This window comes from Enterococcus ureasiticus (assembly GCF_001730285.1).
In the GTDB taxonomy this organism is placed as follows: domain Bacteria; phylum Bacillota; class Bacilli; order Lactobacillales; family Enterococcaceae; genus Enterococcus_L; species Enterococcus_L ureasiticus.
The window spans coordinates 230,687-288,357 of sequence record NZ_MIJZ01000014.1; the positions used below are offsets into that span (position 1 = coordinate 230,687).

The 57,671-nt window shown below is 36.0% G+C and carries 56 protein-coding genes and 2 tRNA genes (2 of these 58 running past the window's edge); 9 read left to right on the forward strand and 49 right to left on the reverse strand.

The genetic code is table 11. The features are described from left to right. The 4 genes from BCR21_RS11880 to BCR21_RS11895 form a co-directional block, all read right to left on the reverse strand. Positions 1 to 1,589 carry the 5' portion of an ABC transporter ATP-binding protein gene (locus tag BCR21_RS11880; RefSeq protein WP_069646667.1) on the reverse strand. The gene continues 163 nt to the left of window position 1, outside the view, so 1,589 of the gene's 1,752 nt are visible here — the first part of the coding sequence; it begins with the start codon at positions 1,587 to 1,589; its stop codon lies off the left edge, out of view. Between the two features lie 164 nt (positions 1,590 to 1,753). Continuing rightward, entirely contained in the window at positions 1,754 to 1,975 is a 222-nt protein-coding gene (locus tag BCR21_RS11885) for a YneF family protein (RefSeq protein WP_010760812.1), read from the reverse strand. A gap of 226 nt (positions 1,976 to 2,201) precedes the next feature. After that, entirely contained in the window at positions 2,202 to 3,095 is an 894-nt protein-coding gene (locus tag BCR21_RS11890; RefSeq protein ID WP_069646668.1) for a deoxyribonuclease IV, read from the reverse strand. A 173-nt stretch (positions 3,096 to 3,268) separates the two neighbouring features. After that, positions 3,269 to 3,721 carry a DUF1801 domain-containing protein gene (locus tag BCR21_RS11895; RefSeq protein ID WP_069646669.1) on the reverse strand — a complete coding sequence of 151 codons (453 nt, stop codon included), beginning with the start codon at positions 3,719 to 3,721 and terminating at the stop codon, positions 3,269 to 3,271. 232 nt (positions 3,722 to 3,953) lie between these two features. Between BCR21_RS11895 and BCR21_RS11900 the strand changes: the two genes are divergently transcribed. Both BCR21_RS11900 and BCR21_RS11905 read left to right on the forward strand, forming a co-directional pair. Next, entirely contained in the window at positions 3,954 to 4,295 is a 342-nt protein-coding gene (locus BCR21_RS11900) for an iron chaperone (RefSeq protein ID WP_069646670.1), read from the forward strand. A 153-nt stretch (positions 4,296 to 4,448) separates the two neighbouring features. Beyond that, positions 4,449 to 6,917, forward strand: a complete 2,469-nt coding sequence (locus BCR21_RS11905) for a transglycosylase domain-containing protein (RefSeq protein WP_084013300.1) — start codon at positions 4,449 to 4,451, stop codon at positions 6,915 to 6,917. Between the two features lie 114 nt (positions 6,918 to 7,031). On the opposite strand, the gene BCR21_RS11910 is transcribed toward BCR21_RS11905, so the two are convergent. Both BCR21_RS11910 and ccpA read right to left on the reverse strand, forming a co-directional pair. Then, the gene (locus BCR21_RS11910) at positions 7,032 to 7,667 is read right to left on the reverse strand and encodes a sugar O-acetyltransferase (protein WP_069646672.1); all 636 of its coding nucleotides are present in this window, start codon (positions 7,665 to 7,667) and stop codon (positions 7,032 to 7,034) included. 144 nt (positions 7,668 to 7,811) lie between these two features. Further along, complete coding sequence (ccpA, locus tag BCR21_RS11915) at positions 7,812 to 8,813, reverse strand: catabolite control protein A (RefSeq protein WP_069646673.1); 1,002 nt, start codon at positions 8,811 to 8,813, stop codon at positions 7,812 to 7,814. A 213-nt stretch (positions 8,814 to 9,026) separates the two neighbouring features. On the opposite strand from ccpA, the gene BCR21_RS11920 reads away from it, so the two are divergent. Further along, positions 9,027 to 10,127, forward strand: a complete 1,101-nt coding sequence (locus tag BCR21_RS11920; RefSeq protein ID WP_069646674.1) for an aminopeptidase P family protein — start codon at positions 9,027 to 9,029, stop codon at positions 10,125 to 10,127. A 57-nt stretch (positions 10,128 to 10,184) separates the two neighbouring features. On the opposite strand, the gene BCR21_RS11925 is transcribed toward BCR21_RS11920, so the two are convergent. The 6 genes from BCR21_RS11925 to hprK form a co-directional block, all read right to left on the reverse strand. Beyond that, complete coding sequence (locus tag BCR21_RS11925; protein WP_069646675.1) at positions 10,185 to 10,775, reverse strand: YtxH domain-containing protein; 591 nt, start codon at positions 10,773 to 10,775, stop codon at positions 10,185 to 10,187. Between the two features lie 23 nt (positions 10,776 to 10,798). Further along, positions 10,799 to 11,242, reverse strand: a complete 444-nt coding sequence (locus tag BCR21_RS11930) for a DUF948 domain-containing protein (RefSeq protein ID WP_069646676.1) — start codon at positions 11,240 to 11,242, stop codon at positions 10,799 to 10,801. Positions 11,243 to 11,432: 190 nt separating this feature from the next. Further along, the gene (galU, locus tag BCR21_RS11935) at positions 11,433 to 12,329 is read right to left on the reverse strand and encodes a UTP--glucose-1-phosphate uridylyltransferase GalU (protein ID WP_069646677.1); all 897 of its coding nucleotides are present in this window, start codon (positions 12,327 to 12,329) and stop codon (positions 11,433 to 11,435) included. Positions 12,330 to 12,348: 19 nt separating this feature from the next. Beyond that, a complete protein-coding gene (locus tag BCR21_RS11940) occupies positions 12,349 to 13,365 on the reverse strand; it encodes an NAD(P)H-dependent glycerol-3-phosphate dehydrogenase (RefSeq protein ID WP_069646678.1) in 1,017 nt (338 codons plus the stop codon). A 336-nt stretch (positions 13,366 to 13,701) separates the two neighbouring features. Continuing rightward, positions 13,702 to 14,532: a prolipoprotein diacylglyceryl transferase gene (lgt, locus tag BCR21_RS11945; protein ID WP_069646679.1), complete on the reverse strand. Its 831-nt coding sequence runs from the start codon at positions 14,530 to 14,532 to the stop codon at positions 13,702 to 13,704. A 371-nt stretch (positions 14,533 to 14,903) separates the two neighbouring features. Further along, positions 14,904 to 15,842, reverse strand: a complete 939-nt coding sequence (gene hprK / locus BCR21_RS11950; protein ID WP_069646680.1) for an HPr(Ser) kinase/phosphatase — start codon at positions 15,840 to 15,842, stop codon at positions 14,904 to 14,906. Positions 15,843 to 16,098: 256 nt separating this feature from the next. On the opposite strand from hprK, the gene BCR21_RS11955 reads away from it, so the two are divergent. Then, the gene (locus BCR21_RS11955; protein WP_069646681.1) at positions 16,099 to 17,067 is read left to right on the forward strand and encodes a GIY-YIG nuclease family protein; all 969 of its coding nucleotides are present in this window, start codon (positions 16,099 to 16,101) and stop codon (positions 17,065 to 17,067) included. Between the two features lie 32 nt (positions 17,068 to 17,099). On the opposite strand, the gene BCR21_RS11960 is transcribed toward BCR21_RS11955, so the two are convergent. The 26 genes from BCR21_RS11960 to BCR21_RS12085 all read right to left on the reverse strand — a co-directional run bounded on the left by BCR21_RS11960 (position 17,100) and on the right by BCR21_RS12085 (position 44,288). Further along, positions 17,100 to 17,465, reverse strand: coding sequence for a phage holin family protein (locus BCR21_RS11960; protein ID WP_069646682.1), 366 nt, complete (start codon positions 17,463 to 17,465; stop codon positions 17,100 to 17,102). Next, complete coding sequence (locus BCR21_RS11965) at positions 17,465 to 17,788, reverse strand: PspC domain-containing protein (RefSeq protein WP_069646683.1); 324 nt, start codon at positions 17,786 to 17,788, stop codon at positions 17,465 to 17,467. Before BCR21_RS11965 ends, BCR21_RS11960 begins: the two co-directional genes overlap by 1 nt. A 194-nt stretch (positions 17,789 to 17,982) precedes the next feature. Continuing rightward, positions 17,983 to 19,584 carry a daptomycin-sensing surface protein LiaX gene (gene liaX / locus BCR21_RS11970; RefSeq protein WP_069646684.1) on the reverse strand — a complete coding sequence of 534 codons (1,602 nt, stop codon included), beginning with the start codon at positions 19,582 to 19,584 and terminating at the stop codon, positions 17,983 to 17,985. 262 nt (positions 19,585 to 19,846) lie between these two features. Beyond that, positions 19,847 to 21,145: a pyrimidine-nucleoside phosphorylase gene (locus BCR21_RS11975; RefSeq protein ID WP_069646685.1), complete on the reverse strand. Its 1,299-nt coding sequence runs from the start codon at positions 21,143 to 21,145 to the stop codon at positions 19,847 to 19,849. Positions 21,146 to 21,166: 21 nt separating this feature from the next. Next, complete coding sequence (gene deoB, locus BCR21_RS11980; protein WP_069646686.1) at positions 21,167 to 22,348, reverse strand: phosphopentomutase; 1,182 nt, start codon at positions 22,346 to 22,348, stop codon at positions 21,167 to 21,169. Positions 22,349 to 22,380: 32 nt separating this feature from the next. Continuing rightward, positions 22,381 to 23,562, reverse strand: a complete 1,182-nt coding sequence (locus tag BCR21_RS11985) for a NupC/NupG family nucleoside CNT transporter (RefSeq protein WP_069646687.1) — start codon at positions 23,560 to 23,562, stop codon at positions 22,381 to 22,383. 69 nt (positions 23,563 to 23,631) lie between these two features. Next, positions 23,632 to 24,300, reverse strand: a complete 669-nt coding sequence (gene deoC / locus BCR21_RS11990; protein WP_069646688.1) for a deoxyribose-phosphate aldolase — start codon at positions 24,298 to 24,300, stop codon at positions 23,632 to 23,634. A gap of 155 nt (positions 24,301 to 24,455) precedes the next feature. Beyond that, on the reverse strand, positions 24,456 to 25,394 hold the full coding sequence (locus BCR21_RS11995) for a sugar-binding transcriptional regulator (protein ID WP_069646689.1): 939 nt from the start codon (positions 25,392 to 25,394) through the stop codon (positions 24,456 to 24,458). A 74-nt stretch (positions 25,395 to 25,468) separates the two neighbouring features. Then, a complete protein-coding gene (locus tag BCR21_RS12000) occupies positions 25,469 to 26,230 on the reverse strand; it encodes a tyrosine-protein phosphatase (RefSeq protein WP_069646690.1) in 762 nt (253 codons plus the stop codon). A gap of 4 nt (positions 26,231 to 26,234) precedes the next feature. After that, positions 26,235 to 27,614, reverse strand: coding sequence for a hexose-6-phosphate:phosphate antiporter (gene uhpT / locus BCR21_RS12005; protein WP_069646691.1), 1,380 nt, complete (start codon positions 27,612 to 27,614; stop codon positions 26,235 to 26,237). Between the two features lie 182 nt (positions 27,615 to 27,796). Continuing rightward, entirely contained in the window at positions 27,797 to 28,468 is a 672-nt protein-coding gene (gene phoU, locus BCR21_RS12010; protein ID WP_069646692.1) for a phosphate signaling complex protein PhoU, read from the reverse strand. Between the two features lie 18 nt (positions 28,469 to 28,486). After that, positions 28,487 to 29,245, reverse strand: a complete 759-nt coding sequence (gene pstB / locus BCR21_RS12015; RefSeq protein ID WP_010760782.1) for a phosphate ABC transporter ATP-binding protein PstB — start codon at positions 29,243 to 29,245, stop codon at positions 28,487 to 28,489. Between the two features lie 10 nt (positions 29,246 to 29,255). Next, positions 29,256 to 30,056 (reverse strand): phosphate ABC transporter ATP-binding protein PstB, encoded by an 801-nt coding sequence (pstB, locus tag BCR21_RS12020; RefSeq protein ID WP_069646693.1) that lies wholly within the window; start codon positions 30,054 to 30,056, stop codon positions 29,256 to 29,258. 16 nt (positions 30,057 to 30,072) lie between these two features. After that, positions 30,073 to 30,957: a phosphate ABC transporter permease PstA gene (gene pstA / locus BCR21_RS12025; protein ID WP_069646694.1), complete on the reverse strand. Its 885-nt coding sequence runs from the start codon at positions 30,955 to 30,957 to the stop codon at positions 30,073 to 30,075. Beyond that, positions 30,957 to 31,877 (reverse strand): phosphate ABC transporter permease subunit PstC, encoded by a 921-nt coding sequence (gene pstC / locus BCR21_RS12030; RefSeq protein WP_069646695.1) that lies wholly within the window; start codon positions 31,875 to 31,877, stop codon positions 30,957 to 30,959. Before pstC ends, pstA begins: the two co-directional genes overlap by 1 nt. Positions 31,878 to 32,331: 454 nt before the next feature. Continuing rightward, positions 32,332 to 33,186 carry a phosphate ABC transporter substrate-binding protein PstS gene (locus tag BCR21_RS12035; RefSeq protein ID WP_069646696.1) on the reverse strand — a complete coding sequence of 285 codons (855 nt, stop codon included), beginning with the start codon at positions 33,184 to 33,186 and terminating at the stop codon, positions 32,332 to 32,334. 186 nt (positions 33,187 to 33,372) lie between these two features. After that, positions 33,373 to 34,821: a cardiolipin synthase gene (gene cls / locus BCR21_RS12040; protein ID WP_069646697.1), complete on the reverse strand. Its 1,449-nt coding sequence runs from the start codon at positions 34,819 to 34,821 to the stop codon at positions 33,373 to 33,375. A gap of 102 nt (positions 34,822 to 34,923) precedes the next feature. Continuing rightward, entirely contained in the window at positions 34,924 to 35,808 is an 885-nt protein-coding gene (gene ftsX / locus BCR21_RS12045) for a permease-like cell division protein FtsX (protein ID WP_069646698.1), read from the reverse strand. Beyond that, on the reverse strand, positions 35,801 to 36,487 hold the full coding sequence (gene ftsE, locus BCR21_RS12050; protein ID WP_010760775.1) for a cell division ATP-binding protein FtsE: 687 nt from the start codon (positions 36,485 to 36,487) through the stop codon (positions 35,801 to 35,803). Before ftsE ends, ftsX begins: the two co-directional genes overlap by 8 nt. 107 nt (positions 36,488 to 36,594) lie before the next feature. Beyond that, a protein-coding gene (gene prfB, locus BCR21_RS12055) for a peptide chain release factor 2 (protein WP_139125659.1) occupies positions 36,595 to 37,696 on the reverse strand; the annotation gives its coding sequence in 2 pieces (ribosomal slippage) (positions 36,595 to 37,623 and positions 37,625 to 37,696; 1,101 coding nt in all). Positions 37,697 to 37,775: 79 nt separating this feature from the next. After that, positions 37,776 to 40,307, reverse strand: a complete 2,532-nt coding sequence (gene secA / locus BCR21_RS12060; protein WP_069646700.1) for a preprotein translocase subunit SecA — start codon at positions 40,305 to 40,307, stop codon at positions 37,776 to 37,778. A gap of 332 nt (positions 40,308 to 40,639) precedes the next feature. Next, positions 40,640 to 41,191: a ribosome hibernation-promoting factor, HPF/YfiA family gene (hpf, locus tag BCR21_RS12065; RefSeq protein WP_010760772.1), complete on the reverse strand. Its 552-nt coding sequence runs from the start codon at positions 41,189 to 41,191 to the stop codon at positions 40,640 to 40,642. A gap of 137 nt (positions 41,192 to 41,328) precedes the next feature. Continuing rightward, positions 41,329 to 42,015 (reverse strand): ComF family protein, encoded by a 687-nt coding sequence (locus BCR21_RS12070; protein ID WP_069646701.1) that lies wholly within the window; start codon positions 42,013 to 42,015, stop codon positions 41,329 to 41,331. Next, positions 42,005 to 43,333, reverse strand: a complete 1,329-nt coding sequence (locus tag BCR21_RS12075) for an ATP-dependent helicase ComFA (RefSeq protein WP_069646702.1) — start codon at positions 43,331 to 43,333, stop codon at positions 42,005 to 42,007. Before BCR21_RS12075 ends, BCR21_RS12070 begins: the two co-directional genes overlap by 11 nt. 220 nt (positions 43,334 to 43,553) lie before the next feature. After that, positions 43,554 to 43,877: a PTS sugar transporter subunit IIB gene (locus BCR21_RS12080; protein ID WP_069646703.1), complete on the reverse strand. Its 324-nt coding sequence runs from the start codon at positions 43,875 to 43,877 to the stop codon at positions 43,554 to 43,556. Positions 43,878 to 44,000: 123 nt separating this feature from the next. Then, positions 44,001 to 44,288, reverse strand: a complete 288-nt coding sequence (locus BCR21_RS12085; RefSeq protein ID WP_084013302.1) for a DUF7662 domain-containing protein — start codon at positions 44,286 to 44,288, stop codon at positions 44,001 to 44,003. A gap of 196 nt (positions 44,289 to 44,484) precedes the next feature. Here BCR21_RS12085 and BCR21_RS12090 point away from each other — a divergent pair, with 196 nt between their 5' ends. The 4 genes from BCR21_RS12090 (at position 44,485) to BCR21_RS12105 (ending at position 46,889) form a co-directional block, all read left to right on the forward strand. Beyond that, on the forward strand, positions 44,485 to 45,144 hold the full coding sequence (locus BCR21_RS12090; protein ID WP_069646705.1) for a YigZ family protein: 660 nt from the start codon (positions 44,485 to 44,487) through the stop codon (positions 45,142 to 45,144). Next, on the forward strand, positions 45,134 to 45,370 hold the full coding sequence (locus BCR21_RS12095; RefSeq protein WP_069646706.1) for a DUF2829 domain-containing protein: 237 nt from the start codon (positions 45,134 to 45,136) through the stop codon (positions 45,368 to 45,370). Before BCR21_RS12090 ends, BCR21_RS12095 begins: the two co-directional genes overlap by 11 nt. A gap of 76 nt (positions 45,371 to 45,446) precedes the next feature. Continuing rightward, positions 45,447 to 46,211, forward strand: coding sequence for a 3-oxoacyl-ACP reductase (locus BCR21_RS12100; protein ID WP_069646707.1), 765 nt, complete (start codon positions 45,447 to 45,449; stop codon positions 46,209 to 46,211). Between the two features lie 171 nt (positions 46,212 to 46,382). Further along, positions 46,383 to 46,889, forward strand: coding sequence for a QueT transporter family protein (locus BCR21_RS12105; protein ID WP_069646708.1), 507 nt, complete (start codon positions 46,383 to 46,385; stop codon positions 46,887 to 46,889). Between the two features lie 67 nt (positions 46,890 to 46,956). Here the strand turns inward: BCR21_RS12105 and BCR21_RS12110 are convergent, their stop codons facing one another. Both BCR21_RS12110 and BCR21_RS12115 read right to left on the reverse strand, forming a co-directional pair. Continuing rightward, entirely contained in the window at positions 46,957 to 47,664 is a 708-nt protein-coding gene (locus tag BCR21_RS12110; RefSeq protein WP_069646709.1) for a GntR family transcriptional regulator, read from the reverse strand. A 332-nt stretch (positions 47,665 to 47,996) separates the two neighbouring features. After that, positions 47,997 to 52,244, reverse strand: coding sequence for a 2-hydroxyacyl-CoA dehydratase (locus BCR21_RS12115; RefSeq protein ID WP_069646710.1), 4,248 nt, complete (start codon positions 52,242 to 52,244; stop codon positions 47,997 to 47,999). Between the two features lie 192 nt (positions 52,245 to 52,436). Here BCR21_RS12115 and BCR21_RS12120 point away from each other — a divergent pair, with 192 nt between their 5' ends. Then, positions 52,437 to 53,045, forward strand: a complete 609-nt coding sequence (locus tag BCR21_RS12120; protein ID WP_069646711.1) for a TetR/AcrR family transcriptional regulator — start codon at positions 52,437 to 52,439, stop codon at positions 53,043 to 53,045. A gap of 69 nt (positions 53,046 to 53,114) precedes the next feature. Here the strand turns inward: BCR21_RS12120 and BCR21_RS12125 are convergent, their stop codons facing one another. From BCR21_RS12125 to BCR21_RS12165, 9 genes are all read right to left on the reverse strand, one after another. Next, positions 53,115 to 53,300, reverse strand: coding sequence for a hypothetical protein (locus BCR21_RS12125; RefSeq protein WP_069646712.1), 186 nt, complete (start codon positions 53,298 to 53,300; stop codon positions 53,115 to 53,117). A gap of 124 nt (positions 53,301 to 53,424) precedes the next feature. Further along, positions 53,425 to 53,496: transfer RNA gene (locus BCR21_RS12130), tRNA-Gln, on the reverse strand. Positions 53,497 to 53,506: 10 nt separating this feature from the next. Further along, positions 53,507 to 53,587, reverse strand: a tRNA-Tyr gene (locus BCR21_RS12135). A 90-nt stretch (positions 53,588 to 53,677) separates the two neighbouring features. Further along, a complete protein-coding gene (locus BCR21_RS12140) occupies positions 53,678 to 53,911 on the reverse strand; it encodes a DUF2969 domain-containing protein (RefSeq protein ID WP_010760759.1) in 234 nt (77 codons plus the stop codon). Positions 53,912 to 54,058: 147 nt separating this feature from the next. Continuing rightward, a complete protein-coding gene (locus tag BCR21_RS12145) occupies positions 54,059 to 54,913 on the reverse strand; it encodes a hypothetical protein (protein ID WP_069646713.1) in 855 nt (284 codons plus the stop codon). Positions 54,914 to 54,931: 18 nt separating this feature from the next. Beyond that, positions 54,932 to 55,702 carry a class D sortase gene (locus BCR21_RS12150; protein ID WP_069646714.1) on the reverse strand — a complete coding sequence of 257 codons (771 nt, stop codon included), beginning with the start codon at positions 55,700 to 55,702 and terminating at the stop codon, positions 54,932 to 54,934. A gap of 1 nt (position 55,703) precedes the next feature. Then, complete coding sequence (locus tag BCR21_RS12155) at positions 55,704 to 56,282, reverse strand: hypothetical protein (RefSeq protein WP_069646715.1); 579 nt, start codon at positions 56,280 to 56,282, stop codon at positions 55,704 to 55,706. A gap of 231 nt (positions 56,283 to 56,513) precedes the next feature. Further along, complete coding sequence (locus BCR21_RS12160) at positions 56,514 to 57,179, reverse strand: CBS domain-containing protein (protein ID WP_069646716.1); 666 nt, start codon at positions 57,177 to 57,179, stop codon at positions 56,514 to 56,516. Positions 57,180 to 57,183: 4 nt separating this feature from the next. Next, positions 57,184 to 57,671, reverse strand: partial view of an ABC transporter ATP-binding protein gene (locus BCR21_RS12165; RefSeq protein ID WP_069646717.1) — the 3' portion only. It continues 214 nt past the right edge of the window; 488 of the gene's 702 nt are visible here — the last part of the coding sequence; its start codon lies beyond the right edge, outside the window; its stop codon occupies positions 57,184 to 57,186.

Consider the following 57,671-nt stretch of genomic DNA (forward strand, 5'->3'; position numbering starts at 1 on the left):
TGAGCTGCAATGATTGTTGTTTTTTCTTTTCTTGCTTCTTTTAAATTAGAAAGAATTGCTTCTTCCGTTTTCGCATCGACTGCTGATAAAGCGTCGTCTAAAATCAGTAATTCAGGATCGACGATCAACGCTCTAGCAATTGAAATCCGTTGTTTTTGACCACCTGATAAAGAAACGCCGCGTTCGCCAACCAACGTCTCATAGCCTTTAGGAAACGCTTTGATTTCATTATTGATAAACGCCATTTCAGCTGCTTGTTCTACTTCTGCTTCGGTAAAATCAGGATTAGCAAAACGAATATTATCCCGTACTGTCATTGAAAATAGAAAATGATCTTGAGGTACATAGCCCATCGAATTCATCAACGCATCCAATGAATAGTCTTTGATATCATGACCACCAAACGTTACGCGGCCTTGATAATGATCATATTCACGCATCAATAATTTTAAAATCGTCGTTTTCCCAGCTCCAGTTTTCCCAACGATTCCTAGCGTTTCTCCTACACCAACTGTAAATTTGATTTGTTCCAAGGTTGCATTATCATCTTTTGGATAGGTGAACTGAGCAATTTCCATCGATAACCGACCTTTAGCAGGTGTTTGGATTGCATCTTTTTTCTCAATAATATGTGTCTTTTCATGGAGCAACTCATTCACACGATCATAACTTGCATTGCCTCGCTCCAGTACATTAAACAAACGACCAATTGCAAACATCGGCCAAACAAGCATCCCTATATAACTTATAAATGAAATCAATTGCCCAATCGTGATCGTGCCTTCCATAATAAAGCGTCCACCCACGATGATGGTCAGAACATAAGAAATCCCAATAATCAACGTAATAAATGGATCAAATAAAGCATCTAGAAAGTTTACTCGTTTATTTTTAACAATCGCATCATCAATTTTCTCTGTAAAATCCTGAATATCTTCTTTTTCCTGACCAAATGTTTTGATTACTTTTATACCTGTGATGCTCTCTTGCGTTTTATCATTGATCGTAGAAAACGCTGCTTGTGAGTCTCGAAAAGCATCATGCAATTTTGATCCTAGAACTCTTGAGGTCACAGCTAGTAATGGCAAGGGAATCAGCGCGATCAAGGTCAAACGCAAATCTACAAACAAAATCATAGCAACAATCGTAGCGCCCCCTGTGATCAATGAATCCGCAAAAGTTAAAATACCCGCTCCTGCAACGTTTTGAATCGCATTCAAATCATTTGTTGCATGTGCCATCAAATCTCCTGTTCGATATTTCTGATAAAAATCATTATCCATTTTTGTGAAATGATGGAATAATTGCCGTCTTAAATCCTTTTCTAGTCTTGCTGCACTTCCCCATATATGCGTCCGCCAAATGTAGCGAAAAATATATTGTGCTAAAGCTGCTGCTAAAAGAATACTGACCCAAAACAAAATAGGTTTGATCGTCAAATTTTTTGCAGCGATTTTGTCAACAACAATCCCAATAACTTTTGGCGGAACTAATTGTACCAGCGCCACCATAACCAATGAAAATACCCCAATGATATAACTTTTTTTCTCTTGTTTGAAAAACCACCCTAATTTTTTAAATATAGACATGTACATTCTCCTCTTCTAATTAACTACTGTGCGCTCACATCTTTCACTTGTTGTTTGCCCATTTCAATACAACTCCTTTCATTTATTAAAAAATAAGTGCAAAAAAAACGGGCCAAAAAATCGGCCCGTTGTGCTCTTGAATTCTGAATAGCAGTGAAAAAACCTTATTTGTCTCCTTGGTTCTTCATTTGCTGCATCATTTGACGAATCTTCTTCTCAGAAGGTTTTTGTCCCATAGACATCATCATCATTCGTAACATTTCCTCATTAACGGGAGGATTCTTTTTAAAATAATCTTGCATATATTTGCGCGCAAGGAAAAATCCACCTGCTGCACCTGCTAATAAAGCGATAATCGCGATCAATACTACTAAACCTGTTGACATATAAATCTCTCCTTTCTATTAGAAAAGCTGGACAAGAACTTCTGCGGGTCTGTTATGCAGTCACTATTCTTATCTAACCTACCGTTTCTCATTTTTAATAGGATTATTTATCCCTATTTTGTAAATTGCTCTCAAGAAACCATTTTACTAGAAACAGACCAAAAAGAAAAGGTCTTTTGTCATATTCTTCACAAGAAATTTACGAAAGACCATTTCATTTCTGTTCTTATTGTTGCGCTTCGATTTTTTCCAATAAATCTGGATCGAATTTTTGTGATTTTAGCATGGCAATTTCATAGCCATAAGGCGCTTTGCTTGTCTTTTTATCGGCACCCACATAAGGTGTTTCTAAAATTTTAGGTAGTTCCTTCAATTTTTCATGATGAACCACTTTATTTAAAGCGTCAAAACCAATCGTTCCAAAACCAATATTAGCATGGCGATCTTTATGAGAACCCATTGGATTTTTAGAATCATTGACATGAACGACTTTCAGACGATCTAACCCAATGATTTTATCAAATTCTTCTAAAACACCGTCAAAATCATCTTTTACATTATAACCAGCATCATTGATATGACAGGTGTCCATTGTAACAGACAATTTTTCATTTAACTTAACGCCTTCGATGATCGTGGCTAACTCTTCAAATGTACGACCTAATTCAGTCCCTTTACCTGCCATTGTTTCAAGTGCAATTTGTGGAACTTGCTCTTTCCATAAAACTTCATCAAGACCTTTGATGATTTGTTTCAAGCCTGCATCCACGCCAGCTCCTACGTGAGCACCTGGATGAAGTGTGATTTGTGTTGCACCTAATGCATGAGCACGCTCAATTTCTTGGCGTAAAAAAGAAGTAGCAAATCCAAAATTCTCCAATTTAATCGTGTTACCTAAATTAATAATATAAGGAGCATGTACAACGATATTGCTTAAATTATGCTCAGTCATATACTTTTGACCTGCATCGATATTCATCTCTTCAATCGGTTTACGACGTGTATTTTGCGGCGCCCCAGTATAGATCATAAACGTCGTCGCATCATAACTCGCAGCCTCTTCCGCTGAACCTAATAACATTTTTTTACCACTCATACTAACATGTGAACCTAATAACATAATGATCCTCCTAATTTTAAAAGCGTAGCGGACTCACTCAGTCTCTACTGGAAAACTAATCCACTTTTGAGATAACTATATACTCACAAAACCTCTGCTAAATTCAACATCCTTTAAAAGAGTACGTGAAACAATCAGAAAAAACAATTTTTTTGCTTCTAAAAAAACTGTATCTACTTCTTATTTTTTTCTTCAAAATGAGTATAACTATCGACCCATTCCTCCATTGAAATTTTACCAACTAATTCCCCAATTAATTCATAAGGAATATTTTTTGGATTACTGAATCGAATACAACTTTTCCCCATATTCAACTTCGTTGGAACTGCCTTTTGATATTCTTCTTGAAACCAAGTCAACAATTCTTTATTCCCCATGATTCCCATATGATACAAGGATAAATGCTTTTTCTGAGCTGCTAAACTAATAAACGGTAATGGTTCATCTTTTCTACCCAGATAGCCATCGGCAAACACGCTTAAAGGAACAACATAAGTTGGCATCCCGTATTGCATGCGCAAGACAAATCCTTCAGGTATATTTTCAGCAATGACTTTCGCTAATCGTTGATAAGAATCCTGCCATTTTTCATCGATGTTCTCTACATATTCTTGAACCTGATTCATAAATATCCTCCATATCTTAACCACTCTTTTTTTAGTCCCATGTTAATTTATCTAATAAAGCTCTTATTTCTCCGTAATTTCAGACTTCTATTTTGCTCTGCAATATACTGATAGTGTACCATAGAACTATTACTACTTTCACTCTCTATGTTTTTTTAATTAAAATAAATCCAGCTCTCTTTACACCATGGTATACTAAATATATTATTCGATAAGAAAGTAGGTAGAAACTATGACCATCATTGAAAAATACATCTCAAACACGCCAGAAGATCGCCACGCTAAACTACAACAGCTCTATACAATAATCAAACAACTTATCCCTGAAGCAACGGAAAAAATGTCCTATGGAATGCCGACCTTTTATTTAAATGGAAACTTAGTTCACTTTGCTAATGCTAAAAATCATATTGGGTTTTATCCAGCTCCATCAGCTATTGAAGCCTTTAAACTTGAGCTTGCAGAATTTAAAACAAGTAAAGGAGCCATTCAATTTCCTCTTGATCAAGAGTTACCAGTAGATTTAATCAAAAAAATCGTATTATTTCGATTAGAAGAAAATGCTAAAAAATAAAAATGCTTATAAGATCAATCTTCGTTTTCATATGAATCAATCAAAAATACAGATAGACTTTTTCCCCTTTTATATTAAGTTTTTTTTGATTAAGTACCCAGAAATACCTGAACAACTGTTCATTATAGATTTTTTTTGCTATAATATCACGGAATGTATCATTATATTGAGGTGAAGCTTTTGGACAATCAGAATAATTCCCGTAAAACGGAACAACATTCTAATAACGGACCAGAAAAGAAAAAGATTTTTTTGATTATAAATGTAGTGATTCGTGTACTGCAATCATTATTTGTCTTTGCAGTTGTTATTCTACTATTAGGTGGTGCTTTAGGTCTTGGGATCGGTATGGGGTATTTTGCTTTTCTAGTTGAAGATACACAACCACCGACAAAAGAAGAGCTCCAAACAGAAATCAGTGATATCACTGAAGTTTCTCGAATGACTTACGCTGATGGCACAAATATCGCAATGATCAAATCTGATTTGGTCAGAACAAGAGTTGACAGTGAACACATCTCTCCTCTCTTGAAAAAAGCGATTATTTCTACCGAGGATGAATACTTTGAGGAACACAAAGGTGTTGTTCCAAAAGCAGTCATCCGGGCACTTGTTTCAGATGCAACAGGGATGGGTGGTTCATCTGGAGGCTCGACACTAACACAACAGTTAGTGAAGCAACAAATCTTGACAGATGAAACAACATTCAAGCGAAAAGCCAATGAAATTTTGCTGGCTTATCGTATTGAGAAGTACTTTTCAAAAGATGAGATTGTGACGACTTATCTAAATGTTTCACCTTTTGGCCGTAATAACAAAGGTGAAAATATTGCCGGTGTTGAAGAAGCAGCCAAAGGACTATTCGGCAAAAGTGCCAATGACTTAACTCTTCCACAAGCAGCCTTTATCGCTGGACTTCCACAGAGTCCAATCATTTACACCCCTTATAGCAATACAGGGGCCTTGAAAGCTGATGAAAATTTAGCTTACGGAATGAAGCGAAAAGATTTTGTTTTATTCAGTATGTATCGTGAAAAAGCCATCACGAAAGAAGAATATGAAGCAGCTAAAAGTTATGATTTAAAACAAGATTTCCAACCGCAACAAGAATCAAATCAAAACACCGAAAGCTATCTCTACAATGCTGTATTAGAACAAGCAACCAATGCAGTGATGGATATTAATATAGAAAAATCTGGTGTCAAAAAAGAAACACTGGATGATCTAGGACTTTCTCAGTACAAAGATCAAGCACGAAAAGAAATCCAAAATCGCGGTTATACGATTCAATCAACAATCGATCAAACAGTTTATGATACCATGCAAAATGCTGTCGCAAACTTTGGATACATGCTAGATGATGGCTATGGTGCTGGACTTGTTGAAACTGGAAATGTTTTGATGGACAATAAAACGGGTAGGATTATCGGCTTTGTCGCAGGTCGTGACTTTAATGTCAGTCAAAGCAATCATGCATTAGATACAATCCGCCAAGTTGGTTCTACGATCAAACCAATTTCAGTTTATGGGCCTGCTATCGACCAAGGAATGATTGGTTCAGAAAGTCGTTTGGCTAACTATCCTACCTCTTACAGCCTTAGTGGCGAGGAATTAACGAATGCAACAAATTCTGGAACGAACACATTTGACACTGTCCGTCATTCATTAGAATGGTCATATAATATCCCAGTTTATCATCTAAATGAAGCTATGAAAGCAAAGATGGGGGATGATAATTTCTCTTACAATAATTATTTAAGTAAGATGAATTACCCTGCCAGCGAAGCTTGGGCTTATCAATCTGCCCCTTTAGGGTCTGTAGAAGCAACTGTTCTAACTCAAACGAATGGTTTTCAGACACTGGCAAATAAAGGACAATATCAAAAAGGCTATATGATCGATAAGATCACAGACAATAGTGGAAAAGTTATTTACGAACATAAAGAAGCACCTGTTCAAGTATACTCTGAAGCAACCGCTTCGATCATGAATGATATGATGCGTTCTGTCTTAGATTCAAAAATAACGACTCCGTTCAAAAACATGATAAATGGACTAAATCCAGCCTTTGGAAATGTCGATTGGATCGGTAAAACAGGAACAACAGATTCCTACAAAGATGCTTGGTTAGTCGTTTCGACACCAACTATTACATTGGGTTCATGGACAGGTTATGATAATCCAACAGCAATGAGTCCAAATAGCGGGGATCAAAATAGTACCTACTTAGCAAATCTGGCAAATGCAATCTATTCAGTCAGACCTGATCTATTCGGTGCTGGTGAAAAATTCACCCTTTCTAAAGACGTGATCAAATCAAATGTCTCAAGCTTTACAGGAGAAAAACCGGGTACTTTCACCTATAACGGTGGAACTTACACGGCTCCAGGACCAAATGTCGAATCGTTCTATGCAAAAGATGGCGCTCCAAAAAGCCAATATAAATTTGGATACGGTGGATCAGATGCTAACTACAGTGCTTATTGGGGCCGTTATGCAACGTCTTCCCCTTCAAATTCTGGTTCAACAACTCCCTCTTCTTCTGAGAAAAAAGAAGAAAAGAAAAAAGAGGATGATAAGAAAGAAAATACTACACCGACGTCAAGTAGAAGTAATAACTAAACATCAAAACCTTTCTTTAATTTTAAAGTGCCACCCAAAATTACAATTTTGAGGTGGCACTTTGTTTTATAGTACAGCTTAGTTTTGAATCAAAAACTTTTTATCAATCGCTCTTCAGTTACAATATACATCGTTTAATCGATAAACTTCTACTAAATCTTCTTTCAAAAAAGGCTGATCTTTATAGTAAAATTGACGATCTTCTTCACTGATTTCACGTATCACTTTACAAGGATTCCCCACAGCAACGGAATTTTTTGGAATATCTTTTGTCACTATACTACCCGCACCAATCACACTATTTTTACCGATCGTTACACCTGGACAAATTGTTGTATTCGCTCCAATCCAACAATTTTCTTCAATCGTTACTGGATTTCCATACATCAACCGTCGATAGTCAGGATGAATAGGATGACCTACAGTTGCAATAGTGACTTCTGGGCCAAAAGCAACCTTATTTCCAATGCTGATTTTAGCATCGTCAATGAAGGTACAGCCCATGTTTAGGTAACATTCTTCACCAAGCTGAATATTATACCCATAGCAAAAATAAAAAGGTGGTTCGATCCATGCGTTTACTTTCGATCCAAAAATTTCGTCTAAAAGCTGAAATCTTTCTTCTAATTCATCTGGTAACGTTTGATTAAACGCTATCATTCTTTTTTTTGCCTGTATTCGCTCCTCAGGAAATCCTTCACAACCATCTAAAAATAGCTTACCGGCAATTATTCGTTCTCTCATATTCATTTGCCATACTCCTTTTTCAATTATATGATACAATCCAATCGTGATTTTTAGTCTAAAAATACTCCCTATAGAATAAATACTAGTTTTATCTAGTCTCTATTCTATAGGGAGTATCTTTGATAAGCAATCAATACTTTCAGTTATTTATTTAGTTGAACCTTTTTGATCTATACCATACGGCAAGATAACTGTCTTATCTTCAATTTCTTCTTTGTTCATTAATTTTGTCAATAAACGCATTGCTACAGCACCAATGTCATATAACGGTTGTGTTACACTTGATAGACGCGGACGAGAAACTTCTGTTAGTAATGAGTTATTACTTGTAATGATTTCGAATTCTTCAGGTACTTTCACACCAGCATCGATCATGCCATCCAACAAACCAATTGCTAGTTCATCATCTGTCACATAAGCTGCTGTGGCACCACTATTACGAATACGATCAGCTAAAGAGATACCAGCTTTAAACTTATACTCAGACTCAAAAATCAAGCCTTCATTATAAGATAAGCCATTATCAGCTAACGCTTCTTTATAACCCTTGATGCGGTTTTGACCATTGATAGGATCAATTAGTGCACCACTGACAAAGGCAATTTTTTTATTGCCATTTTTAGCTAATAAATTTGTTGCATCTTTTGTTGCTTCTTTATAATCAATGTTTACACTACCTACTTGTTCATCAGGATCGATCGAACCAGCTAAAACAACAGGTGTTTTAGAACGAGAAAACTCGCCACGAATCTCATCTGTGATATGGTGACCCATAAAGATGATTCCATCGACTTGTTTTGCCAAAAGATTGTTTAATACATTGACTTCTTTTTGATCGTTGCTGTCAGAATTCGCTAAAATAATGTTGTATTTGTACATTGTTGCAACATCATCGATTCCTCGAGCTAAAGAGGCAAAAAAGATATTACTAACATCAGGGATAATAACCCCTACAGTCGTTGTTTTTTTGCTTGCTAAGCCACGAGCTACAGCATTAGGGCGATAATCTAAGCGGTCAATTACTTCTAACACTTTTTTCCGTGTAGCAGGCTTCACATTCGGATTGCCATTGACTACGCGAGATACAGTCGCCATGGATACATTTGCTTCACGCGCAACATCATAAATAGTAATTGTTTGTTTTTCCATGTTAATTCTCCTAAATATTTATATTTGTTTTCATTTTCTGAAAACGCTGTTTACATTTCTCACTAAGAATAGCAGAGTTTTTTTATTATTGCAACCGTTTTATCCTATTTTCATGAAAATTTACTCCATATTTCAAAAAGCGCTTTACGTCATTTCGTGGTATGATAAAGATAAGTTTTACAGTAACCAGCTCTAAAAGAAAGAAGGATATTTATGAATCAAGAAAAAATGAATGAACTAAAAAAATGGATGGAAAGCGAAAATATCGATCTCACTTATATTAGTGATCCCGAGCATATTGCCTATTTTTCTGGCTACAAAAGCGATCCTCACGAACGGGTTTTAGCTTTATTTATCTCATTAAATCATGACCCTTTTTTATTTACCCCAGCTTTAGAAGTTGAAGATGCTGAAAAAAGTTCATGGGCATATCCTGTCTATGGCTATCTTGATAGCGAAAATCCTTGGGAAAAGATCGCCCAACTTATCAAAAAAAATAGTATTCCAAGTAAGATTGCTACTGAAAAAGACTCCTTAACGGTTGCTCGTTTTGATATTTTAAATAATTATTTTCCAAATAGCGATTTTTCGGCCAATGTCACCCCAGTCATTGAAAAATTGCAATTGCTAAAGACACCATCTGAAGTGGCTAAATTGATGGAAGCTGGAGATTGGGCGGATGTTGCTTTAGAGATTGGTTTCAAAGCGATTACTGAAGGTGCTAAAGAGCAAGAAATACTGGCCGAAATCGAGTATCAACTAAAACGTCAAGGCATTCGTTCGATGAGCTTCGATACTTTAGTTCTAACTGGAAAAAATGCCGCAAGTCCGCACGGCAATCCCGGGAATACGGCTGTTGCAAAGCAAGACTTAGTTTTATTTGACTTAGGCGTTGTTTACAATGGCTATTGCAGCGACGTTACACGAACTGTCGCTTATAAAGAGCCAACAGATTTTCAAAAAGAAATCTATTCAATCGTTTTAGAAGCACAATTAAAAGCGATGGATGCGGTAAAACCAGGTGTTACTGCTGGAGAATTAGATGAAATTGCTCGCGGTGTTATCAGCAGTTACGGCTATGGTGAATACTTTAATCACCGTCTAGGTCATGGTATCGGGACTACCGTTCATGAATATCCTTCCCTAGTGACTGGAAATGATCTGGTTATTGAAGAAGGTATGTGCTTCTCTATCGAGCCGGGTATCTATATTCCAGAAAAAGTAGGTGTGCGTATCGAAGATTGTTTACATGTGACGAAAACAGGTTGTGAAGCTTTTACAAAAACACCAAAAGAATTAAAGATTATTGATTAAAAAAACAAAGCCAGCATTCTTCTTAGAATGTTGGCTTTGTTTTTTTCATTGCTTTTATTATTTACCTTTAACATCTTCTACTGTTTCTTTAACAGCTTTCTTTGTATCCTTTTTTGCTTCTTCAGCTTTTTCTGGTACGTCTTTTGTTACTTCTTTTGCTTCAGCAACGCCTTCAGAAACTGTTGCTTTCGCTTTTTTCGCTGATTCTTTGACATCTATAAAAATATCATCGGAAGCATCTTCTGCGATGTCGCCTAATTCGTCAACTTGATCATTTACATCTTGAGCTGTCTTTTTAAATCGATCAGATAAATCGTCTGTTTGTTTCTTGAATGATTCTAGAACTGTATCAGACACGCCTTGTGCTTTGTCTAATGAATCTTTCGTTTTATCTTTAACATTTCCAGCTAAATCACCTGCTTGTTCACCTAACACACTTGCTTTTTCTTTAGCAATCGATGACAATTCAGACCCTTTTTGCACAGCATAATCTGTATAATCCGTTGCTTTATCTTTAAAATCATCTGCTTGATTTGCTAAGTCTTCACGTAATTCTTTACCTGATTTTGGTGCTAATAAAAGTGCTGCCACTGCCGCTGCTGTTCCGCCAATAATTGCTCCTAAAAAAAATCCGCCTTTTTTCGCCATGTTGATTCCTCCATTATCTTTTATTATTTAGTTGTTCCACTTGTTTTTGGTGATTTTTTTGGACGAAATGCTCTAAAAGCCGCTCCGCCAACTTTACTAACAACGCCTGCTTTAGCTGTTGTCTTTCCAACTGCTCCAACTTTCCCAAGTAAATTTCTGCTAGAATAATTCAACTCAGAAACACTTTCACTTAATTCTGCAACTGCTTCAAATAACGGATCGATCGTTGCTACTTTTTTATTGACATCATCTAGCAACTCGTTACTTTTTACTAAAAGTCCCTCTACTTGTCTAGATAAAATATCGACATCTTTTGTTACGACCTCAATCGTTTTATTTGCTTCATCTACTGTGGTAGTCACTTTATCTACTGTTTTACTGATTTTCATCAATACTAAAACAATAAATACTACTAATACAGCAAACGCCACTGCAGCAATAATCGCTGCAACCTCTCCACCTGTCATCTTCTTGCTCCTTCCATCAATTATTCCATATTCTTAGAATAACACCAACTGGTATTTTTCACAAATTATTCAGTTAGCTTTGTTATCTTAATTATAGCAATTTATCCCCTGAGTCTCTAGGTATTATAGAAAAAAGACAGAACAAATTTTGTTCTGTCTTCAAGTGAAATAATCCTATAAAACGTGTAGTTTATTTCTTTTTAGGTGTATCTTCTTTAGCAAGCTCAGCGCCCAATTCAATAATATACTCCCGTAAGTTTTCCTTTACTTCTGGGTGAACTAAGCCGTATTCAATGCTTGTTTTCATAAAGCCAAACTTATCGCCTACATCATAACGTTTACCAGTAAATTCTCTGGCAAATACGCGTTGTGTTTTGTTCAATGTATCGATGGCATCTGTTAATTGGATTTCACCACCAGCTCCTGGTTCTTGTGATTCCAATACATGGAAAATTTCTGGTGTTAGCAGGTAGCGACCGATAATCGCTAGATCACTCGGTGCTTCTTCTGGTGTTGGTTTTTCAACAAAACTATTTACGTTATACAACCCTTTAGCAACTTCAGCCTCCGGATTTATGATTCCGTATTTCGAGGTTTCTTCATGAGGAACCTTCATTACTGCAATCGTTGACGCATGTGTTTCATCATAATCATTCATCAATTGTTTTGACAATGGAATCTTATCTTCCATAATATCATCGCCTAGCATGACAACAAACGGTTCATTGCCAACAAATGCTTTTGCTTGTAACACAGCATGACCTAATCCTTTTGGATGAGATTGACGAATAAAGTGAAGATTGACATCAGTTGTTTCTTCTACTAATTTTAATAAATCCGTTTTGTTTTTCTCGCGAAGATTACTTTCTAATTCAAAGTTCGCATCAAAATGGTCTTCGATAGGACGTTTTGCTTTTCCTGTAACAATCAAAATATCTTCAATTCCTGATGCTAATGCTTCTTCAACGATAAATTGAATTGTTGGTTTATCGACGATAGGTAGCATTTCTTTTGCCATTGCTTTTGTTGCGGGTAAGAATCTTGTTCCCAGTCCAGCTGCTGGAATAACTGCTTTTTTTACTTTCATGCCAATTGGCCTCCTAAAATTATATAGAAAATTCGTTTTCTGTTTTACCATCACGCAGCATAATTTCTTTTGCCGCTTGTTTTACATCTTGACCTTCATACAACACCTTGTATATTGCTTCTGTAATTGGCATGTCAACATCTAACTGTTGAGATAGCTCGTATGCTGCTTTTGTTGTTGAAACACCTTCAACGATCATCCCCATATTTTCAAGAACTTCGTCTAAGCTATGTCCTTTTCCTAAGAGATTTCCGGCTCGCCAGTTACGTGAGTGAACACTGGTACATGTAACGATTAAATCACCAACTCCGCTCAAACCGATAAAGGTTAAAGGATTTGCGCCCATCGCCACACCTAAACGGCTAATTTCAGCTAAGCCACGCGTCATGATTGCAGCTTTCGCATCATCACCAAAACCTAAACCATGAATTGCACCTGCTCCTAAAGCAATGATATTTTTCAAAGCAGCACCCGTTTCGACACCAATTACATCATCATTTGTATAAATTCTAAAATAATCATTCATAAATAGCGTTTGAACATATGTCGAAGCAGCTATTGTTTCACTAGCTGCAGTAATTGTTGTAATATCATGAACCGCCACTTCTTCAGCATGACTCGGACCAGATAAAACAACCACACCACGTCTTTTTTCTACTGGAATTTCTTCCATCAAAACTTCAGATATTCGTTTATGGCTGCCTTGCTCCAACCCTTTACTTGCATGAATGATCAATGGCTGATTCGTACATTTCGCTGTAAATTCTTTTGCAACCGCTCGAATCGCTTTTGTTGGAACAACAAACAAGACCGCATCCGCATCTTGAATACATTCCTCTAATGACATCATTCCTTGAATTGATTCTGGAATAACCAGATCAGGTAGATAATGACGATTCGTGTGGTGCATATTGATTTCATCAATTTGTGCTTTATTATGTCCCCATATACGAACCTCATGACCATTTTCTGCTAAAACCTGTGCCAATGCAGTTCCCCATGAACCCGGACCTAAAACAGCAACTTTTTGTTTCATTGGTGAAAATCTCCTTTCAAAATAAGAAAAGCTGAACGAATCGTTTAGCACTATTGAAAATTTAGAATCTGAATATAGAACTCTTTTTGTTCCATGTAAAGATTGTCTTTTTTCTTAGAGCTGATTTGGTGAAGCTAGATGATTGAGTCACTCTTTGACCCCTTCAATTTTTATCTTCTTTTCGAAGAGCTCGTTTGGTAAGCTAGATCAAACTACTTCTATAAATCTTTCTACTATTCATCTTCTTATTTCTTTAAATAACCAAATTAAATGTCTAATTTTATAACTTTTATACCCACCTAACATTTTACCATAGCTTAGCTAAAATGGGCAGTTCTATATGGCCTTTTTGAGAGTTCCTTTGTCGCGGTCATAAAATTTTACTGTTCCTTTTTTACGACGAATAATCACAAGCACGATTGCCCCGAAAAATAACACAAGAGAAACGAGTTGTGACACTCGAATGCTTCCAAACGCATATAAACTGTCTGTTCTCATACCTTCAATAAAGAAGCGCCCGAAAGAATACCAGATGATATAGCCTAAAAAGACTTCGCCTTCTTTTAAGAAGTTTTTCTTTTTCCTTAAAATGATCAATACAATAAATCCCAAGACATTCCAAATAGATTCATATAAGAAAGTTGGTTGATGATACGTTCCATCAATATTCATATTGTCGATAATAAATTTGGGTAAATGTAATCCTTCTAAAAATGTCCGTGTTGTTGCCGGACCATATGCTTCATGATTCATAAAATTACCCCAACGTCCAATTGCTTGTGCTAAAATAACACTCGGCGCTGCGATATCTAAAAAGGTCCAAGTCGAAATAAAACGATGTCGTGTGAAGAAAAACAATGCAAGTCCTCCACCAATCAGACCACCATAAATCGCCAGACCACCATTTCTAGTTAAAATAATTTCGATTGGATTATCAACATAATCTTGCCATTGAAAAATCACATAGTACAAGCGTGCTCCAATAATAGCACTTGGTAGTCCCCATAACATAAAGTCGATCACATCATCTTCTTTCAAACCGACTCGAACTGCTTCTCTGCTACTTAGCCAAACAGCTAGCACGATTCCTGAAACGATTATAACTGCATACCAGTATACGGATATTCCAAAAAGATTAAACGCTACTGGGTTTACTTGTCCTAACATTTGGCTTCCTCCTAATTTAAAAGCTGAATGAGCTCGTTTGTCTCGACTGAAAAATAGGAAATTATGACTGAGGTGTTCTTTACCTCTTTCATAATTTATCTTTTTTCCGAGAGACTAGCTCTTGCAGCTAGATAACATTAAAAGCTGAATGAGCTCGTTTTGTCTCGACTGAAAAACAGGAAATTATGACTGAGGTGTTCTTTACCTCTTTCATAATTTATCTTTTTTCCGAGAGACTAGCTCTTGCAGCTAGATAACATTAAAAGCTGAATGAGCTCGTTTTGTCTCGACTGAAAAACAGGAAATTATGACTGAGGTGTTCTTTACCTCTTTCATAATTTATCTTTTTTCCGAGAGACTAGCTCTTGCAGCTAGATAACCCCTGAATTTTCCTCAATTAATCGAGTCAAACGTTCTTCAAAGGACTTCGTTGCATCATATCCCATAGTCTTCGCACGGAAATTCATTGCAGCAACTTCAATAATAATCGCCACGTTGCGCCCAGTTTTGACAGGAATACGAATTTGCGGAACATCAACATTAGCAATTTCAACCATTGCATCATCTGATCCTAAACGATCATATTTCTTATCTTTTTCCCAAGCTTCTAAATAAACAACCAGTTGGACTTGCATGAAACCACGAACTGCACTTGCGCCAAATAGATTCATTACATCAATGATCCCAATCCCACGGATCTCGATCAAATGCTGTAAAATTTTAGGTGGTTCACCAACAACTGTCAATTCATCTTGCTGATAAACGTCTACTCGGTCATCTGCGATCAATCGGTGACCACGCTTGATCAACTCTAACGCTGTCTCACTTTTACCGATACCGCTATCACCTTGAATCAAGACACCAAGTCCATAAACATCAACTAAAACACCATGTACACTAGTTCTTGCTGCTAAACGACTATCCAAATAGCTTGATAGCTCTCCTAATAATCTTGATGTGGAAATCGGTGAACGTAAAACAGCTAAACCTTTTTCTTTCGCTGCCTGGACCATTTCCTCAGGCGCTTCCAGCCCTCTAGAGATAATAAAAGCTGGTGTATCCTTCTCGCATAAACGACGCATCACCATCAAACGTTCTTCTGGTATCATCCGTTCAGAAAATGTAATCTCCTTACTACCGAATAACTGTAAGCGATTGTGAGGATAATAATTAAAATACCCAGTCAATTCCAGTCCAGGACGAGAAATATCTCCTGTTGTGATTTCTCTATTTAAACTTTCTTCATCGCCATAAACGACTTCTAAAGAAAGCTTCTCTACCAGTTGATGAATTTTTACAACTTCTTCCATATTTATCATTCATTCCTTTCCAGTTCTCTACTCGTTCCATTTTATCATTTCAGGTGGGAAGTTTCTAGCTATTAGTAAGATTGTTCTTGTTTTGTTTGTGTTCTCAATGATTAATTTTTCTCATTATCCTCCTTTTATTCAAAAATAGGTTTCCACCTACTGATGACCAGTTAAACATTGACTATCCTAAATTAATTTGTATACTTAATTTGTATCACTGTATCCAGTCAAAAACAATCAATTGGATGTGTTTCTCATGAAAAATAATTTAAAAGAACAGGCAAGAAAACTGCCTTTAAGTCCAGGTGTTTATTTAATGAAAGATAAACACGGAACAATCATTTATGTAGGTAAAGCAAAAAAACTACGGGAACGTGTCAGTAGCTACTTTGTTAAAAACAAACAACATTCAAATAAAACCATTCGAATGATTCAACAACTAACTGATTTTGACGTTATTGAAGTAGATTCTGAACTTGATGCCTTTTTACTAGAATGTCAATTAATCCAAGAATATCGTCCAATCTATAACCGGCAGATGAACTCTTTTGAAAAGTATAAATATATTGAAATCAATACCGAAAAAGAAGAACTTTCGATTAATATACGCACTGTTCCAACGAAAAAAAATTGTTTTGGTCCTTTTTCTATCAATAGAAAACTTTTAGAACTAAAACGGATTTTAGAAAACCTATATGGATTAAATCAAAAAAATTATTGGCAACAATCTTTCTCTGAAAGTGCCACGCCTCCATTAGATCGCGAAACTGCTGTTACAGAATTACTTGGTGCGTTTACTCTGAACAATCAACTCCCTCAAAATCGTTTAGAGACAAAAATGGTTTTAGCTTCAGAAAATCAATTATTCGAAAAAGCAGCAACGTTACGCGAAGATTGGCAATTTCTGACACGCTTTTTCAATCAAAATAAAAAATTGATTCTAGCATCTCAAACCAATTGGCAATTTTTATCTATTCCGATTGAATCAAAAATAAAATATTATCTGATTTATCAAGGTCTTGTTATAAATAGCCGAATACTGACGAAACGGACCTTTACTAACTATACACCTAGTGAACTCGCACAAAAGATTCTTCCTAAAAATAAACCTGAAAATAGTCAGCAATTTTCCAAAGACCAAGTCGATTTTATCAATATTTTATATAGTTATATTAATCGACACAAAGAATGCCAACTAGTCGAGCTTACTGACCCATTTGCATAAAAAAGGATAAAACCCAACTCAATGTTCGGGTTTTATCCTTTTTCACTATATTTATCTAAATTACGCTCACTAACGATCATATTTACTAAAGACATGATCACTGCCATTAAAATCGCTGCTCCAAAACTGGAAAAACCAAAATTCATCTCTCCAACAAAAGAAGAAGTCATTTTTAAAATCGCAGCATTCACAATGAAGCTAAACAAACCAAACGTAAGTAACGTAAAGGGAAGCGACAAAATCGTCAACACAGGTTTTACTAGCATATTCAATATGGAAAGCACAAATGCTGCAATGACCGCCATCCAGATACTTCTCACATAAATCATATTCGGAAAAATCACTGAGAGTGAAACAAAGGTCAACGTATTAACGATCAGACGTTGAAAGTATGTCATTAGAAGTCACTCCAGTCATCATCGTTGACTTTCTCAGCTTGTTTTCTTTGTTTGTGTTCATTTGCGTATGGATTTGGATTACGTGTATTTCTATTATACGGATTTTTATTTCCATAATTATCGTTATTTCTATTTCTACCAGAAGGAAGCAATACAGCTAACGCAATGTAGAGTAAGAAACCTGGGAATCCTGCAGAGAAAATAGCAAGAATAACATAGATCACTCGTACTATGGTAGGATCGACACCGATCCACTCAGCAATACCTGCTAAGCTTCCTGTTAATACCACATTATTAGGAGATTTTGTTAATTGTTTTTTCATCTCTTTTCACCTCTCATCTTTAAAATTATACACTAAAATGGATACTGAGACAAAAGTTTTTTCTTTAAAAAAAACTGAATTGTTGCCTTTTTGACCATTCTTTTTTTAATTTCCCCTGATCAAAAGCTAAGAGTTTTTCTCTTAACTTTTGTTCGAGGAATAGACCTGTTTTATAGGTTCATTGTTCTACACATTTATTTATCTGTGTCTTTTAAATAAATGTTTCCTGTTGTTGTAGAAGCATTGATTTGCGCCATATCATCATTATTTAATCGTCTAAATTGTAGTAATTGGTTGGTTCTTTCTTTCTTTTCACGAATAACTTCATAATCACTTAAGCGACTATTGATACTACCTAAGCTTGTTTTTACTGTTCCTTCGACACCTAGTTCGTTTGGTAATGCAATTTTGACATTGCCATTTACAGAACTTGCTTCTACTTTACGTAGTGTTTTTTCTTTCGCAGTGATACGAACATTACCATTGATCAATGAAACACCAATTGTTTGAGGCGTTGCAGTAATCGTTACTGTTCCATTAACAGTTTCGATGATATTATCTAGAATTTCACCATCCAAGACTTTAATATCACCATTTACACCTTCGATTTCAAGCATTGTTGCATCGATTTTATTAAATGTGATTGAGCCATTTGTGGATTTAGTATACACATCTTTTGCTTTCAATGATTCGACTGTGACATTTCCGTTTAATAATTTGATTGATACGTGATCAAATGTACGTTCAGGTAAGTAGAAAATCAAGTCTGCGCGAACTCGTTTATTTGGAATTTGGAAGGAAATCACTTCATCATCTACATCGATCTGACTTCTTTCTAAGAAGGCTTCAAGAGGTGTTTCAGCGTCCATTTTACCATAAAGTTTGATTTTTCCTTCTACTTTCACATCTGGTTGATCCCATGTTTTGAATACAATATTTCCGTTTGCAACTTTAACATCGATCAAACTTGCAAGAGGTGCTGGATAGTTAAATTCATGTTCAAATTTTGTTGTGGCAACACCAGGAACTTTGAAACTAACATCTTTCCATTCCATATTGTCATTCATTGTTTCTGAGAATGCGCCAAATGTCTTTTTAAGGAATGAACCTAATTGAGAACCGGCTTCACTCATTTTTTCTCCGACTTGATTGATTGTATCTGTTGCTTGATCTTTCCAATCATCAGGAATATCAAATTTTGAAGCGACACGATCTTTCGTATCAGACCATTGTTCTTTACGAATATTTTTCAATTCAGCTTCAAGAGCAATTTTCTCTTGAATTTGTTCATCTAATGAATCTTCTAATGATTTGATCTCAGCTTCTAGAGATGCTCTTAACTCTAAATCTTCTTCTGTTAATTCGCTTAATTCTTCTTTGGTGTTTAATTCCATCAATTTTTCTTGTGCTTCTTTGATTTCTTCTTTAACACCAGCAATTTCAGCGTTGGTTTCGTCTAATTCAACAGAGGCACGATTCGCTTCTGTTGCTAGATTATCTAGAATTTTTTCTAAACGTTCGTGATCTTCCGCTTCTTTTGCTTTAACATCTTCATCAGAAATTTCAGGTTCGACTATGTCTTCTTCCTTTTGATTTTCTAACTTATTTAATAAATCTACGACTTTGTCATTCTCTTTTGTGTCAACAGTTGGATTTGTTACATTTACTTGGTCAGCAGCTTTTTTGATTTGTTTTTCATCTTTTTCTGTCGCCATGTTTTCTAATAATACTAAAGCTTCCTCTGAAGATAGGATACCTTTTTTAACTAAGTCTAATACTCTTTCTCTTTCTTTCATGGAAATTGCCTCCTTAGCAAATTTTTCACCCGAGGGTGTTTTCCTTATGTACCTATTATGCATTCTTTTTGGTTGTTTGTCATAGGACTTAAGAATGAATTTTGACCTGTACTTCCGTACGGTATCAAAAAATAATTATATAAAAGTCAAAAAAGGAAGAAGATCGCTCACTTTGAGTGTTATCCTCTTCCTTTAAATGTACTACACTAAACAGTCAATTATTCTGAAAGCTTCTATAGTAATAGTAAATAATCGATTATTTTTAAGAAATTTGTTTGTAAATTAATTTAGGCGCATTTACTTTGCCGCCAATTTGGATATTTTCTTTGATCATCGCTTCTACTTCTGCAACATCTTTTTTGTTTGCATGGATTGTGACAAGAGAATCGCCAACTTTAACATTATCACCAATTTTTTTGTTCAATACTAGACCAACAGCCAAATCAATTTCATCTTCTTTGGTTGCTCTACCGGCACCTAGTTTCATCGCTGCAACACCAATAGCATCCGCAACGATCTCAGATACAACACCCTCTTTATCTGCCGTTACTTCAAATGTATATTCAGCTTGAGGAAGTAAATCAGGATTTTTCACCCATTCTGGGTTCCCACCTTGATTTTTAACGAATACTGCAAATTTATCTAGAGCTGAACCATCTTCGATCACGCCTAACAACATCTTACGTGCTTCGTCTAAAGAATCTGTTTTTTCTGCTAAAACAACCATTTGACTACCTAAAGTTAGGACTAGTTCAGTTAGATCTTCCGGTCCATTTCCTTTTAGCGTATCGATTGCCTCTTTAATTTCTAAAGAATTACCAATTGCCGCACCTAAAGGTTGAGACATATCAGAGATGATTGCCATTGTTTTTCTGCCAACAAGATTTCCGATACGAACCATTGCCTCAGCTAATTTTTCAGCATCTTCTTCTGTTTTCATAAATGCTCCAGCACCTGTTTTCACATCTAAAACAATTGCATCTGCACCTGCTGCAATCTTCTTACTCATAATAGATCCAGCAATTAAAGGAATAGAACTTACAGTTCCTGTCACATCGCGTAATGCATAGATTTTTTTATCTGCCGGTGTTAAATTTCCAGATTGTCCGATAACAGCGATTTTATCTTTATTGACAATATTAATGAATTCTTCATCGCTGATCTCAATATGGAACCCGTCAAATGATTCTAATTTGTCTAACGTTCCACCTGTATGACCTAAGCCACGACCTGACATTTTCGCAAAAGGAATATCTAATGCTGCAATGAGTGGAGCCAAAACTAATGTTGTTGTATCGCCAACACCGCCCGTAGAATGTTTATCCACTTTTACGCCTTCAATCCCTGATAAATCAATCACATCACCTGAATCAACCATCGCTAAAGTTAAGTTGGCACGCTCTTCATCTGTCATATCTTGGAAATAAATAGCCATTAATAATGCACTTGCTTGATAATCTGGAATTGTTCCTGCAGTGTAACCATCAATAAAAAATTTAATTTCGTCTTTTGTTAATTCAAATCCATTTTGTTTCTTTTCAATAACGTCGACCATTCTCATTCTCTTCACCATTCCTTTTTTTTATTTTAAATCTCCTAAGAAGCTAGTACCATATTCTGGCATGCCTACCTTGAAATTATCCGCAACTGTTGCACCAATATCAGAAAATGTTTTTCTTATACTTAATTCACTTCCATGTGCGAAACGCTTAGAATAGACTAATAATGGTACAAACTCCCTAGTATGATCTGTTCCTTTGTACGTAGGATCATTTCCATGATCTGCTGTAATAATTAATAAATCATCCTCTTTTAACTTAGCAAACACCTCCGGCAAACGTTGATCAAATTCCTGCAATGCTTGTCCATAGCCTAAAGGATCTCTGCGATGCCCAAACACTGCGTCGAAATCGACTAGGTTTAAAAAACTCATGCCATGGAATTCTTTATCCAGTAATTCGATAAATTTATCCATGCCATCCATATTTGAAACTGTACGAATACTTTGAGTAACCCCTTCACCATCAAAAATGTCGGATATTTTTCCTAGAGCGATTGAATCTAAGCCACTCTCTTTTAGTGTATCCATCACAGTTTTATCAAAAGGCTTCAAGGCATAATCATGGCGGTTAGCCGTACGTTTAAACGTTTCTTTAGATGTGCCTACAAAAGGTCTAGCAATAATACGACCAAGCATATATGGCTCGTCTCTCGTAATTTCCCGAGCGTATTCACAAATGCGGTACAATTCTTCCAGCGGAATAATTTCTTCATTTGCTGTAATTTGTAAAACAGAATCTGCAGAAGTATAAACAATCAACGCACCTGTCTTAAGTTGTTCTTCGCCTAGTTCTTCAAGGATTTCTGTCCCACTTGCGGCTTTGTTACCGATAATGTCTCTTTTAGAGAACGTTTTAATCTTTTCAAGAAGCTCATCTGGAAATCCATCTGGAAAAACTCTAAAGGGCTTATCAATATACAATCCCATAATTTCCCAGTGACCAGTCATTGTGTCTTTTCCAGCAGACGTTTCTTGCATTTTCGTATGATAGCCCATAGGCACTTCTACTTTTTCTACACCAGCAATCTCTTTAATGTTAGACAAACCTAAAGCTTCCATGTTTGGCAAGTTCAGCCCATTCATTTCTCTAGCAATATGGCCTAGCGTATCTACATCAAAATCATCAAAGTCATTTGCATCAGGTGCTTCACCTATTCCTACTGAGTCCATTACAACAACATGTATCCTTTTAAATTCTTTCATTTCTTTTCACCTCATCAGTTAAACTTAAAAAATTAATAAAGTAATCCGACGATCGTCGCTGTTAAACAACTCACTAACGTTGCGCCGAATAATAATTTTATACCAAAACGTGCGACAACATTTCCTTGTTCTTCGTTCAGGCTTTTTACAGCGCCTGATATGATACCGATTGAAGAAAAGTTTGCAAAAGAAACCAAGAAAACGGAAATAATTGCGGTTGTTCTACCAGTGAATTCTATCGAACTTGATGTTAAGTTCGTCATTGCGACAAACTCATTTGAAACTAGTTTAGTCGCCATAATACTTCCAGCATCTACGATCTCATTTGCTGGTACACCCATTAAGAATGCAAATGGCGCCACTAAATAGCCGATAATATCTTGGAATGAAATTCCAAAAATTCCTTTAAAAATTGCGTTGATCATCGTAATAACTGCCACAAATCCAATCAACATCGCAGCAACTGTAATCGCTACGTGGAATCCATCCATGATGTATTCACCTAACATTTCAAAAAAGGATTGTTCTTTTTCATCTTTTACTTCTAAAACATCTTCTTCTTCTGTTACTTCATACGGATTGATCACAGATGTGATGATAAATCCTCCGAATAGATTTAAAACGATAGCTGTTACGACGTATTGTGGTTTTAATAGAAACATATATGAACCGATAATCGCCATAGATACAGTTGACATCGCTGATGCGCATAAAGTATATAATCGATGTTTTGGTAACAGACCTAATTGTTTTTTCACAGAAATAAATACTTCTGATTGACCTAAAATGGCTGAGGCAACCGCATTATATGATTCTAATTTCCCCATGCCGTTTACCTTACTTAAAGCAAGACCGATGTACTTCACAATAAACGGAAGAATTTTAAAGTATTGTAAAATTCCAATCAATGCAGAAATGAAAACGATCGGTAATAAAACACCAATAAAAAATGAAGTTTCATCTGGATTAATCAAACCTCCAAAAACAAAATTCACACCTTCAGCAGCGTATTGTAGTAAATTATCAAATCCTTTGGCAATTCCTTCTATAACGAAATTACCAACACTTGTATTTAACAATACAAACCCTAAAATAAATTGCAAAGCCAACATAATGATAATCGGTCTAAACTTAACCTTCTTGCGATCATTACTCGTTAACCATGCCAACCCAATAAAAAACAACAAACCTAGACAACCAATTAAATATTTCATCCTTATCCTCCAATTGAACTCGTTTACATTAACTTGTAAAAGTAAGCATATTGCTTACTTTATTTACTTTTAGTAGCCGTTACCTTGATCTGATGTGTCGCCAGAAACGATTGAAACACCTGCGCTTGCACCAATTCTTGATGCACCTGCTTCGATCATTGCTAATACTTCTTCTTTTGTACGAACGCCACCAGAAGCTTTAACACCAACATCAGGTCCTACTGTTTTTCTCATTAAGGTAATATCTTCTGTTGTTGCGCCACCAGTTGAAAAACCAGTTGATGTTTTAACGAAATCTGCGCCTGCTTTGACTGACAATTCAGAAACTGTTACGATTTCTTCTTTTGTAAGCAAACATGTTTCTAGAATCACTTTTACAAGAACATTTCCTGATGCTTCTACAACTGCGCGGATATCTGCTTCCACTGTCTCTAAATCACCAGATTTCAAGGCACCTACATTGATTACCATGTCAACTTCTGTAGCACCATTAGCAATAGCATTTTTTGTTTCAAAAGCCTTAGTTTCAGAAGTATTTGCTCCTAAAGGAAATCCAATCACGGTACAAACATCGACGCCAGATCCTTTTAATTCAGTACTAGATAATTTAACCCAATACGGATTCACACAAACGGAAGCAAATTGATATTCTTTTGCTTCTTGACAAAGTTTTACAATCATATCCTTTGTCGTTTCAGGTTTTAATGCTGTATGGTCAATCATTTTTGCAATAGTCATTATAACTCTCCTTTAGTTTTGATAAATATATTATACACTCGACAAGAACATTTGTAAACACCATCATGAAATTATGTTCATAGTTGAATAAAAAAGATGAGGACAGGACATAACTCTACGAGTCACATCCCAGCCTCATCTTTTTTCATTACTTTTTATAGTTTCAATAATCCTTCAGCAGCAGTTTGATCAATAATTAATACATTGGCATACTTTCCTGCCAAAGCGCCATCAATCGCTTCGATTTTTCGAGAACCACCAGCAACTAAAATCGCTTTTTCTTTTTCTCTTAGATCAGATAATTCGATGCCTATCGTCCGTTCATTGATCTTCTGACTGCAAATTTCACCATTACTGTCAAAAAAGCGAGAACAAATGTCACCAACTGCTTGTTCTTTAAGAAGCTCTTCTTCCTCATCACTAAAATAACCTAAACGAAATAACAACGCTTCATCTCTAACAGTTCCCACTGTAAATAGCGCAATATTGGCTTGTTTCCCTTTTGTGATGATTTTTTGGATATGGCGATCTTGTTCCACCATTTTTTTTACTTCTGCATTGTCAAAAATAACTGGTAACGGTAGTTGCACGGCAACAGTTTGAAAAGCTTTTTCAAATAACGTCAACGTTTCATTGGCGTAGGTATTCACATTAGAGTGGCTGATTCCACCTTTCAGTTGAACAATTTCTACGCCAACTCTTTCCTGAGTGTTAAGTTTTCTTGCCACTTCATACATCGTCGTTCCCCAACTAACGCCCAAAATATCACCATTTTTAATCGTTTCTTCCAAATACTCAGCTGCATAAGACGTCAGATACTCTGTGATTACCTGGTAATTTGTTTCAGGTGAAAATACAACATGTACTTCTAACAAGTCATATTTTTCTTTGAGTCGTTTTTCAAGCTCAAACAAATCGGAAAAAGGATCTGAGATCGTAATCTGGACGAAGCCCTTTTCCTTAGCATAATTCAGCAATCTAGAAATCGTTGGACGGGAAAGCTCTAATTTTTTTGCAATTTCCTGCTGACCTAGACCAGATTGGTAATACAATCTAGCCGCTTCAATACTAAGTTGTTGTTTTTGTTTATCCATATTTATAGTCCGTTCTTTTCATTTTCTTCAATTATAGCAAGAAAAAATTAGGAAAACAAACCACACTACGTTAGTTAGTTAATTAAATAAATACGTCTAAATTCTTCAACTTTTTCTTTGTCAAAGTTTAAACATTCCGCTGCATACTTTTCTGCGGTACCAAAATGTTTCTCAATTAAATGGAATGCATGATCCAAATAATCTTCTTTCACATAAAGCGCTGTTGCTAAAGATTCCAACTGTTCTTCACTAAAGCCTTGCTCTCTATAGTTCTGAAGCAGTTCACCATTCGCTTTTTTTCTTTCTGTATTTGTTACTAGGAAATCTTTATAGATCTCTTCTTTTTCTACATTTAGCAATGATAATAATAAAGCTGAAGTGTAGCCTGTACGGTCTTTCCCAGCAAAACAGTGGAAAATCGTTGATCCGTTTTTATTCGCTAAGATATAGTCCATAAATTCTGTAAAGCCTTCTTGTGCGCCTGGATTTAAAATTAAATCTTCATAAACGCCTAGCATATGCTTATCAACAGCTTCAATCGACTTTAACTTAGCAAAATCAGCTAAACTCGAATTTTTAGCGTTCATTTTCCCAAGCAAATCTAAATTGATATATTCCACATCCTCGATTGGTGTATCTGGTGACTCACTGATTTCAAACTCACGTCTAAAATCGATGATTCTTGTTAAATTAAATGTATCGGTCAACGTTGTTTGTGTTTTTTTGTCTAAATTGACTAAATGACCTGAACGTAGTAATCTTTTTGGTTTAACTATTTTTCCTTCTTTATTTTTAACGCCGCCTAAATCTCTAAAATTCGTAATTTGTGTATTCATATAGTTACTCCACCTTTATGCGTTTACTTTTTTCTTCTGCTAATGCTACACTTCCCAAAAGAACTACAATAATTACAATTGAAATATAGAAAATAATAAATGTATCGTTCCAACCATGCAGCACGTGACCAAAGAAATTCACACCATTTTTAGACGGATCAGAAATTTTAGCTAATAATATTTTAGCCATTGAATCACCGAACAAATAGGCGAAGGCGCCCAACAAGCCTCCTGAAACAACCGTTGCTTTTTTCGGCACAAATCCTAACATAGATAAATTGATCAATAGTTGTGGACCAAAAACCATCATACCTAACATAAATAACGAAACATTGATCACAAGTTCTGTCGTACCAAGCTGGTAACCAATAATACCAATTGGCAATAAAATAGTGCTGATTGTAGCGACCAAAGCTGGACGTCCTTTAAGTAGATCAGAGATATACCCCCAAGCTAAACAACCAACTAAAGCACCCATTTCAAAATAGAAAATCGTTTGAGCTGCTGCTTCTTGTGAAAAGTTAAGATGTTCTGTCACGTATAATGGTGCCCAATTATCGATCCCAATGCGAACAATATAGACAAAAACGTTTGCTACACATAAAATCCAAATATACGGATTCGTTAATAAATACTTTTTAAAAATTTCCCATTTCGTTAAATTTTCAGCATCCACATTTGCTTCTTCAATCGGTTCACCAAAAATCTCTTCACTTGAATTCCAGCCCAGATCTTCTGGTCTGTTTTTACCGATAAAAAATGTCACTACAGCAACGATTGCTGCGACGATTGCTGGAATAATAAACATTCCTGCTACTTGTCCTTTGAAGAATGTCGTTGCACACCAAACTGCAAAAATCCCTGCAAAACCACCACCGATATTGTGAGAAGCATTCCATAAACCAATATATCTCCCACGATTATTTCTTGTTGTCCATTGTGTGATAACAGAAGCACTACTTGGTCCGCCTACACATTGAAATAATCCATTTAACGACCATAAAACAATGATCCACCCCATTGGCACATTATTCATCGTAAATAATAATCCCAAACATAAAACAGTGATCGAAGATAATAACAATAAGATGGACAAGATTTTCTTTGTATTTTTACCATCTACAATGTAACCAACAATAAATTTACCAAATCCATAAACAATCGAAAATACAAAACCAATGTACCCTAGATCTGTTGTCGTAAGACCTAGTTGACTTTTCAATAATGGCTGAGCTGCTTTAAAGTTATTTCGTATCATATACATCGTGATGTAGATAACTACTACAACTAAGAACGGTTTCATAAATTCTTTAAACCATCTTTTTCTTTGTTCAGCGATCGTTAGCTGATTTGTATTACCGACTTGACTATTTATTTCTTCCAAATTTTTCACCTCAAACAAAATAATTATAATGGTTAGCGCTTTCCAATATAATTGTATGATACATCTTGTATGAAATAATGTAAATACATTAATGAAATTTTGTTCAAAATGCTGATTTTTGTTTTCCAATTTTTTTTCAAAAAAATACCCTCGACAATTTATCGAAGGTACTTTTTTACTGCTTATTCATCGTGATTACTGTTTAATTCTGTGATTTTACCTGTTGCAAGATAGACAATCCATTCACAGATATTTGTCACATAATCCCCAATACGTTCTAAATATGTTGCCACATGAAGATAATCCGTTCCGCTAACCACAGTTTCTGGATTTGACTGCATTGCCTTGATTGAGTGGCTATAAATACTGTCAAAGTACTCATTCACGCGAGTATCCATTTTAGCGATCATTCTAGCATCTTTTTGATCCGTTTTTACGTATGCAATCAGCACATTATCAACCATTTTCTTCACGTAGTCAGACATGTCAGAAATTTCTTTTTCAATTTCAGGAATTCTTGTCTCACCTTTTAGTCGAATCGTTGATTTTGCGATCGATACAGCATGATCTGCCATTCTTTCTAAATCAGAACTCGCTTTCATAACGGTGATAATCATTCTTAGATCAGTCGTTACCGGCTGTTGTAAAGCGATCATTTCAAAGCTTTTCTTTTCCAGTTTGACTTCCATATCATTGATTTCTACATCGTAATCAATAACTTCTTGAGCTATTTTTTTATCGTGGTTGATATAAGCGCGTACAGATTTATGTACCACATTACTTACCATCATGCCCATTTCATAAAATTGATTATGAAGATTTAATAGTTCTTCTTCAAATTGACTGCGCAACATGTGTGTTCCTCCTTTTTTTTAACCAAATTTTCCAGAAATATAATCTTCTGTTTGTTTTTCTTTAGGATTCAGGAATATCTTCTTCGTATCATTAAATTCTATCAATTCGCCTTGCAAAAAGAAAGCTGTTTTATCAGAAATCCGTGAAGCTTGAGACATATTGTGGGTCACCATGATCATCGTATACTTTTCTTTCAGTGTTAAAAGCATATTCTCGATTTTACCACTTGAAACTGGATCAAGTGCACTTGTAGGTTCATCCAATAAAATAATTTCAGGATCAACCGCCAAAACACGAGCGATACAGACACGTTGTTGTTGTCCGCCTGATAAAGACAAGGCACTTTTATGCAGTTTATCTTTCACATCTTCCCAAACAGACGCTGCTTTTAAACTATTTTCTACCGCTTCATCTAGAACTTGTTTATCCTTCTCACCTTTTAAACGTAAGCCATAAATCACATTTTCATAGATTGAAAATGGGAAAGGATTTGGTTGTTGAAATACCATACCGATTTCTTTACGTAAATCTACGATATCCGTTTTCGGACCATAAATATCTTTGCCTTTGTATACCACGCTTCCTGTGATTGTCACGCCTGGAATCAAATCATTCATTCGATTCAAGGAACGTAGATAAGTCGATTTCCCACAACCAGATGGTCCGATCATAGCAGTGATCTCCCCTTGATTGATGCTCAAGTCGATCCCCTTTAAGGCTTCTTTTTTACCGTAATATAAATGCAAATCTTTTGATGAAATAATTTCTTTTGTCATCTTGCTCCTCCTAACCAAAATGTCCAGAAACGTAGTCTTCTGTCGCTTGAATTTTTGGTCGTGTAAAGATTTTTCTTGTTTCATCGTATTCGATCACTTTACCTAAGTAGAAAAAGGCTGTGTAATCACTGATACGGGCAGCTTGCTGCATATTATGGGTTACGATAATGATCGTATAATCATCTTTCAAATTCACTAATGTTTCTTCGACTTTCCCAGTTGAAATTGGATCTAAAGCACTAGCTGGTTCATCTAAAAGTAAAATATCCGGCTTCATGGCGATAGCTCTGGCAATGCATAAACGTTGCTGTTGACCACCAGACAATGCTAATGCACTTTTGTCTAAATTATCTTTGACTTGTTCCCAAAGCGCAGCTTGTTTTAAACTCGTTTCAACAATTTCATCTAGCTTTTTCTTATCTTTTTCACCATGTTGTTTTAAAGCAAATGTGATATTCTCATAGATCGATTTACTGAATGGATTAGGACGTTGAAATACCATACCGATTCGTTTACGCATTTCATAAACATCGACTTCTTTGGTATTCACATTTACATCCTTATACATGATATTCCCAGTTACTTTGGTATTAGCGATCCCATCGTTCATCCGATTCAATGAACGTAAATACGTCGATTTGCCGCAACCAGATGGTCCGATCAAGGCAGTGATTTTATTTTTCTCAAACTCTAGATCCACGCCTTTGATGGCTTCATTATCACCATACCAAACATGTAGATCATCGGTATGCAAAGCAATCGGTTCTGGTAATTTTATAATATTTGTGTCGTTTAAATTATATTCTTTCATTCTGATTCCCCTAACATTAGGCTGATGTCATTCTTTTATATAATCTGTTTCCGATAAAACGTGCGCCGAAATTAAAGAGTAAAACGACTAAAATCAGAACAGCAGAAGCACCAGCAGAAACAGCTGCACCATCTGGCATTGTGCCTTCTGTATTGATTTTCCAAATATGAACGGCTAACGTTTCAGCTTGACGGAAAATACTGATTGGACTTGATACACTTAACGGATTCCAATTACTGAAATCTAATGCTGGTGCACTTTGTCCTGCAGTATAAATCAAAGCAGCCGCTTCACCGAAAATTCTTCCTGAACTCAAGATCACTCCTGTTAAAATACCTGGTAAAGCTTCTGGAACAACCACTTTTAATACCGTTTCCCAACGAGATAAGCCTAAAGACAAGCCCGCTTCTCGTTGTGTATAATGAACGGCTTTTAACGATTCTTCAACATTTCTTGTCAATAAAGGCAGATTGAAAAATGTTAATGCCAGTGCTCCTGAAATAATTGAAAAACCATAACCAAGCTGCACTACAAAGATCAAGAAACCAAACAAACCAACGACTACTGAAGGAAGTGAGCTTAAAATTTCGATGGAAGTGCGGATTACATCTGTTAGCCAGTTTTTCTTCGCATACTCAGATAAATAAATACCTGCACCTAAAGAAATAGGAAAACTAATCAGCATCGTGATCAACAATAAGTATAGCGAGTTAAATAATTGAATGCCAATACCGCCGCCTGCTTGGTAGGCTTTGGAAGGTTTTGTTAAAAAGTCCCAAGAAATATGGGGAATACCACGAATTAAAATATAAAGGAGCAATGCTGCCAAAATCAAAACAATCACGCCTGAAATAGCATATAAGACGCCTGTTGCAAATTTATCTGCTTTTTTTGCATTCATTATTTCAAGGCCCCTTTCCTACCAATGATCCGAATAATAATATTAAAGAATAATGACATCAACAATAGGATCAACGCCAGTGACCACAGCACATTGTTTTCGACTGTTCCCATAATTGTATTTCCGATCCCCATCGTTAAAATACTTGTTAACGTTGATGCTGGAGTCGTTAAACTTGATGGCATGATTGCTGCATTTCCGATAACCATTTGAATTGCTAAAGCTTCACCGAAGGCACGTGCCATTCCAAAAACGACCGCTGTTAAAATCCCAGGCACCGCAGCTCGTAAAACAACTTTGTAAATTGTTTGCCAGCGAGTCGCGCCTAGTGCTAACGATGCTTCACGATAATGACGAGGAACTGACTTTAACGCATCCACTGTCATCGTTGTAACGGTTGGTAAAATCATGACAAACAGGACAAATGTCCCCGCCAAAATCCCAAAACCTGTACCACCAAAAATCGAACGAATAAAAGGTACGATCACAGATAATCCAATAAAACCATAAACAACAGAAGGAATCCCAACTAATAGTTCAATAACTGGTTGTAAGATTTTTGAGCCTTTTTTAGGTGAAATCTCTGTCATAAACACAGCTGCACCAATCGCAAAAGGTGTTGCGATGATTGCAGATAAGAATGTTACGATAAAAGAGCCCGCAATCATTGGCAAAGCGCCTACCATTGGTTTACCATCTGTTCCTGTTTCACCAGGATTCCAGTTTGTCCCGAATAAAAAGTCGGATACTTTAATTTTATTTGTAAAAAAAGTCGCTAAACCTTTACTTGCCACAAAATAAAAAATCGATAAAACAACCAAAACAATCAAAGCGATACAAAGAAAACTAATAAATTTCCCTCGTTGTTCCATTTTTGCGCGCTTTGATTTTGTTAACAATTTCTTCTGCACATCTTCCAAGAAAATTCCTCCTTATTTTAAAAGCGTAACGGGCTCGCTTAGCTCTGACAGAAAAATAGAAAAAATTGACTGTGACGCTTTTTGTCACATTCTATTTTTATCTTTTTTCCGAAGAGCTAGCCCGTGAAGCTAGATAGCGTTAAAAACGTAGCAGGCTCGTTCTGCTCTGACAGGAAAATAGGAAAAAATGATTGAGGTGCTTTTTACCTCACTCAGTTTTTATCTTTTTCCCGAAGAGCTAGCCCGTGAAGCTAGACAGCATCATGTTCACTTAGCTCTGCTAGGAAAATACGAGGATGGCAATTATCACCAAATTCATATTCTATCTTCCCCAAATAAATCCGCAACATGCTGAGCACTTTCCATAATAAAATCAGTGTAACTTTTTAACATAAATTTGCGTTTAATAACATGTAAATCTTATGTTAACTTTGTAAATTTTGTGTAAAGGTGATTATTTAATAAGATTTCCCTGCCAATCCCGTTCTACTTCCATTTTAGAAACAGGAATATACCCTAATTGAGCGATGATTTTTTCCTGAACATCATCTGATAACATAAATTCCAAAAATTCATCCGTCAATTGCTTTGGTTTTCCTAATGTATACATATGTTCATAAGACCAAATTGTCCATTTATTCGTTATAACATTGTCGTCAGTCGGCTTTACACCATCAATACTTAATGTATTAACTTCGTCATTAACATAAGAAAAAGCAGTATAACTGATTGCTCCTGGCGTATCAGCAACAATGGAGCGTACCATTCCACTTGAATCTTGCTCTTGAGCTTGGATCGCTGTTTTACCATCTAATACCCAACGTTCGAAAGTGACACGTGTACCACTTCCTGCAGCACGATTCAGCATAACGATAGGAACATCTTTTCCACCGATTTCTTTCCAGTTGGTTATTTCACCTAGAAAGATTTTCCTGAGGTTTTCTAATGAAATATCTGATACGCCAACATTCTTGTTAACGATTGGTGTAATTCCTACTACAGCAACCTTGTGATCTGTCAATTTAGATGCGTCAATTCCTTTTTTCTCTTCAGCAAACAAATCCGAGTTTCCAATATCCACTGCACCAGACTGAACTTGGCTTAATCCTGTACCGCTTCCGCCTCCTTGAACATTAACAAAACGTCCTGGATTTTGATTTTGAAACTCCTCAGCCGCAGTTTCAACTAAAGGTTGTAATGCTGATGAGCCAACTGCTGTGATCGATTCACCTCGATCGATCCACTTAGCGCAACCTGATAAAGTTAGTACTCCAATTAGACTAAAAAATAATAGCATTTTCTTTTTCATTTATCTCATAATCCTCCAAACTCAATTCAATCAATTCATTTTAACATTAACTGTTTCAGTTGAAAATTATAAGTTTCTGCAATCAGTATTTTTTTAGAATAAAATAACGGATTAGACTCTTACAAAGTCCAAAAAAACAACGCAAAAAGTACAACTGATTCTCCATATTGCACTTTTTGCACTAATTTATAATAATGGTGAAATTAGACGAGCTAAGCCTTCTTTCAATTTGATGAGTACACCGCGATTGCGGTATTTTTCTTCTGTTAACAGCTCAGATACTTTAGAATCCTCGTAAAAAGCACTTCGTACTTCTTTTGAAAATTCTTGATCATAAATGATTGTATTGACTTCAAAATCAAGTCGAAACGAACGAACATCAATATTCGCTGACCCGACAGACACAATTCCACCATCTATAATCATTGTTTTAGCATGAATAAATCCATGTTCATAGGTTTCGATAATCGCGCCATACTCTAATAGTTCCGCTGAAAATGAGTATGTCGCCCAATAGACTAGCATGTGATCTGGTTTATTTGGTATTTGCATTCGCACTTTCACACCTGATAATAAAGCTAATTTTAACGCTTCATGAATTGAGGCATCTGGTATATAATATGGCGTTTGGATCAATATCTCTTTTTTGGCGATTGAAATCATTTTTAAATACGTCATCTTGATTTGTTCATGCTCTGAATCTGGACCGCTAGTCACCACTTGAACTGCTTTTTTTCCATCAGAATAAATGGGTGGAAAATAAGTAGCATCGTAGCTTAACTCTTTTCGATGTTGCGAATTCCAATCCATCAAAAAACGATTTTGTAGACTATAAACAGCCTCACCATGAATCCGTATATGATTGTCTCGCCAGTAACCAAATTTTTCAACTTGACCAAGGTATTCATTTCCAACATTAAATCCACCTGTATAACCAATTTTTCCATCAATCACCACAATTTTTCGGTGATTTCGATAATTGATTCTTGGATTTAAATAGGGAACAAATAACGGAAAGAAAAACGCAATTTCTCCACCAACTTTTTTTAGTTCTTCAAAAAATTTCATATTTACTTGTGTCGAACCCCAAGCATCTAAAAGCAAGCGAACTTTTACGCCCCTTTTCACGGCATCGATCAATTCTTGTCGAATTTCTTTTCCTAAAGTATCGCCACGATAAATGTAATATTCCATATGGACATGATCTTTAGCTTGTCGAATATCTTCGATTAAGCCGTCAAATTTCTCCCGTCCATCTGTATATAAACGGACCTCATTATTTGTTGTATATAATGAGCTTTCAAAAACGGTCAACATATAAATCAACTGCTTTGAGTCCACTTCTCCTGTTGGTGGATGAGGAAATAACCCTCTTAATAATGATTGTTTCTCAAATTCTATTTCAGCATTCATCCCGATTTTAGCCTGCATTTTCATATCAAATATCTTATCTTTTGAGATACCTCGACCTAAGAAAATATAAAGGATAAAGCCCAAAACAGGAATAAACATCAATACCAAAAGCCAAGACCATGTCTGGGCTGTTTGTTTCCGTTCTCGAAAAACAATAACTAACGATAATAGCATATTAGCAATAAAAATAATAACAAATAAATTATCATATAAAAATTTCATTTACGCACCCCAATCACTTCACTCATACATCCCCAATAAAGCATAACCAACTTATGAAAATAAGTAAAGAAAAAGCAGACAAAAATGTCTGCTTTGGCTTTACTAAATTTTTAAGAAACGACGCATCGAGATGATTGATCCAAGTGATCCTATTGTCATTCCAATAACGATCATTAGTAAATCAATTTGCCAAACAAATGATTCAGGTTTTAATAGTGAATAATTTGAACTTAGCAACTGCGGGTTGAACAAGGTATAGAATTTTTGATAACCAAACGTTAACACTAAAATTGGAATAATTGATCCTATTAAACCAATCCAAGCACCTTCTATAAAGAATGGCCAACGAATATATCCATTTTTTGCTCCTACCAAACGCATGATTTGAATTTCTCTTTGGCGAGAAAGAATCGTAATACGAATCGTGTTAGAAATCAAGAAAACTGCGACAAACAGTAGTAAAATTGCGGCACCCAATCCCCATGTTCTAACTTTACCTGCAATACTGAAAATCTTATCTGAAGAAACACCACCATAATCTGCTTTAAATACATTCGGCAGTTTTGCGGCTTTCGCTGAGATTTCCTTTGTATCTGATGGTTCTTTTGCACTTACATAATACACATCGTACAATGGATTACTGTCACCTTCAAATAAGTTCCAAGCTTCACCCATTTGTTTTTGGATTTTCTTTAATTGCTTATCTTTGTTTGAATATGAAATTGTTTCAACATTGTCTATTTTGTTTAATTCTTTTTCTAGTTTTTGCATTTCATCTGGTGTTGTACCGATGTCAACGAAAACAGAAACTGTTACGTTTTCTTCAATATCTTTTGCTAATTTTGTTGCATTAAAAATCACTGCCATAAAAATCCCAACAAGGACTAAAGTAATCGTAACAGCACTGGCTGAAGCAATTGTCATCCACCCATTACGTTTTAAACTTTTGATACTTTCTAGGACATGAGAAAAGAACGTTCTAATCATCGTAGCCATATTCTCCTTCCGCTTGGTCTCGAATAATTCGGCCATTTTCGATGGCGATTACGCGATGACGGATCGTGTTTACAATCGTGCTGTTATGTGTTGCCATAACAACGGTTGTTCCTTGTGCATTGATCCGGTCTAAAAGTTTCATGATTTCCCATGAGTTTTCTGGATCAAGGTTTCCTGTTGGTTCATCAGCGATTAGAACTTTAGGTGTATTTACGATTGCACGAGCAATTGAAACACGTTGTTGTTCCCCACCAGATAGTTCACTTGGAAACACTCGAACTTTATGTTTTAAACCAACAAGATCAAGAACTTCCATTACTCTTTTCTTGATATCTCTTGGCTTACGTCCAACAACTTGCATAGCATAAGCAACATTTTCATATACAGTCTTCTTCGTTAATAATTTATAATCTTGAAAGACAATACCGATTTCTCTTCTAAGATAAGGAACTTCTGCATTTTTTATTTTCATTAAATCATGACTTGCAACTTTTAAACGTCCCTTAGTTGCTTTTTCTTCACGGTACATCAATTTAATGAATGTTGATTTTCCGGCTCCGGAAGGTCCAACAACATAAACGAATTCACCTTGTTTTATTTCTACTGAAATATTTCGGATAGCAGTTGTACCATTCGAATATTTCTTCATTACATCTTTCATTTCAATCATGGCGTATTCTCTCCATCTCTGTTTTCTAGACTATCAATCATTATAACATGACTTTGTTTCAAGGCTCTTTCAACAGTTTACAATTTTGTTTCATTTCTGTGAATAGATCAATTTAATTTTTGTTTCAAGTAAGCATCAATGAAGCCATCTAAGTCTCCATCCATTACTGCCTGTACATTTCCTGTTTCGTAATTGGTCCGATGGTCTTTGACCATTGAATAAGGGTGGAAAACATACGAACGAATTTGCGAACCCCAGCCGATCTCTAGCTGTTCACCGCGTAAAGCTGCTGCCTCCTGCGCTTTTTTATCCATTTCTAATTGATAAAGTTTTGCTTTAAGCATTCCCATCGCTTGCTCTCGGTTTTTTAATTGTGAACGTTGCGCTTGACTGGCAACAACCGTTCCAGTAGGTATGTGCGTGATTCGAACAGCTGATTCTGTCTTATTAATATGTTGTCCCCCAGCGCCACTGGCACGATAGGTATCAACTTTTAAATCATCTGTATTGATATCGATCTCAACATTTCCATCCAATTCAGGCATGATATCAACTGAACAAAAAGAAGTGTGACGACGTTTGGCTGAATCAAATGGTGAAATTCGTACTAAACGATGAACACCTTTTTCAGATTTTAAATACCCATACGCATTATATCCTTTAATTAAAAGCGTAACACTTTTAATGCCTGCTTCGTCTCCTGATTGGTAATCTAATGTTTCTACTTGAAACCCGTGACTTTCAGCCCAGCGCGTATACATTCGAAGCAACATACTGCCCCAATCTTGTGATTCAGTACCCCCAGCTCCTGGATGAAGTTCCATGATAACATTATTTTTGTCATAAGGCTCGTTTAACAATAAGGAAAGTTCATAAATGCTTAGCTTTTCTTTTAAAGCTAATAAACGTTCTTCCAATTCTACTTGTGTATCTGAATCATATTCTTCTTGCTGCATCTCACTCATGATTTCCAATTCTTCTAGCTCATCCGCAAATTGATGAAATTGCTGATATTTTTCTTTATAGGAATTGGTTTCGTTGATCAATTGTTGTGCCGTTTCTGAATTATCCCAAAAGCCAGGCTCTGCCATTCTGTTTTCAGCTTCTGCAATGTCTTCTTCTAACTGATCTAAGTCAAAGAGACCCCCTGAAGCTCGTGATCGATTGATTCATTTCATCTAAAATAGTTCGGATTTCAGCATTTTCCATGATATTTTCTTCCTTCCATTTTCAATACTTTGTAACACAACAAATGAAGGCGAGGCGAATGCCTCACCTTCATCAATTTTTAAAGACCTTTACCGTGACAATTTTTGTATTTCTTACCACTGCCGCATGGACAAGGATCATTACGACCTATTTTTTCATCAACATGAACTGGTTGCTTTTTAGCACTTGTATTGCTTTGAGGTTCTTCTTCATCTGATGGATGAACGGCTTCCCCTTGCGCTACTTGTTCACGTTGAACATTTTGACGAATTTCTGATTTCATGAATAGACGAGTTACTTCGTATTCGATTGCTCCGATCATTTCTTCAAACATGTTGTAGCCCTCTGTTTGATATTCAACTAATGGATTATTTTGTCCGTAAGCACGTAAGCCCACTGATTGACGTAATTGATCCATTGCATCAATATGATCCGTCCATTTTGTATCTACTACACGTAGAATAACAACTTTTTGGAATTCCAAAATTTGTTCTGGCCCATTTAATTGTTCTACTTTGACATCATAGACTTCTTGCGCACGTTTTACTAAATAATCTTTGATTTCTTCTGGTGATTTGCCATCTAAATCTGCTTTAGAAATAGAGTCTTCATGAACTAATGTTGAAGAAGCGAAATCAACGATACCATCAAGATTCCAATTTTCTTTTTCTAATTGAGTATGGCTATCAACAACGCGAGTGATTGTACGTTTTACCATATTTAGTAATGTTTCAGTCAACTCTGTATCTTCCATAATGACTTCTTGGCGTTGTGCATAGATAACTTCACGTTGCTCACGCATTACATCATCATATTGCAAGACATTCTTACGTGTATCATAGTTATTTCCTTCAACACGTTTTTGAGCTGATTCTACTTGTTTACTTAACATTTTGCTTTGGATCACAGCATCTGATTCTTCAATATTCATACGATCCAAGAATGCTTTAATTCGTTCTGAACCAAAACGTTTCATCAAGTCATCTTCAAGTGATAGATAGAATTGAGAAACCCCAGGATCTCCCTGACGACCTGCACGTCCACGCAATTGATTATCGATACGGCGTGATTCATGACGCTCAGTACCGATTACGGCTAAACCACCTAGTTCGACAACACCAAGACCAAGCTTGATATCTGTACCACGACCAGCCATATTGGTAGCAATCGTAACCGCACCTTTTTGACCAGCATTCATAATGATTTCAGCTTCTTTAAAGTGATTTTTCGCATTCAATACTTCGTGCGGCACTTTTTCTTTGTTTAATAACTCTGACAATAATTCAGACGTTTCAACAGCAACTGTACCAACTAAGACTGGTTGACCGTTATGGTAACGTTCTTTGATATCTTGGACCACTGCTTTGAATTTACTTTGTAGTGTTGGGTAAAGTAAGTCGGCACGGTCATCACGAATGATTGGACGGTTTGTTGGAATTTGGAAAACTTGAATATTGTAGATTTCACGGAATTCTTCTTCTTCCGTTTTAGCAGTACCAGTCATCCCAGCTAATTTCTTATACATACGGAAATAGTTCTGGAATGTAATTGTTGCCATTGTTTTTGTTTCGTCTTCGATCTCTACGCCCTCTTTGGCTTCGATCGCTTGGTGTAAACCATCTGAGTAACGGCGACCATCCATGATACGACCAGTAAATTGGTCAACAATCAATACTTTACCTTCTTGAACAACGTAATCAATATCTCTAAGCATGATAAAGTTCGCACGTAAGGCTTGATCCATATGGTGAGTCAACGCTGTATTTTCAATATCATAAAGATTTTCTAAACCAAAGTTTTCTTCTGCTTTTTCGATACCCGCTTCTGTTAAACTAATTGTTTTAGATTGAACATCGATTTTGTAATCTTCTTCTTCTTTTAAACGTTTAACAAAATTATCTGTACGTGTATAAAGCGCAGTTGACTTTTCTGCTTGTCCAGAAATAATCAACGGTGTACGTGCTTCATCGATTAAGATTGAATCGACCTCATCCACAATCGCATAATTCAATGGACGTTGTACCATTTGGTTACGGTAAACAACCATGTTATCACGTAAATAATCAAATCCTAATTCGTTATTTGTACTATAGGTAATATCACAATTATAGGCATCACGTTTTTCTTCTGACGTTTTTGAGTTGATATTCAGACCTACTGTTAAGCCTAAGAAATTATACAATTCACCCATCTCATCAGAGTCACGAGTTGCTAAATATTCATTGACTGTTACAACATGAACCCCTTCGCCAGTCAATGCATTCAAATAAACCGGCATCGTAGCAGTCAAAGTTTTACCTTCACCAGTTCTCATTTCAGGGATATTCCCATCATGTAAGACAATACCACCCATTAACTGAACGCGGTACGGGTATAATCCTAAGACACGTTTCGCCGCTTCACGGACAACCGCAAAAGCTTCTGGTAATAATTGATCTAGCGTTTCACCTTTTTGGTAGCGAGCCTTAAACTCATCTGTCTTTGCCTTTAATTCTTCATCGTTCAATGCTGCAATAGCTGAAGCGTGAGATTCCACTTGTCCAGCAATACCATCCAAGCGTTTTAGTTCCTTTTTATCATTTTCAATCATCTTTTTTAAAAAATTAGCCATGTTTTTAAGTGTTCCTTTCAATAAACTCTATTTATTTTTTGCACTAAATGCACAATCATCCTTTCTATTTTATCACTAGTTGCTAAGAAAGGAAATAACTTCTCTTAATATTAATAATATATTATATCATTTTTTATGTACATATGCTTAAAATAAGCAAAAGAGACTTCGGCAAAACGTATGCCGTCCTGCTTCAGTCTCTTAAAAATCGACTATTCGAAAGTAACTGACCTTTGATAACAATTCTGTTAAAAATCTCTATTGCCATAAAGCAACTAGAGATTTTTAGCTATTCTTCGTTAAATAAAGGACAATTTACTCAGTCATTTAACTTAGTCTGTTTCGATTAAACCATATTTGCCATCTTTACGACGGTAAACAATGCTGGTTCCGTTTGTTTCTGAATCTTCAAAGATAAAGAAGTTATGTCCTAACATGTTCATTTGTAAAACAGCTTCTTCACTATCCATTGGTTTTAATGAAAGACGTTTTGTACGAACAATGTCTAATTCTGGCGTTTCATCAGGTGTTTCTTCACCATTTAAGAAAATAGCTGCTTTAGCAGTATTCATCCCAGTTTCACGAGATTTACGGTTAATTTTTGTTTTAAATTTACGAATTTGTCGTTCTAATTTATCTACAACTAGATCAACACTTGCATATAAATCAGGTGATGTTTCTTCAGCACGTAAAACTAAATAAGGTAGAGGAATAGTAACCTCGACTTTTGCTGTTTTTTCAGTGTAGACTTTTAAGTTTACATGAACAGTCGCTTCAGGTGAATCACTGAAATAACGTTCTAGTTTACCAACTTTTTTCTCTACATAGTCTCGGATTGCTTCAGTAACTTCGATGTTTTCTCCACGCACATTATATCTAAACATAACGATTACCCCTTTCATCTGCCACTAAAGAAGGAATAAAAGGACCACTCTGTTATCCTTCTTCTTAATTCTATTATAACGAATTATATTACTTTTGCCAACAGAATTGCGGTCGATTTTTTATTTTAATTATTCTTTTATCTCGCGACAGAAAACGTATACAGTTTTGAAGGTTCATTTTCCAAAATAACTTGGGCTGCATGGAAAATCGTTCGACCTGTTGTATAGATATCATCAACTAAAAGAATGTCCTTATTTAAGATAGCTTTTTGCCCTTCTAATGTTAATTTGAAAGGTTGCTTCAATTTCATTCGGTCTTTTCTTGTTTTTTGTACTTGAGATACGCCATCTGCAAAACGCACAAGATAGGGCTGATATGGAATGTTTGCAGCAGCCAACAATCCTTCAACTTGATTAAAACCTCTAACCTTCATTCGTTCAGTTGAAATCGGCATTGGAATCACCAAAAAGTTCTTTTTCAGCTTAAAGTAAGCCTGCAAATAATCCACAAAACTATGTCTAAGTCTATAATTCCCTTTGAATTTATATTCTTCAAACCATTCTTGCATCGCTTGATTGTAGGCAAAAAGAGCTTCATGATGAAAATCATAATTTGGATAAAGTTGTTGCCATTTCACACAGTCTCCACAATACAGACTATTTGATGGACGCTGACAACCATAACAGCACTCTTTTCTTTCCAGTAATAGAAATTCTTTGGCACACTTGGAACATAATTGTTCAGATACTATTTTTTTAGGCAAAAAAATTTCCTTAATTGTTAAATTTCTACTGATCGTTTGACTACAATAATTACATCTCATCTATCAATCCCCGTTCTATGCCTAAAGTATTCATTTTTTTGATCTGCTTGATTGCTTCTTTCATGGCCTTCGTACAACCATCATGCAAAAACCAGACTTCTCCTGCAGTAAACTCTTTTCTTCGGTCAACTCTACCAGCAATTTGAACAAGAGCTGAGGTTGCAAAGACATCATGATTTGCTCCTAAAACGATCACTGAAACACCATCAAATGTCACACCTCGTTCTAGTATGGTCGACGTCATAAGAATTCGATACTCCTTATTTCTCATCTTCAAGACCTTTTCTAACCGCTCTGGATCCTGAGAATGAACGCAGGCTAAAGGTACTTCTGGAAATTTTTTTTCAACTGCTTCCTTTAGCTTTTCCATCAAAGAAATGCTGGGGCAAAAAATCAAAACATCATTTTTATTCACTAGTGTACGAATTTTAGTTACTAACGTTTTAGGGCTGTTGCCCTTTTTGATTTTTTCATGCCATCGAGAACACCATTTCATCTTAGGAACAGGGAGAATTCTTCTATGGTAACGCGCTGGTAAAATGCTAGTTTTCAACTGATTTTGAGTTGTTTTTTTAGTTAATTCTTTAGTTGGTGTTGCAGTGAGATAAACAAGTGAACTATTTGTCTTGATTGCCTGATTTACACCATACTGCAAAAGGGGGTTATCGACAAAAGGAAAAGCATCTACTTCATCGATAATCAATACATCAAATGCTTGAAAAAAGCGTAATAACTGGTGGGTTGTACATACTAAAAGTTTAGTATAACGATAGCGTTCTTCCATCTTACCATGAAGAAGAATCGCTGGTTCATCCGGAAAAACGGCTTGTATTCTAGGGTACAGTTCCAGGCAAACATCAACTCTAGGTGAAGCAATAGCCACTCGATAGCCAGATTCTAAAGAATGATGAATCGTTTTAAACAGCATTTCTGTCTTACCCGCACCCGTAACCGCCCAAATCATTCTAGATTCGCCTTTCTTGACTGAAGCTACTAAATCATTTGATACTGCCTGTTGCCCATCAGTAAGTTGCCCTTTCCAAGCAAAATTGACTATTCTTTTGACAGGATTTGGTTCAGGTAAATGGTAAAAATCCTGACTGGTATCCACTCTGCCTAATTGAATACACTCTGGACAAAAAAAATGACCATTGAACAATTGAACGATACTCTTACTCTGAACCTGACCACAGCGTAAACATTGAATTGTTTTTTCATTCACTTCCTGCATCGTCAATAGCTTTTGACTCTGTTCTTCTGCTGCTTCAATATTCTCAATTTCTTTTTTTAAGACTTTTCTTCCCCATAATTCTTGCATTTGTCCCCTCCATAATTAAACTACGCAATTTCTATTCACTATTTTTTCTTAATTTTTCTATCGTTGTCTAGGACATCATAAAAAGCTCGACTTATTTACCGTTTCAGCAAATTTGTCGAGCTTTCAATTAGGAACCATAGATTCTAAAATCTGTCTTCATTTTCAAGAGAACAAAAAAAGTGAGTCAAAACTTACATCATGTTTTGACTCACTTATTGTATTAGTTATTTCCAATCAAATTCAATGCTTGTTGTAGCACTTTTTCCCCATTCATCATGCCATAATCAGCCATATTGATTACTTCTAAAGGAATTCCTTTAGGTTCTAAACGTTTTTCAAAATCGCTTTTCATAAATCGAACTTGAGGACCCAATAATAACACGTCTACAGGTTTACTCTCTAAATTGTTATCTGCATCTGAAGCTGATACTGCAAAAATATCCGTATCCAAGCCTTGTGCATCAGCAGCTTTTTGCATTTTTGTTACAAGCAAACTTGTACTCATCCCAGCAGAACATACAAGCATAATTGTTTTTTTAGCCATGGTAGCCATCTCCTTTTTTCTAACTAATAACATAACACATTTTATATTCTCTTTAACTTTAGTATAGTAAAAAACTGACTTTTGTCAACGCTTCCTGCTTGCGAGCTATCTTAATTTAGTTGTTTAAAAAAGCCACTTAGATTTAAGCAGTTTATTAAAAACCACATATTCCTTTTCAATATTGACTTGTACAACTTGATAACTAGCATTGAGCCAACCATATGCGCCTTTTTCAGGATGCTTAAGATCGTTTGCCCACCAATCGATATCTGTGCGTGCCGTTTTAGGAAGTCCTGAATGTGGAAAAAGTAACTCGTCAAATTGAGTAAACGTTAAAGTTACTTGTGAACCACCATTGGTCGTTAAATAATGGGTAACGCTATCATATTTCTTTTGACGCTCTTTTGCCAAATCATTCACTCCCTTATTTTTATTATCGCTTTGCTTATAATGAACTACTTTTTAAAAATCATTCTTCCTTTTAATGATTATCTCATAAAAAGTTAAAGAAGCAAATGAAGGTCTCTTATCTATTTTAAAGAGAATAGTTGCTTCTCACCTTTATTTTTTTTATACTTAAAGTATTATGTAGTAAAGGACTGAGCAAATGCTTGATCATTATTTTACCATTCGCTCTGATGGAGAAAGTGAAATCGAGATCAAAAAATCCCGTTTTATCTGTTCTCTAAAACGAGTCTATTCAGAAAATGAAGCAAAAGAATTTATTGCTCAAAAGAAAAAAGAGCATTGGAAAGCCAATCATAATTGCAGTGCTTTTGTGATCGGTGAAAAAAGTGATATTCAGCGCAGCAGCGATGATGGAGAACCAAGTGGAACAGCTGGCGTCCCTATGCTGGAGGTTTTGAAAAAACAAGAATTGATCAATGTGGCAGCTGTTGTTACTCGCTATTTTGGCGGAACTAAACTTGGCGCTGGCGGCTTGATTCGAGCATATAGCCATGCTGTTTCTCATGCATTAAGTGACATCGGATTGGTCGAAGGAAAATTACAACAGGAAATTCGTTTAACGATCAGTTATCCTAATTTAGGAAACGTTCAAAATTTCCTGGAAAACAAATGCTACACATTAAAAGACACGATTTATGGAGAGCATGTTGACGTTATTTGCCTTGTAGATGAAGCGAAATCCGAGCAATTTATGGCAGAAATCGTTGAACTACTAAATGGACAAGTTACATTTGAAGAAGGTGAATGTTCTTATCATGAACTGCCAATCAAAAAAAAGGAGCAAGAAGATGACATTTGAAGAAATATTACCTCACATAAAAAAAGGGGCAAAAGCTGTAAGAGAAGGTTGGGGTGGTTTTGAATTGTACATTGAACTCAGAGATGAAATCGGCACATCCGATGGGACTTTCCTCCAAGTTACGCCCTACTTTTTGATCAAGACTTCTGATGAAGGATATAGTATGTTTTCACCAACACCGTGTGATGTTTTGGCAGAAGATTGGAAAATCGTAACTACAGATTAAGATTCTATACAAAGCTAGAACACTTAAAACAAGTCGCTCTAGCTTTTTTTATAAGATCAAGAAAAGAGGAACACGTATGCATTTCGATGAATACAAAGGAAAAACGATTTTTATAACCGGAGCAGCTTCTGGTATAGGACAGGCACAAGCAATCGCTTTTGCAAAACAAGGTGCCCATGTATTTGGATTGGATCTTGATGAAAGAGGATTGGCTGCAACGATTGAAAAAACAAAAAATTCTGCTGGAAAATTTTCTTCTTATATTGGTGACGTTACAAAAAAAAGTGTTATCACCACAGCAGTTGAACAAGCAAACAACTTATTTGGCCCGATCCATATTTTATTGAACACAGCTGGCATTTTGGATGATTATACACCGACATTAGAAACAACTGAAGCAATGTGGGATCGCGTTTTATCCGTTAATCTAAAAGGAACTTTTTTAGTAACCAATCAAATTCTACCGCAAATGTTAGCACAAAAACATGGTGTAATTGTCAATATGGCTTCAATTGCAGGTATGGTTGCAGGCGGAGGCGGCGCGGCTTATACAGCATCAAAACATGCTATTATCGGTTATACCAAACAGTTAGATCATGATTATATCAAACAAGGTATACGAGCAAATGCGATTGCTCCTGGCGCAATTCAAACACCTATGAATGCTGCTGACTTTGCTGGTGATGGCAAAATGGCTGAGTGGGTCGCTAACGAGACCCCTGCTGGACGCTGGGCCAAACCAGAAGAAGTTGCTTCGTTGACTCTTTTTATGGCAAGTGAGCAGGCAGATTATATTCATGGAACGGTAATGACGATCGATGGTGGCTGGTTGGAAAAATAATATTGTATTGAAATGTCACAGCCTACTTTACAAATGCCATAATTTTCGATACCATAAAAAACAGTGAAGCAATTCACACTATGACACTTCAGCTGGCAGAATTTTCCTGTCACTTCCTTTGGTCATAGTTATTACTAAAACAGAAAATCTGTTTTACAAAGGAGAACACAAATGAATAACCCAAACTCACAGACTAAAGCCTGGTCGGTCATTGCTTTGACGAAAATGGCTTTGATCACGGCACTCTATGTCGTTGTCACTATTTTTTTGGTACCTTTTAGTTTTGGTGCAGTTCAACTCAGGTTTTCAGAGTTATTTAACTATTTGCCACTCTTTAACAAACGCTACATTCTAGCTGTGACTTTAGGAGTAGCCATCTCAAATTTGGCTTCACCATTAGGTCTTGTTGATGTCGTTATCGGCAGCTTATCGACGTTTGTCGTTTTACTTTTATCTTATTATGTAACAAAACGACTAAAAAGCCCAATCAAAAAAATGATTCTAACAGCAATTATTTGTTCACTTTCAATGTTTACAGTGGCTGGACAATTGACTTATTTTTACCATCTGCCGTTTTTCTATACGTGGTTGACAGTTGCTATTGGTGAACTGTTATCTATGACTGTTGGCGGTATTTTAATTTACTGGATCAACGAAAAAATCGATTTAACGAAATAAAAAATGGAAATGAAATCAGACAGCTCTTCATTGCAGAAGAGCCGAAAGCTTTCATTTCCTTTTTCGTTTATTTTTCTAAATAAAATTCAAAACGGTTTCCTACATATTGTGTTCTTACATATTCAAAGGGGGTGCCATTTTCAAAATAGGAGATCTGGCGTAAACGAAGAATAGCATCTCCACGTTTGATTTTTAGATAATCTGCAATTTGTTCTGAGGCTTGCATAGCTGAAATCGTTTGATTCGCATGGCCAATTTTGTTGCCGCCTTTTTCTTCTAATGTTTTATAGAAAGAATTCGTGATTTCCGTTTTGCTATATTGATCAACTAATGAATACGGAACACTTGCAACTTCAAAACAAATTGGTAAATCATCTGCAAACCTGACACGCTCCATGCGTACGATTTGTTCATTTTCTTTCAAATTTAACTTTTCCATCTCACTGGAACTTGGTTTGGCTACATAATAGGAAACAGTACGGCTGGAAGGTACTCGATTTTGGGAAAGCATGATATCTGTGAAGCTAGTTGTTCCCGTCATTTTTTCTTGCACTTTTTTGCGGGCAACATAAGTTCCTGAACCGATTTTTCGTTCCAAAATCCCCTCATCAGCAAGTGTTTGGATCGCCTGTCTCAACGTCATTCGGCTAACACTGAACTGGATCGCCAGCTCACGTTCTGACGGAAGTCGATCTCCAATCTTCCAAACGCCATGTTCAATGTCATCTTTAATTTTATCGTGGATTTGAATATAAACTGGTAAGCTTGATACCATCTTATTTCCTCCTTTTTATTCCCTTTCATTATAACTGGTATATACCTCATAAACAACCAAAAGTTCCAAAATATAGGTACGGAAACGTTTATTGAAATAATTTGGTATGCTTCAGGTAAAAATCAAAGCTATTTTAGATAAGAAAATATTTTTAGTTATTATGTTTATTGTATAACGAAGTACGGACAAAAAGAAAGAAGAATTAAAACTTTCTTTGTTTGTGGCTTTGCTTAAATAAAAATAGAGTGTGAAACAAAACTAAAAATAAGTTTCGTTTCACACTCAAAATCCAAGTAAATAGCGAAAAAATTGGCTCCTTTGATCACATCAACCTACGAACGGACTTTTTCTTCATCCATCATTTTATGTGCTGTTGCCATCATCAAGCGAATCCGATTCAGTTGATTCACCAATGACACACCTGGATCGTAATCGATTGGGGCAATATTGGCTTTAGGATATTGGCGACGCAACTCTTTCGTTACACCTTTACCCACAACATGGTTTGGTAGACATCCGAAAGGCTGCATACACACGATATTATTCACATCTGATTTCAACAATTCGATCATTTCCCCTGTTAAAAACCAGCCTTCGCCAGTATGATTTCCAATTGAAAGAATTTTCCCTGCATCTTCTGCTAATTCATGAATAGAGCTCAGGCCTTCAAAACGTTTAGAATTTCTCAAGGCCTTGTCCATTGGTTTTTCTACATATTCAATAATCCGGATCGCAAATTGAGCTAAGGTTTTACTTTGTTTAGACATCCCCATATTATCGTATTTCCAAATTTGATTGTACAAAGAGTAATTCATAAATCCAACAATATCCGGCACAACAGCTTCTGCCCCTTCCGCTTCAAGCAAACGAACGATATCATTATTGGCAGTTGGTGAGTATTTCACCAAGATTTCGCCAACGATCCCAACTTTCGGTTTCTTGACTTCATTCAATGGGATTTCATCAAATTCTTTGATGATTTTTTTCATATTTCGATTGAATAAGGTCAATGAACCATTGCGGACATTTTTCTCGATTTGTTTTAGCCATTTAGCATGAAGTGCATCAATCATGCCGACTTTGGTTTCATAAGGACGAGTGCGATAAACAACTCGTTCGAATAAATCTCCATATAAAAAGGCTACAGCGACACGTTTCAACATCGGTAATGTAAATTTAAAGCCTGGATTAGACTCAACCCCTTTATTTCCCATCGAAACTGAAACCACAGGAACTTGTGGGAATCCAGCATCGTTCAAGGCTTTTCTAAGCAATGGGATATAATTTGTTGCACGACAACCGCCGCCTGTTTGCGTCATCATCACACTGACATGATCTAAATCGTATTCTCCACTTTCCAGTGCTTCAACTAATTGACCGATTGAAATAATCGCTGGATAACACGCATCGTTATTCACATATTTCAGACCGACATTTACAGCTTCTCGATCGTCTGCTGGTAAACAAACCACATTATAGCCGGAAGCTTTTAAAGCAACATCTACTAAACCAGATTGATGAATGGGGCTAAGCATTGGTAATAATAAGGTATGTGTCTTTTTCATTTCTTTGGTAAAGATGATTTTCTCTGGCTCTTCATGCTGCAGTTTTGGCTCAAAATTCATTTTTTCTCGCTCACCAACGGCTGCTTTCAAGGAACGTAAACGAATACGGATCGCACCTAAATTCGAACCTTCATCGATTTTCAAGACAGTATAAATTTTTCCATATTGATCCATGATTTCTTCCACTTGATCCGTCGTAACAGCATCTAAACCGCAACCAAATGAATTCAGCTGAACTAATTCAAGATTTTTTGATTTTGCTACAACACGCGCCGCTGCATATAAACGCGAATGATAAACCCATTGGTTAACAACACGTAAATTTCCGACATCACTTAAATGAGAAACACAATCTTCGGTCAATACATGGAAGCCTTCTTGTGTTATAACATCAGCAATACCATGATTGATTTCTGGATCTAAATGATAAGGACGACCGGATAAAACGATTCCCTTTTCCCCTTTTTGATTCAGCATTACCAGTGTTTCTTCCCCTTTGTTACGGACATCCTCTTTGAATGCATCTAATTCTTCATATCCATGGCGCAATGCTTGAGTGACTTGCTCTGGCGAGATTCCTAGATCCGCAAATGTTTCGCTTAAAACTTTGGCAACTGATGCTTCATTGGCTAAATTAATATACGGGTTACGGTAATCAACTTTACCATCACGAATGTCATCTACATTATTACGAATAACATCAGGATAACTTTGCACGATTGGACAATTAAAATGATTATCTGCTTCTGCCGATTCTTGACGTTCAAAAACCACACCAGGGTAAAAAATCATCGGCACTTGTGAATCGATCAATGCTTGAATATGGCCATGAGAAATTTTTGCTGGATAACAAGCTGTATCACTGGGAATCGTTTCCATCCCTTGTTCGTACAACTCTTTATTTGACCGTGGTGATAACTCAACTCTAAAACCTAGATCAGTGAAGAACGTATGCCACAGTGGATAGTTTTCATACATATTCAAAACACGAGGAATCCCGATTCTGCCATGGACTGCATCTTTTTCTTTCAGTGGACGATATTTAAACAATTTTCGGTATTTATAGTCAACTAAATTGACTCTGCGGTCTTCTTTTTTTACTTTGATTCTGGCACCGCGCTCACAACGATTTCCCGTAACAAATTGCCGTCCGTCAGAAAAAATCGTAACGGTCATCATACAATTATTTTCACATAAACCACAATGAGTAAACTCTTTATCTGCTGTAAAAGTATCTAGCTCTCCAAGACCGAGGATCGTTGTTTCTTGTCCTAGTTCATAATTTTCTAACGCAATCAAGGCAGCGCCATATGCGCCCATCAACCCTGCAATAGAAGGACGGACAACTTCTCGTTCACTGATCATTTCAAACGCACGCAAAACAGCTTCATTATAAAAAGTTCCGCCTTGGCAAACGATTTTTTTTCCTAATTCTTCGGGACGTCGAACTTTGATTACTTTGTAAATCGCATTTTTAATTACAGAGTAAGATAATCCCGCGGAAATATCCCCAACTGATGCGCCTTCTTTTTGAACTTGTTTGACTTTTGAATTCATGAATACGGTACAACGAGAGCCCAAATCAACAGGTGCTTTAGAACTTAGCGCTTCGAGTGCAAAGTTTTTTACATCAAAATTCAATGATTTGGCAAATGTTTCGATAAACGAACCGCACCCTGAGGAACAGGCTTCATTCAATTGGATCGAAGACAATACGCCATCTTTGATGGTCATCGCTTTCATATCTTGACCACCGATATCTAAAATAAAATCAACACCTGGCTGAAAATGATCTGCGGCTTTGTAATGAGCCATTGTTTCGACTTCTCCAATATCGACCTTCAATGCATTTTTGATTAAATGTTCTCCATATCCTGTAACGGCGGATTTTCCGATAAATACATCTTTTGGTAATTGTTGATATAAATCTTTTAAAACATGCATCGTGGTTTCCAAGGGCTGCCCTTGATTGTTTCCATAAAATGAAAATAATAGATTACCTTCTTCATCGATCAAGGTAACTTTTGTGGTCGTAGATCCTGCATCGATCCCTAAAAAGGCTACACCATGATGATCAGCTAACGCTTTTTCTTGTGCTTGGGCTTTTGCGTGACGCGCTCTAAATTCTTTTAAATCAGCTTCATCTTGAAATAATGGTTCTAATGTATCTGTTGGCTTTAATTGTTCTTGATCTCCTTTTGTCAAACGGTGAATCAAATTTACTAAGGTTGTTGGATTAGCTCCTTCCGAATAAATTGCAGCTCCCATTGCTACAAATAATTGCGGATTTTCTGGAAAAATCACATCTTCTGGTTTCACATCTAAGGTTTCAATGAATCGTTTTCTAAGTTCTGACATAAAGAAAAGTGGTCCGCCTAAAAAGGCGATTTTACCTTTTATTTTCCGACCTGCGGCAAGTCCTGCAATAGTTTGGTTAACTACTGCCTGAAAAATACTCGCTGAAATATCCTCTTTTGCAGCGCCTTCGTTGATCAAAGGCTGAACATCAGTCTTAGCGAAAACACCACATCTTGAAGCAATTGGATAAATTGTTTGGTAATTTTTAGCCAGTTCATTGACCCCGTTGGCATCTGTTTTTAACAAAACTGCCATTTGATCGATAAAAGCGCCAGTTCCTCCAGCACAGCTCCCATTCATTCGCTGTTCTAATGCACCTTCAAAAAAGGTGATCTTTGCATCTTCACCGCCCAGTTCAATCGCTACATCTGTTTCTGGAATGATTTCTTCTACTGTTTTTGTACAGGCGATCACTTCTTGAACAAAAGAAATATTCAAGACATCTGCCAGCCCCATGCCGCCAGAACCTGTAATCGTCATTGTGATTGGTGTTTCTTCACCTAAATCAAGCATTGCTTCATTCAAAACTTTTTCGGTTGCGGCTTTTACATCTGAGTAATGTCGTTCGTATTTCGCAAATTTCGTATGATTTTCTTCATCAATAATTACTAATTTCACAGTTGTCGAACCGACGTCTATTCCTGCTCTTAATGTCATAGTTTTTATCTCCTTAAATTCCATACCCTTTTATTTCACAACACTTTGTTGATTATCCTACAAGGTGTCTGATATAATACTTATGTATATTTTAGAAAGATTCTAATTTAATTGCAACAGGCAAAACACCCAAATTTGTGAGATAAGCAACAAACTTTTGAAAACTGTTGATTATTTCGAAAGGAATTTTTTATGTCAAAGAAAACCGACCTTCGGGTAATGCGGACCCACAAAATGATTATTGAAGCTTTCTTTCACTTAGTAGATGAAAAAGGATATGATTGTATAACGATCCAAGACATTGCAGATGAAGCAATGATCAATCGTGCAACATTCTACGCTCATTTCAAAGACAAACAAGACCTTTATGAACAAATTTTCGATTTTGCGATCAATGCCTTTACATCTGTTATCGATACTGAACAGATTATTGTCAGCAATCGGATCAAGGTAAAACAGATTGAATTTCTACTGACAAATATTTACATTAATATTCAAAAAAACAAAAATTTTTTTCTAACGATCATGGATGGTAGTTCAAATGAACTGTTGCGGAAGAAGTTAGCGGATATTATCTATGAAAAATATGCAGATATCTTTTCTAAGCTAAAAATCACGGAGAATGATATTGAAGTGCCGATTGATTTTATTATTGAGTATATGACTTCTATATTTATTGGAACACTTCATTGGTGGATCACAAGTGACACAGACATGTCTCCTAATCATTTAGCCAGACTGGTTATTAAACTCGTTGGAAATGGTCATCTGACAGTTTTAGGGCTTGAAATCGATAAATAAGACTTGCCTAAAGTAAAATAGCTTACAACAACATATAAACGATGTTGTTGTAAGCTATTTTAAAATGATTTAGCGATTCTTCGCACGCCATTTTTTTGTATGAGCAGTGTCTCTAACAGACACAATTTGAATGCTCCTTGCTCTGTCTTTATTCTTCTCTTTAGAAAAAAGATTTACTTTAACATCATATTTACCTTCACGCGCTAAGTCGTAAACTTTTTCAGCTGTTTCAGTTATTTTCTCTTTGATATTCATCTGGCTCACTCCTCCTACTTTTCCCTTCACTTTATCACATAATTTGAAAAAAGAGAACAAAAGTCACTATCTATTTTTTTAGTCAAAAAAAGAACAACTCCATCTGAGTTGTTCTAATAAAAAACTGGGGTAGCTGGATTCGAACCAACGCATGACAGGATCAAAACCTGTTGCCTTACCGCTTGGCTATACCCCAAAGGTTAAAATGGAGGAAAGTGGATTCGAACCACTGAACCCTAAGGAACGGATTTACAGTCCGTCGCGTTTAGCCACTTCGCTATTCCTCCAAAAGGTTTTAGTAAAAAACCTGACTTAGTTATAATACAAAACTTTTGAATAAAATGCAAGCCTTTTTCGAAAAAAAGTTGTTATTTATTTTAGTCGTTTAAATTCCACTGGCGAATAATGTATTCGATCGCTTCATCTAGCGTTTTTACAGTCGCTTCATTACGGCCATCAATTACGACAGCAAATTTTTTGGTGTCTTGTGCTAAGACTTGACCAATTTCTTTTTTGCCAATCGTTAAGGTGCTTACAGTGATTGTTTCACCATTAACTTTTTTTTCTGCTTCTTCTATTTTTACTTCTATATCTTTATTTTTCTTTGACATCTTCATCCCTCCAAACATCTATGTTATCACGTTACACGAAAAAAAGAAAGTGGGGCAAAACCTGACAAGTTTTGCTCCACTTTAGCTTCTTTTCAAAGGAACATCACGCACTTTTATCCTAAGTTCATAAAATTCCTTCTATTCTACTTACGCACTAAATAATTGTTTCCTCTTGACCTCACTAAATATTCCGCAAATAATGCCTGCCACAATAGAAATCATGCCTATAATAATAAACAACCATAAAAAACTTGATAAATAAGTTTGAATAAAATCATACATTGCTTTTGATTGAATACCTAGCTTCTTTAAAAAGCCTTGCATTAAAATGATTGCAGGAACGACTACCATCATCAAGCCACTGCCCACCCAAATATAGGACCAGTATCTCAATAAACGATGAAAATAGCCTCTTAATGAAGAATAGAGAGAGAAACTTAATAAGGCCCATAAAACACCGCAAACAACCATAAAAATGACCAATTTTGATTTATAATTCATAACTTTCCGTCCATAAGAAACTAGAAAAGGCAACTCGATATAACCTTTATAGATTTTTACAGCATTGTCAGAAAGTTTTGTTACAGCCAGCTCTGATTCTGATGTTGTCTGGATATTCTTTTCTTTCATATAATCTGTGATTGCTTTAGAAACAGCATCATGGATTTCTTTTTCATTAGAAATAGAATATTTCGTCCCTGTATTGTACATTGCTTTAAAATATGCATTTACATCCGTCTTCACTAACTCTTTTTTGATTGATTGATTCAAAACACCTTCTGGAATGTTACTCCCCAAAGCACTATTTTCAACTTGACGATTGATTTCTTCAGTTAATTCTGAATAATAATCTGCTTTAGCTGCTTGTTTTGCAATATAATTCTCACTAAACAGAGTAAGTCTTAATGTCAATAGAATCAAAAATGCGAATAAAAATACAGAGGATAAAAAAGCAATAAAAAAGCGAGAGATTACTTTCATTAAACGACCATAATTTTTCACCTGACTAATTCTCCTCCTTTATGACTTTTCATCGATGATTGGTCCAGATACATAATCTGCTGAAACAAAAACACGTTCTGGTGTTAAACCAATCGCATCTAATGGGTAACACGTATAAAGGATCAGTGATCTTTTCGAGCGGTCGCCTAATTTTGTATTCACTGCTGAATCTTTGTAATCAGCAACTTTTACTTCTGTTACTTGATACGTATAGTCACCATAATGAGTATGAATATCAATTTTGTCTCCAGGTTCTAAGTAATAAATTTTTCCAAAAGAAGGAAGATTATGCCCACCGATCAATGTTGTTCCAAGATCACCTGGAATCATACTGCCGATGTATTGGCCTGCGCCTAAACGCAAAATTTCTTCGCTATCTCCGTAATATAATGGTTCATTAATTCCAACTTTATCGATCACTACCTCACCAAACTGATCTCCTCCTACTGGATAGACCATATTTGAAGAAGATAACTCTCCTTTTTCAGACACTTCCATCCCAGCGGCAACTGCTTCAGTCGACTTTTTGTCCGATGCATTAGTTGGCGCTTTGGCGATTTTATCTGTGGTCTTTTCTGATGAGGCTTGCTCTTTTTTATCATTTCTTTTTTCAAAAAGGTTCGTCCCTTTTTGATCAAAAGATGGAGCATCATTCAATGAGATCAATTCAACTGCAGAAGAAGCGAAGTTAATGACAGGTGCACCAATTATGTAAATAATGAGATAGCCAAAAAACATAAAGAGAAGAGGCACGTAAATAAATGCCCCTACTCTTTTTAATTGTTTCATATTATGCTAATTTGTTCTTTCTGCTCACAAATACTGCACCTGCTGCAGCTACGATCAATGAGCCAAAAGTAATTCCGCTTAACGCGTAATTTGATCCTGTATTTTTAACTGGAGTTCCAGTTTTATATACAGGCGCACCTGTAGTATCAGTGATTGTCACTGCAGAGTAAGTTCCGCCAGCTCCAAAAGTGATTTTCACACCTACTGCATTTCCAGCAGCAACAACGTAATTTTGTAATTGAGAAATTACGTTAGCTGGTAATAGTCTAAGTGCATCTCCAAGTGAATTAACACCTGATGTATTAACAGATACCCCTTCAACTAAAGAACGTGCTGCTTGAATGTTTTTAACTGCTTCGTCCGCTTGAGCTTGTGTTAAATCAACACGTTTCAAGTGGTTAGAAGCTGCATTCGTTTCAGCTGGACCAAAATTGAATTTTTTACCGCCAATTGTTACACCAGCGTTTAATTCGTTAAGGACAGTCTGTTCAGTTGCTGAGATAGCTCCGTCTGCTGAAGCAGAAGTTGCAAAACTCACCACTGCTATAGCAGCAATAATAAATCCGATAACTTTTTTCATTTTCATTCCTCCTATCTTAAATATTTATAATTAATTACAAAAGGTCTGTAAAAATTATACCAACAACAACCTCTATAATTTAGAGGACATAACGAAAGAATATTAAAGGAGTATGACACTTTAATATTCCAACTTGGTTCAGAAGACTCATACTTCACTATATAAAACTATCATATGCTCTTATAATAGTCAAATTCTTTTTGAGTAAAAAAATCGGTCTATCTCTTGTTATTATTCACTTTTTAGATTTTTTTTAGATATAAATGTCGCTTCAAAAACATCATAATTTGCTTCTTTTAAAATTTTCTCAATTTGTTGCGTTTCGCGACTTTCGATTTGGAGCTCAATAATTGTTTCCAGCTCTTTACGATTTACGACAACCGTTAAAATACTAAAATCATTATCAGCCAATAATTTAGTGATATCTGCTAGAATCCCTTTATGATCTTCTGGAATACGAAGTTGAACTCTGGATCCGCCGTCATTGTAGCCAGTAATTTTTAGAAAAGCATCAAAAATATCATTATTTGTTATAATTCCTACAAGTGTTTTATTTGCATCAACAACAGGTAAAACCCCAATATTATTTTGGCGCATTTTGAAAATACCATCTTCTAAAGAAGCTTCTGGCTTAATTGTTTGAACATCTTTTACCATTATATCTGCTACAGTCGTCTTGTTTAATAAATAATTTACCTCATAAACACTTAAACTTGTCGCTTTTGACGGCATCGCTGATTGGATCGTTCCTTCTGTAATCAAGCCAATCACTTGTTCACCTTTGACTACAGGTAAACGATGGATATTATTTTTTTTCATCAAATCTACTGCGTCAAAAATTTTCATTTCTGGTTGAGCAACGACTAAATTTTTTGTCATAAAATCACTTACACTCATGCTATTAACCTCCTAGATATGCTTTTTTCACTTCTTCGCTTTCTAATAATTCCTTGCCTGGACCGCTTAAAACAACTTCACCTGTTTCCAAAACATAGCCACGATCAGCAATCGACAAAGCCATTTTGGCATTTTGCTCGATCAGTAACACGGTTGTCCCTTGTTTGTTGATTTCTTGAATGATATTGAAGATTTCTCGAATAAAAATTGGCGCTAGTCCCATAGAGGGCTCATCTAATAATAGCAATTTTGGTTTAGACATAAGGGCTCTACCCATCGCCAACATTTGTTGTTCCCCACCAGATAAGGTTGAAGCATCTTGATTTTTCCGTTCTTTTAAAATTGGGAACCGGTCAAAAATCATATCATAATCTTTTTTTAAATCGCCATCTTTGCGTAAAAATGCACCCATTTCTAAGTTTTCCTGAACAGTTAAACCTGCAAAAACATGGCGGCCTTCTGGTACCTGGCAAAGTCCTGATGCTACGATTT

Bases quoted from the DNA above. Each gene is read 5' to 3' on its own strand.
- BCR21_RS11885 (WP_010760812.1), bottom strand. From the start codon at position 1,975: ATGTCAACAGGTTTAGTAGTATTGATCGCGATTATCGCTTTATTAGCA.
- BCR21_RS11890 (WP_069646668.1), bottom strand. From the start codon at position 3,095: ATGTTATTAGGTTCACATGTTAGTATGAGTGGTAAAAAAATGTTATTA.
- BCR21_RS11895 (WP_069646669.1), bottom strand. From the start codon at position 3,721: ATGAATCAGGTTCAAGAATATGTAGAGAACATCGATGAAAAATGGCAG.
- BCR21_RS11900 (WP_069646670.1), top strand. From the start codon at position 3,954: ATGACCATCATTGAAAAATACATCTCAAACACGCCAGAAGATCGCCAC.
- BCR21_RS11905 (WP_084013300.1), top strand. From the start codon at position 4,449: ATGTATCATTATATTGAGGTGAAGCTTTTGGACAATCAGAATAATTCC.
- BCR21_RS11910 (WP_069646672.1), bottom strand. From the start codon at position 7,667: ATGAATATGAGAGAACGAATAATTGCCGGTAAGCTATTTTTAGATGGT.
- ccpA (WP_069646673.1), bottom strand. From the start codon at position 8,813: ATGGAAAAACAAACAATTACTATTTATGATGTTGCGCGTGAAGCAAAT.
- BCR21_RS11920 (WP_069646674.1), top strand. From the start codon at position 9,027: ATGAATCAAGAAAAAATGAATGAACTAAAAAAATGGATGGAAAGCGAA.
- BCR21_RS11925 (WP_069646675.1), bottom strand. From the start codon at position 10,775: ATGGCGAAAAAAGGCGGATTTTTTTTAGGAGCAATTATTGGCGGAACA.
- BCR21_RS11930 (WP_069646676.1), bottom strand. From the start codon at position 11,242: ATGACAGGTGGAGAGGTTGCAGCGATTATTGCTGCAGTGGCGTTTGCT.
- galU (WP_069646677.1), bottom strand. From the start codon at position 12,329: ATGAAAGTAAAAAAAGCAGTTATTCCAGCAGCTGGACTGGGAACAAGA.
- BCR21_RS11940 (WP_069646678.1), bottom strand. From the start codon at position 13,365: ATGAAACAAAAAGTTGCTGTTTTAGGTCCGGGTTCATGGGGAACTGCA.
- lgt (WP_069646679.1), bottom strand. From the start codon at position 14,532: ATGTTAGGACAAGTAAACCCAGTAGCGTTTAATCTTTTTGGAATATCC.
- hprK (WP_069646680.1), bottom strand. From the start codon at position 15,842: ATGGAAGAAGTTGTAAAAATTCATCAACTGGTAGAGAAGCTTTCTTTA.
- BCR21_RS11955 (WP_069646681.1), top strand. From the start codon at position 16,099: ATGAAAAATAATTTAAAAGAACAGGCAAGAAAACTGCCTTTAAGTCCA.
- BCR21_RS11960 (WP_069646682.1), bottom strand. From the start codon at position 17,465: ATGACATACTTTCAACGTCTGATCGTTAATACGTTGACCTTTGTTTCA.
- BCR21_RS11965 (WP_069646683.1), bottom strand. From the start codon at position 17,788: ATGAAAAAACAATTAACAAAATCTCCTAATAATGTGGTATTAACAGGA.
- liaX (WP_069646684.1), bottom strand. From the start codon at position 19,584: ATGAAAGAAAGAGAAAGAGTATTAGACTTAGTTAAAAAAGGTATCCTA.
- BCR21_RS11975 (WP_069646685.1), bottom strand. From the start codon at position 21,145: ATGAGAATGGTCGACGTTATTGAAAAGAAACAAAATGGATTTGAATTA.
- deoB (WP_069646686.1), bottom strand. From the start codon at position 22,348: ATGAAAGAATTTAAAAGGATACATGTTGTTGTAATGGACTCAGTAGGA.
- BCR21_RS11985 (WP_069646687.1), bottom strand. From the start codon at position 23,562: ATGAAATATTTAATTGGTTGTCTAGGTTTGTTGTTTTTTATTGGGTTG.
- deoC (WP_069646688.1), bottom strand. From the start codon at position 24,300: ATGACTATTGCAAAAATGATTGACCATACAGCATTAAAACCTGAAACG.
- BCR21_RS11995 (WP_069646689.1), bottom strand. From the start codon at position 25,394: ATGGATAAACAAAAACAACAACTTAGTATTGAAGCGGCTAGATTGTAT.
- BCR21_RS12000 (WP_069646690.1), bottom strand. From the start codon at position 26,230: ATGAATACACAAATTACGAATTTTAGAGATTTAGGCGGCGTTAAAAAT.
- phoU (WP_069646692.1), bottom strand. From the start codon at position 28,468: ATGTTGCGCAGTCAATTTGAAGAAGAACTATTAAATCTTCATAATCAA.
- pstB (WP_010760782.1), bottom strand. From the start codon at position 29,245: ATGACAAAAGAAATTATTTCATCAAAAGATTTGCATTTATATTACGGT.
- pstB (WP_069646693.1), bottom strand. From the start codon at position 30,056: ATGAAAGAATATAATTTAAACGACACAAATATTATAAAATTACCAGAA.
- pstA (WP_069646694.1), bottom strand. From the start codon at position 30,957: ATGAATGCAAAAAAAGCAGATAAATTTGCAACAGGCGTCTTATATGCT.
- BCR21_RS12035 (WP_069646696.1), bottom strand. From the start codon at position 33,186: ATGAAAAAGAAAATGCTATTATTTTTTAGTCTAATTGGAGTACTAACT.
- cls (WP_069646697.1), bottom strand. From the start codon at position 34,821: ATGAAATTTTTATATGATAATTTATTTGTTATTATTTTTATTGCTAAT.
- ftsX (WP_069646698.1), bottom strand. From the start codon at position 35,808: ATGATTAGAACGTTCTTTTCTCATGTCCTAGAAAGTATCAAAAGTTTA.
- ftsE (WP_010760775.1), bottom strand. From the start codon at position 36,487: ATGATTGAAATGAAAGATGTAATGAAGAAATATTCGAATGGTACAACT.
- secA (WP_069646700.1), bottom strand. From the start codon at position 40,307: ATGGCTAATTTTTTAAAAAAGATGATTGAAAATGATAAAAAGGAACTA.
- hpf (WP_010760772.1), bottom strand. From the start codon at position 41,191: ATGTTTAGATATAATGTGCGTGGAGAAAACATCGAAGTTACTGAAGCA.
- BCR21_RS12070 (WP_069646701.1), bottom strand. From the start codon at position 42,015: ATGAGATGTAATTATTGTAGTCAAACGATCAGTAGAAATTTAACAATT.
- BCR21_RS12075 (WP_069646702.1), bottom strand. From the start codon at position 43,333: ATGCAAGAATTATGGGGAAGAAAAGTCTTAAAAAAAGAAATTGAGAAT.
- BCR21_RS12080 (WP_069646703.1), bottom strand. From the start codon at position 43,877: ATGGCTAAAAAAACAATTATGCTTGTATGTTCTGCTGGGATGAGTACA.
- BCR21_RS12090 (WP_069646705.1), top strand. From the start codon at position 44,485: ATGCTTGATCATTATTTTACCATTCGCTCTGATGGAGAAAGTGAAATC.
- BCR21_RS12095 (WP_069646706.1), top strand. From the start codon at position 45,134: ATGACATTTGAAGAAATATTACCTCACATAAAAAAAGGGGCAAAAGCT.
- BCR21_RS12100 (WP_069646707.1), top strand. From the start codon at position 45,447: ATGCATTTCGATGAATACAAAGGAAAAACGATTTTTATAACCGGAGCA.
- BCR21_RS12105 (WP_069646708.1), top strand. From the start codon at position 46,383: ATGAATAACCCAAACTCACAGACTAAAGCCTGGTCGGTCATTGCTTTG.
- BCR21_RS12110 (WP_069646709.1), bottom strand. From the start codon at position 47,664: ATGGTATCAAGCTTACCAGTTTATATTCAAATCCACGATAAAATTAAA.
- BCR21_RS12115 (WP_069646710.1), bottom strand. From the start codon at position 52,244: ATGACATTAAGAGCAGGAATAGACGTCGGTTCGACAACTGTGAAATTA.
- BCR21_RS12120 (WP_069646711.1), top strand. From the start codon at position 52,437: ATGTCAAAGAAAACCGACCTTCGGGTAATGCGGACCCACAAAATGATT.
- BCR21_RS12125 (WP_069646712.1), bottom strand. From the start codon at position 53,300: ATGAATATCAAAGAGAAAATAACTGAAACAGCTGAAAAAGTTTACGAC.
- BCR21_RS12140 (WP_010760759.1), bottom strand. From the start codon at position 53,911: ATGTCAAAGAAAAATAAAGATATAGAAGTAAAAATAGAAGAAGCAGAA.
- BCR21_RS12150 (WP_069646714.1), bottom strand. From the start codon at position 55,702: ATGAAACAATTAAAAAGAGTAGGGGCATTTATTTACGTGCCTCTTCTC.
- BCR21_RS12155 (WP_069646715.1), bottom strand. From the start codon at position 56,282: ATGAAAAAAGTTATCGGATTTATTATTGCTGCTATAGCAGTGGTGAGT.
- BCR21_RS12160 (WP_069646716.1), bottom strand. From the start codon at position 57,179: ATGAGTGTAAGTGATTTTATGACAAAAAATTTAGTCGTTGCTCAACCA.